The sequence below is a fragment of the Crocosphaera sp. XPORK-15E genome, assembly GCF_034931425.1.
Taxonomy (GTDB): Bacteria; Cyanobacteriota; Cyanobacteriia; order Cyanobacteriales; family Microcystaceae; genus UHCC-0190.
The window spans coordinates 1-57,671 of the sequence record NZ_JAYGHQ010000012.1 but is presented as its reverse complement, the minus strand read 5'-3'; the positions used below and the strand labels follow the sequence as shown (position 1 = coordinate 57,671).

At 38.4% G+C, this 57,671-nt stretch carries 58 protein-coding genes, 1 tRNA gene and 1 riboswitch (1 of these 60 running past the window's edge); of the genes, 34 read left to right on the top strand and 25 right to left on the bottom strand.

What is annotated here, in order from left to right; all coding sequences use genetic code 11:
• From VB691_RS14755 to VB691_RS14710, 10 genes are all read left to right on the top strand, one after another.
• Window positions 1-123, top strand: the 3' portion of a protein-coding gene (locus VB691_RS14755; RefSeq protein ID WP_323292269.1) for a type II toxin-antitoxin system Phd/YefM family antitoxin. 141 nt of this gene lie to the left of the window's left edge; only the last 123 of its 264 coding nucleotides appear in the window; the start codon falls outside the window, past its left edge; it ends in the stop codon at window positions 121-123.
• A complete protein-coding gene (locus tag VB691_RS14750; RefSeq protein ID WP_323292268.1) occupies window positions 116-397 on the top strand; it encodes a type II toxin-antitoxin system RelE/ParE family toxin in 282 nt (93 codons plus the stop codon). The genes VB691_RS14755 and VB691_RS14750 overlap by 8 nt, the downstream gene beginning before the upstream one ends.
• Before the next feature lie 11 nt (window positions 398-408).
• The gene (locus tag VB691_RS14745; protein WP_323292267.1) at window positions 409-1,830 is read left to right on the top strand and encodes a type I restriction-modification enzyme R subunit C-terminal domain-containing protein; all 1,422 of its coding nucleotides are present in this window, start codon (window positions 409-411) and stop codon (window positions 1,828-1,830) included.
• A gap of 186 nt (window positions 1,831-2,016) precedes the next feature.
• Window positions 2,017-4,101 (top strand): M3 family metallopeptidase, encoded by a 2,085-nt coding sequence (locus tag VB691_RS14740; protein ID WP_323292266.1) that lies wholly within the window; start codon window positions 2,017-2,019, stop codon window positions 4,099-4,101.
• An 86-nt stretch (window positions 4,102-4,187) separates the two neighbouring features.
• A complete protein-coding gene (locus tag VB691_RS14735) occupies window positions 4,188-5,417 on the top strand; it encodes a hypothetical protein (RefSeq protein WP_323292265.1) in 1,230 nt (409 codons plus the stop codon).
• A 5-nt stretch (window positions 5,418-5,422) separates the two neighbouring features.
• Window positions 5,423-6,013 carry a hypothetical protein gene (locus VB691_RS14730; protein ID WP_323292264.1) on the top strand — a complete coding sequence of 197 codons (591 nt, stop codon included), beginning with the start codon at window positions 5,423-5,425 and terminating at the stop codon, window positions 6,011-6,013.
• The gene (locus VB691_RS14725) at window positions 6,003-6,578 is read left to right on the top strand and encodes a hypothetical protein (protein WP_323292263.1); all 576 of its coding nucleotides are present in this window, start codon (window positions 6,003-6,005) and stop codon (window positions 6,576-6,578) included. Before VB691_RS14730 ends, VB691_RS14725 begins: the two co-directional genes overlap by 11 nt.
• Window positions 6,579-6,691: 113 nt before the next feature.
• Window positions 6,692-7,375, top strand: coding sequence for a HEAT repeat domain-containing protein (locus VB691_RS14720; RefSeq protein WP_323292262.1), 684 nt, complete (start codon window positions 6,692-6,694; stop codon window positions 7,373-7,375).
• 71 nt (window positions 7,376-7,446) lie between these two features.
• Window positions 7,447-7,977 carry a phycobiliprotein lyase gene (locus VB691_RS14715; RefSeq protein WP_323292261.1) on the top strand — a complete coding sequence of 177 codons (531 nt, stop codon included), beginning with the start codon at window positions 7,447-7,449 and terminating at the stop codon, window positions 7,975-7,977.
• Between the two features lie 40 nt (window positions 7,978-8,017).
• Window positions 8,018-8,956, top strand: coding sequence for an NAD-dependent epimerase/dehydratase family protein (locus VB691_RS14710; protein WP_323292260.1), 939 nt, complete (start codon window positions 8,018-8,020; stop codon window positions 8,954-8,956).
• 37 nt (window positions 8,957-8,993) lie between these two features.
• On the opposite strand, the gene VB691_RS14705 is transcribed toward VB691_RS14710, so the two are convergent.
• Together VB691_RS14705 and map are read right to left on the bottom strand one after the other, a co-directional pair.
• Window positions 8,994-11,510, bottom strand: a complete 2,517-nt coding sequence (locus tag VB691_RS14705) for a DNA topoisomerase (ATP-hydrolyzing) (protein WP_323292259.1) — start codon at window positions 11,508-11,510, stop codon at window positions 8,994-8,996.
• Between the two features lie 229 nt (window positions 11,511-11,739).
• A complete protein-coding gene (map, locus tag VB691_RS14700) occupies window positions 11,740-12,603 on the bottom strand; it encodes a type I methionyl aminopeptidase (protein WP_323292258.1) in 864 nt (287 codons plus the stop codon).
• A gap of 124 nt (window positions 12,604-12,727) precedes the next feature.
• Here map and VB691_RS14695 point away from each other — a divergent pair, with 124 nt between their 5' ends.
• Window positions 12,728-13,357 carry a cupin gene (locus VB691_RS14695; protein ID WP_323292257.1) on the top strand — a complete coding sequence of 210 codons (630 nt, stop codon included), beginning with the start codon at window positions 12,728-12,730 and terminating at the stop codon, window positions 13,355-13,357.
• 53 nt (window positions 13,358-13,410) lie between these two features.
• Here the strand turns inward: VB691_RS14695 and VB691_RS14690 are convergent, their stop codons facing one another.
• The 3 genes from VB691_RS14690 to ribE all read right to left on the bottom strand — a co-directional run bounded on the left by VB691_RS14690 (window position 13,411) and on the right by ribE (window position 15,273).
• A complete protein-coding gene (locus VB691_RS14690) occupies window positions 13,411-13,635 on the bottom strand; it encodes a riboflavin synthase subunit alpha (protein WP_323292256.1) in 225 nt (74 codons plus the stop codon).
• Between the two features lie 34 nt (window positions 13,636-13,669).
• A riboswitch (Glutamine riboswitch) is annotated at window positions 13,670-13,751 on the bottom strand.
• A gap of 111 nt (window positions 13,752-13,862) precedes the next feature.
• Complete coding sequence (locus VB691_RS14685; protein WP_323292255.1) at window positions 13,863-14,264, bottom strand: hypothetical protein; 402 nt, start codon at window positions 14,262-14,264, stop codon at window positions 13,863-13,865.
• A 319-nt stretch (window positions 14,265-14,583) separates the two neighbouring features.
• The gene (ribE, locus tag VB691_RS14680) at window positions 14,584-15,273 is read right to left on the bottom strand and encodes a riboflavin synthase (RefSeq protein ID WP_323292254.1); all 690 of its coding nucleotides are present in this window, start codon (window positions 15,271-15,273) and stop codon (window positions 14,584-14,586) included.
• A 184-nt stretch (window positions 15,274-15,457) separates the two neighbouring features.
• Between ribE and VB691_RS14675 the strand changes: the two genes are divergently transcribed.
• The gene (locus tag VB691_RS14675; RefSeq protein ID WP_323292358.1) at window positions 15,458-15,964 is read left to right on the top strand and encodes a bifunctional nuclease family protein; all 507 of its coding nucleotides are present in this window, start codon (window positions 15,458-15,460) and stop codon (window positions 15,962-15,964) included.
• Between the two features lie 79 nt (window positions 15,965-16,043).
• The gene (locus VB691_RS14670) at window positions 16,044-17,174 is read left to right on the top strand and encodes an aldo/keto reductase (RefSeq protein WP_323292253.1); all 1,131 of its coding nucleotides are present in this window, start codon (window positions 16,044-16,046) and stop codon (window positions 17,172-17,174) included.
• Window positions 17,175-17,266: 92 nt separating this feature from the next.
• Here the strand turns inward: VB691_RS14670 and VB691_RS14665 are convergent, their stop codons facing one another.
• Window positions 17,267-17,539 carry a hypothetical protein gene (locus tag VB691_RS14665; protein ID WP_323292252.1) on the bottom strand — a complete coding sequence of 91 codons (273 nt, stop codon included), beginning with the start codon at window positions 17,537-17,539 and terminating at the stop codon, window positions 17,267-17,269.
• 528 nt (window positions 17,540-18,067) lie between these two features.
• Here VB691_RS14665 and VB691_RS14660 point away from each other — a divergent pair.
• Window positions 18,068-20,125, top strand: a complete 2,058-nt coding sequence (locus VB691_RS14660; RefSeq protein ID WP_323292251.1) for an NAD(P)H-quinone oxidoreductase subunit 5 — start codon at window positions 18,068-18,070, stop codon at window positions 20,123-20,125.
• A gap of 97 nt (window positions 20,126-20,222) precedes the next feature.
• On the opposite strand, the gene VB691_RS14655 is transcribed toward VB691_RS14660, so the two are convergent.
• From VB691_RS14655 to miaB, 5 genes are all read right to left on the bottom strand, one after another.
• Window positions 20,223-20,435, bottom strand: a complete 213-nt coding sequence (locus VB691_RS14655; protein WP_323292250.1) for a type II toxin-antitoxin system HicA family toxin — start codon at window positions 20,433-20,435, stop codon at window positions 20,223-20,225.
• Between the two features lie 14 nt (window positions 20,436-20,449).
• A complete protein-coding gene (locus VB691_RS14650; protein WP_323292249.1) occupies window positions 20,450-20,659 on the bottom strand; it encodes a type II toxin-antitoxin system HicB family antitoxin in 210 nt (69 codons plus the stop codon).
• Window positions 20,660-20,832: 173 nt separating this feature from the next.
• Window positions 20,833-24,042 carry a PAS domain S-box protein gene (locus VB691_RS14645; RefSeq protein ID WP_323292248.1) on the bottom strand — a complete coding sequence of 1,070 codons (3,210 nt, stop codon included), beginning with the start codon at window positions 24,040-24,042 and terminating at the stop codon, window positions 20,833-20,835.
• A 168-nt stretch (window positions 24,043-24,210) separates the two neighbouring features.
• On the bottom strand, window positions 24,211-25,146 hold the full coding sequence (locus tag VB691_RS14640) for a glycosyltransferase family 9 protein (RefSeq protein WP_323292247.1): 936 nt from the start codon (window positions 25,144-25,146) through the stop codon (window positions 24,211-24,213).
• A 599-nt stretch (window positions 25,147-25,745) separates the two neighbouring features.
• Complete coding sequence (gene miaB / locus VB691_RS14635) at window positions 25,746-27,089, bottom strand: tRNA (N6-isopentenyl adenosine(37)-C2)-methylthiotransferase MiaB (protein WP_323292246.1); 1,344 nt, start codon at window positions 27,087-27,089, stop codon at window positions 25,746-25,748.
• 177 nt (window positions 27,090-27,266) lie between these two features.
• Between miaB and VB691_RS14630 the strand changes: the two genes are divergently transcribed.
• The 5 genes from VB691_RS14630 (at window position 27,267) to VB691_RS14610 (ending at window position 31,690) form a co-directional block, all read left to right on the top strand.
• Complete coding sequence (locus VB691_RS14630; RefSeq protein ID WP_323292245.1) at window positions 27,267-27,935, top strand: hypothetical protein; 669 nt, start codon at window positions 27,267-27,269, stop codon at window positions 27,933-27,935.
• The gene (locus VB691_RS14625) at window positions 27,932-29,728 is read left to right on the top strand and encodes a vWA domain-containing protein (protein ID WP_323292244.1); all 1,797 of its coding nucleotides are present in this window, start codon (window positions 27,932-27,934) and stop codon (window positions 29,726-29,728) included. Before VB691_RS14630 ends, VB691_RS14625 begins: the two co-directional genes overlap by 4 nt.
• Before the next feature lie 5 nt (window positions 29,729-29,733).
• Window positions 29,734-30,105 (top strand): hypothetical protein, encoded by a 372-nt coding sequence (locus VB691_RS14620; RefSeq protein WP_323292243.1) that lies wholly within the window; start codon window positions 29,734-29,736, stop codon window positions 30,103-30,105.
• A gap of 29 nt (window positions 30,106-30,134) precedes the next feature.
• Window positions 30,135-30,725: a tetratricopeptide repeat protein gene (locus VB691_RS14615; RefSeq protein WP_323292242.1), complete on the top strand. Its 591-nt coding sequence runs from the start codon at window positions 30,135-30,137 to the stop codon at window positions 30,723-30,725.
• 95 nt (window positions 30,726-30,820) lie between these two features.
• A complete protein-coding gene (locus tag VB691_RS14610) occupies window positions 30,821-31,690 on the top strand; it encodes a 3'(2'),5'-bisphosphate nucleotidase CysQ family protein (RefSeq protein ID WP_416245158.1) in 870 nt (289 codons plus the stop codon).
• A 41-nt stretch (window positions 31,691-31,731) separates the two neighbouring features.
• Here the strand turns inward: VB691_RS14610 and VB691_RS14605 are convergent, their stop codons facing one another.
• Both VB691_RS14605 and VB691_RS14600 read right to left on the bottom strand, forming a co-directional pair.
• The gene (locus tag VB691_RS14605) at window positions 31,732-33,627 is read right to left on the bottom strand and encodes a DNA-directed RNA polymerase subunit gamma (protein WP_323292241.1); all 1,896 of its coding nucleotides are present in this window, start codon (window positions 33,625-33,627) and stop codon (window positions 31,732-31,734) included.
• A gap of 276 nt (window positions 33,628-33,903) precedes the next feature.
• A complete protein-coding gene (locus VB691_RS14600; protein WP_323292240.1) occupies window positions 33,904-34,164 on the bottom strand; it encodes a hypothetical protein in 261 nt (86 codons plus the stop codon).
• A 417-nt stretch (window positions 34,165-34,581) separates the two neighbouring features.
• On the opposite strand from VB691_RS14600, the gene VB691_RS14595 reads away from it, so the two are divergent.
• From VB691_RS14595 to VB691_RS14585, 3 genes are all read left to right on the top strand, one after another.
• Window positions 34,582-37,383 (top strand): cation-transporting P-type ATPase, encoded by a 2,802-nt coding sequence (locus VB691_RS14595; RefSeq protein ID WP_323292239.1) that lies wholly within the window; start codon window positions 34,582-34,584, stop codon window positions 37,381-37,383.
• A 511-nt stretch (window positions 37,384-37,894) separates the two neighbouring features.
• On the top strand, window positions 37,895-38,143 hold the full coding sequence (locus VB691_RS14590; protein WP_323292238.1) for a type II toxin-antitoxin system Phd/YefM family antitoxin: 249 nt from the start codon (window positions 37,895-37,897) through the stop codon (window positions 38,141-38,143).
• Window positions 38,144-38,146: 3 nt separating this feature from the next.
• Window positions 38,147-38,407, top strand: coding sequence for a Txe/YoeB family addiction module toxin (locus VB691_RS14585; RefSeq protein ID WP_323292237.1), 261 nt, complete (start codon window positions 38,147-38,149; stop codon window positions 38,405-38,407).
• Between the two features lie 157 nt (window positions 38,408-38,564).
• Here the strand turns inward: VB691_RS14585 and VB691_RS14580 are convergent, their stop codons facing one another.
• From VB691_RS14580 to VB691_RS14555, 6 genes are all read right to left on the bottom strand, one after another.
• Window positions 38,565-40,271, bottom strand: coding sequence for a potassium channel family protein (locus tag VB691_RS14580; protein WP_323292236.1), 1,707 nt, complete (start codon window positions 40,269-40,271; stop codon window positions 38,565-38,567).
• Window positions 40,272-40,406: 135 nt separating this feature from the next.
• Window positions 40,407-41,018, bottom strand: coding sequence for a hypothetical protein (locus tag VB691_RS14575; protein WP_323292235.1), 612 nt, complete (start codon window positions 41,016-41,018; stop codon window positions 40,407-40,409).
• Window positions 41,019-41,028: 10 nt separating this feature from the next.
• The gene (locus VB691_RS14570) at window positions 41,029-41,457 is read right to left on the bottom strand and encodes a universal stress protein (protein ID WP_323292234.1); all 429 of its coding nucleotides are present in this window, start codon (window positions 41,455-41,457) and stop codon (window positions 41,029-41,031) included.
• Window positions 41,458-41,491: 34 nt separating this feature from the next.
• A complete protein-coding gene (locus tag VB691_RS14565) occupies window positions 41,492-42,349 on the bottom strand; it encodes a sulfotransferase family protein (protein ID WP_323292233.1) in 858 nt (285 codons plus the stop codon).
• Between the two features lie 93 nt (window positions 42,350-42,442).
• A complete protein-coding gene (locus tag VB691_RS14560; RefSeq protein ID WP_323292232.1) occupies window positions 42,443-43,399 on the bottom strand; it encodes a PhoH family protein in 957 nt (318 codons plus the stop codon).
• Between the two features lie 70 nt (window positions 43,400-43,469).
• On the bottom strand, window positions 43,470-44,654 hold the full coding sequence (locus VB691_RS14555) for an NAD(P)H-quinone oxidoreductase subunit H (protein ID WP_323292231.1): 1,185 nt from the start codon (window positions 44,652-44,654) through the stop codon (window positions 43,470-43,472).
• 630 nt (window positions 44,655-45,284) lie between these two features.
• On the opposite strand from VB691_RS14555, the gene VB691_RS14550 reads away from it, so the two are divergent.
• The 10 genes from VB691_RS14550 to VB691_RS14505 all read left to right on the top strand — a co-directional run bounded on the left by VB691_RS14550 (window position 45,285) and on the right by VB691_RS14505 (window position 52,355).
• Window positions 45,285-45,515, top strand: coding sequence for a type II toxin-antitoxin system Phd/YefM family antitoxin (locus VB691_RS14550; protein WP_323292230.1), 231 nt, complete (start codon window positions 45,285-45,287; stop codon window positions 45,513-45,515).
• Window positions 45,512-45,904, top strand: coding sequence for a type II toxin-antitoxin system VapC family toxin (locus VB691_RS14545; protein WP_323292229.1), 393 nt, complete (start codon window positions 45,512-45,514; stop codon window positions 45,902-45,904). The genes VB691_RS14550 and VB691_RS14545 overlap by 4 nt, the downstream gene beginning before the upstream one ends.
• Before the next feature lie 66 nt (window positions 45,905-45,970).
• On the top strand, window positions 45,971-47,317 hold the full coding sequence (locus VB691_RS14540) for an adenylosuccinate synthase (protein WP_323292228.1): 1,347 nt from the start codon (window positions 45,971-45,973) through the stop codon (window positions 47,315-47,317).
• A gap of 30 nt (window positions 47,318-47,347) precedes the next feature.
• The gene (rplY, locus tag VB691_RS14535) at window positions 47,348-47,650 is read left to right on the top strand and encodes a 50S ribosomal protein L25 (protein ID WP_323292227.1); all 303 of its coding nucleotides are present in this window, start codon (window positions 47,348-47,350) and stop codon (window positions 47,648-47,650) included.
• Window positions 47,651-47,741: 91 nt separating this feature from the next.
• Window positions 47,742-48,101, top strand: coding sequence for a hypothetical protein (locus tag VB691_RS14530; protein ID WP_323292226.1), 360 nt, complete (start codon window positions 47,742-47,744; stop codon window positions 48,099-48,101).
• Between the two features lie 74 nt (window positions 48,102-48,175).
• Window positions 48,176-49,057 (top strand): dTDP-4-dehydrorhamnose reductase, encoded by an 882-nt coding sequence (gene rfbD, locus VB691_RS14525; RefSeq protein ID WP_323292225.1) that lies wholly within the window; start codon window positions 48,176-48,178, stop codon window positions 49,055-49,057.
• 2 nt (window positions 49,058-49,059) lie between these two features.
• The gene (locus tag VB691_RS14520) at window positions 49,060-50,133 is read left to right on the top strand and encodes a glucose-1-phosphate thymidylyltransferase (protein ID WP_323292224.1); all 1,074 of its coding nucleotides are present in this window, start codon (window positions 49,060-49,062) and stop codon (window positions 50,131-50,133) included.
• Between the two features lie 77 nt (window positions 50,134-50,210).
• Entirely contained in the window at window positions 50,211-50,813 is a 603-nt protein-coding gene (locus VB691_RS14515) for a Uma2 family endonuclease (RefSeq protein ID WP_323292223.1), read from the top strand.
• A 41-nt stretch (window positions 50,814-50,854) separates the two neighbouring features.
• Entirely contained in the window at window positions 50,855-51,931 is a 1,077-nt protein-coding gene (gene rfbB / locus VB691_RS14510) for a dTDP-glucose 4,6-dehydratase (protein ID WP_323292222.1), read from the top strand.
• Between the two features lie 16 nt (window positions 51,932-51,947).
• Window positions 51,948-52,355, top strand: coding sequence for a DUF29 domain-containing protein (locus VB691_RS14505; RefSeq protein WP_323292221.1), 408 nt, complete (start codon window positions 51,948-51,950; stop codon window positions 52,353-52,355).
• Window positions 52,356-52,501: 146 nt separating this feature from the next.
• On the opposite strand, the gene VB691_RS14500 is transcribed toward VB691_RS14505, so the two are convergent.
• From VB691_RS14500 to VB691_RS14490, 3 genes are all read right to left on the bottom strand, one after another.
• Window positions 52,502-53,056, bottom strand: a complete 555-nt coding sequence (locus VB691_RS14500; RefSeq protein ID WP_323292220.1) for a DUF2808 domain-containing protein — start codon at window positions 53,054-53,056, stop codon at window positions 52,502-52,504.
• A gap of 68 nt (window positions 53,057-53,124) precedes the next feature.
• Entirely contained in the window at window positions 53,125-54,228 is a 1,104-nt protein-coding gene (locus tag VB691_RS14495; protein ID WP_323292219.1) for an AI-2E family transporter, read from the bottom strand.
• A 46-nt stretch (window positions 54,229-54,274) separates the two neighbouring features.
• Window positions 54,275-54,469, bottom strand: a complete 195-nt coding sequence (locus tag VB691_RS14490; RefSeq protein WP_323292218.1) for a hypothetical protein — start codon at window positions 54,467-54,469, stop codon at window positions 54,275-54,277.
• Window positions 54,470-54,555: 86 nt separating this feature from the next.
• On the opposite strand from VB691_RS14490, the gene VB691_RS14485 reads away from it, so the two are divergent.
• Window positions 54,556-55,233 (top strand): uracil-DNA glycosylase family protein, encoded by a 678-nt coding sequence (locus tag VB691_RS14485; RefSeq protein WP_323292217.1) that lies wholly within the window; start codon window positions 54,556-54,558, stop codon window positions 55,231-55,233.
• Between the two features lie 39 nt (window positions 55,234-55,272).
• Window positions 55,273-55,345 (top strand) — tRNA-Arg (locus VB691_RS14480).
• A gap of 117 nt (window positions 55,346-55,462) precedes the next feature.
• Here VB691_RS14480 and rpmA read toward each other — a convergent pair.
• The 3 genes from rpmA to VB691_RS14465 all read right to left on the bottom strand — a co-directional run bounded on the left by rpmA (window position 55,463) and on the right by VB691_RS14465 (window position 57,389).
• Window positions 55,463-55,726, bottom strand: coding sequence for a 50S ribosomal protein L27 (gene rpmA, locus VB691_RS14475; protein WP_323292216.1), 264 nt, complete (start codon window positions 55,724-55,726; stop codon window positions 55,463-55,465).
• A gap of 44 nt (window positions 55,727-55,770) precedes the next feature.
• Window positions 55,771-56,163: a 50S ribosomal protein L21 gene (rplU, locus tag VB691_RS14470; RefSeq protein ID WP_323292215.1), complete on the bottom strand. Its 393-nt coding sequence runs from the start codon at window positions 56,161-56,163 to the stop codon at window positions 55,771-55,773.
• 167 nt (window positions 56,164-56,330) lie between these two features.
• Complete coding sequence (locus VB691_RS14465) at window positions 56,331-57,389, bottom strand: hypothetical protein (protein WP_323292214.1); 1,059 nt, start codon at window positions 57,387-57,389, stop codon at window positions 56,331-56,333.
• Between the last annotated feature and the right edge of the window lie 282 nt (window positions 57,390-57,671).

Below are 57,671 nucleotides of genomic sequence, written 5' to 3'. Positions count from 1 at the left end.
ACCCGACTCGAAGAATTAGAAGATTTAAACTTAGGGAAAGCAGCCGAAAATGCCATTAATAAATCAGTAATGGTAGGAACTGACGAATTTACAGCTACTTTAGAAAAACTAGCTAATGGCTAAACTGGATGGTTTACAGACAGTTTTAGACTTTTTACAGGGCTTACAACCGAAAATTGCTGCTCAAATCGCCAAAAAGACTTTATCGCTCAATATTGACCCATTGCCTAATGATAGTAAGAAATTAAAAGGCTATGCCAATTATTATCGCGTGGATAGTGGGGAATATCGTATTGTTTACAGTTACCAACCAGAAGATGATTTAGTGGAAATAATTCTGGTTGCCAAAAGGAATGATGATGAAGTCTATAAAAAGCTAGAACGCTTATCACAATAATAAGAATATTAATGAACGAAGCTGATACTAGAGCCGAATTAATAGATCCCGCCCTCCGTGCTGCTGGTTGGGGTATTATAGAAGAAAGTCGCATCCGTCGAGAAGTCATCGCCCCTGGCCGTCTCATTGGGGGAGGAAGACGCGCTAAGTCAAAATTTGCTGATTATGTCCTAATTTACCGTAACCAAAAATTAGGCATCATTGAAGCCAAAGCAGACACCGAACCCTACACCGAAGGAGTCCAACAGGCAAAAGATTACGGCGATCGCCTACAAGTTCGTTACACCTACGCCACCAACGGACGAAAAATCTATCAAATAGATATGCTCACAGGGAAAGAGCAGAATATTGAGCAATATCCCACCCCAGAAGAACTCTGGAACATGACCTACCCTTCGACAAGCTCCCTTCGGCTTGGCTCCCTTCGGCTTGGCTCAGGGCAAGCAGGGCAAGCAGGGAACACAAATGAATGGCGCGATCGCTTTTCGTCTATTCCCTTTGAAGACAAAAGCGGAACCTGGGAAGCTCGCTACTATCAACATAACGCTATTACCAAAGTATTAGAAGCGATCGCCAATAACCAAGATAGAATGTTGCTGACCCTAGCCACAGGAACCGGAAAAACCTGTATTGCTTTTCAAGGTAGGGGAACCCGTATTTTTGAAGGGAAAGACTACTTTACTATTTATGACTTCGTTCGGGCCCACGAAAAATTTAATGATCCCGAATGGGACGGCCCCCCTCAAGAACCGCCAACAGGCATTACCCCCCGATCTGGAGGACTGAGCGAAGTCGAAGTCCTCCAGTTACAGAGCGAAGTCGAAGGCCCTCAACGGCGTGAAAAAATCGTTATTGAACTCGCAGACGGCAAAAAACGCACCCTACAACATAGCGTCCAAACTACTTATTGGAGTCCAGACGGTAAACCTTTATCCGCCACAGCGTTTGTTAAACGTCTTTATGGCGAACTTCCCGCCCTTTTCCAAGATGAAATCGAATTACGTCGCTTGTGGAGTCGTCCCGATACCCGTCACACACTCTTAGAAGGTTTAGCAGAGAAAGGTTACGGAGAAGAACAAATGACCGCTATTCAGAAACTTGCTGATGCAGAGAATAGCGATGTATTTGATGTTCTGACCTTCATTGCCTATGCAAAACCCCCGTTAAGTCGTCGAGAGCGTGTCATTGCCCATAAAAGTCTAATTTTTTCACGCTATACAGGTAAACAACAGGAATTTTTAGATTTTGTCTTAGATCAATATATCCGTGAAGGTGTCAGGGAACTTGCTCAAGATAAATTACCCCAATTATTAGAGCTAAAATATCACAGCATTAATGATGCTATCTCTGAACTCGGAGACGTTGGGCAAATTAGAGAAGTCTTTGTTAATTTCCAAGCATGGCTATATTTAGATGAAAAGCAAGCCAGTTAAAATAATAGAATGATGAGTTATCGCTTCCCTCAACATTAATTATCAATTGTCAATTGTCAATTATCCATTATCAATTATCCATTGATAAAAAACTCTGTGGTACAAGCTTCTAGACTGTTAATCAAGATTAACGATACAATATTATAATTCCATCTTTTTTACTTTCTGATTAATTATCACTCACTTATGACCATCACAACCTCAACAAATAACCCCTTACTAATAGGAAAAGGACTCCCCCCCTTCGACCAAATTAAAGCAGAACAAGTCATTCCAGCAATGACAGAATTACTGCCAGAATTAGACAGTAAATTAACCGAGTTTGAAGCATCTGTTACCCCCAGTTGGGAAGGTTTAGTGGAACCCCTAACAGAAATCGAAGAAAAATTAACTTGGACTTGGGGAATTATCGGCCATTTAATGGGAGTTAAAAATAGTCCTGAATTACGGGAAGCTTACGAAAAAGTACAACCCCAAGTTGTCGAATTCATCAACAAACTAAGCCAAAGTAAACCCATTTATCAAGCTTTTAAAACTCTGAAAGAAAGTGAGGCATTTAATAGCTTAGAAAATGCTCAAAAACGCATTGTTGAAACAGCTATCAGAGAAGCGGAATTATCAGGAGTTGGGTTAACGGTCGAAAAGCGGAAAAAATTTAACCAAATTCAATTAGAAATGGCAGAAATTTCGACCAAATTTTCTAACCATGTTTTAGATGCAACTAAAGCCTTTAAACTAAAATTAACTACCGAAAAAGAAGTAGAAGGTTTGCCCGCAAGTTTACTCAGTTTAGCCGCACAAACTGCCCGCACAGAAGGAGAAGAAAACGCAACTCCTGAAGCTGGCCCTTGGGTAATAACCTTAGATTATCCTAGTTATATTCCCTTCATGAAATATAGCACCCAAAAGGACTTAAGGGAGAAGGTTTATAAAGCATCTATTTCCCGTGCATCTAGCGGAGAATTGGACAATAATCCCTTAATTGAGCGTATCTTAGAACTGCGGAAAGAACAATCACAATTATTAGGTTATGACACCTATGCCGAGGTTAGTTTAGCCCGTAAAATGGCCCCCAATGTAGAAGCAGTAGAAACTTTACTCGAAGAGTTAAGAAAAGTCAGTTATAATGCTGCGGTTAAAGACTTAGAAACCCTGAAAACCTTTGCAAAAAATGATGATTTACAACCTTGGGATGTAAGTTTTTGGGCAGAAAAACAACGGGAAATCTTGTTTAATTTTACTGCCGAAGAATTACGCCCTTATTTTCCTTTACCTCAAGTATTAGACGGGTTATTTACCTTAGCAAAACGTATCTTTGGGGTAACAATTATTGCAGCAGATGGAGAAGTCCCCGTTTGGCAAGAAGATATACGATATTTCCAGGTCAATAATGAAGCAGGAGAAGCGATCGCACACTTTTATTTAGACCCCTATAGTCGTCCCGCAGAAAAGCGCGGAGGGGCCTGGATGAATGATTGTATTGGACGGGCAAAAATACGCCTAGAAGAACAATTTACGACCCGTTTACCCGTTGCTTATTTAATTTGTAATCAAACCCCTCCTGTTGATGGTAAACCCAGTTTAATGACCTTTGAAGAAGTAACAACCTTATTTCATGAATTCGGTCATGGGTTACAACATATGTTGACAAAAGTTGACTATCCTGGAGCAGCAGGAATTAATAATGTAGAATGGGATGCTGTAGAATTACCCAGTCAATTTATGGAGAATTGGTGTTACGATAAAGCGACTTTGTTTAACATGGCCAAGCATTATGAGACGGGAGAAACCCTACCCGAACATTACTATAATAAGTTAATTGCTGCTCGGAATTATATGAGTGGTTCAGCCATGTTACGGCAACTACATTTTAGTTTCTTGGACTTAGAATTACACCATCGTTATCAACCCAATGGAAACGAAACACCGGCCCAAGTTCGGGAACGCATTGCTGAGAAAACAACCGTCATGAAACCGTTACCTGAAGACGCATTTTTATGTTCTTTTGGTCATATTTTTGCGGGAGGTTATGCAGCAGGTTATTATAGTTATAAGTGGGCAGAAGTTTTAAGTGCGGATGCGTTTTCGGCCTTTGAAGAAGCAGGTTTAGAAGATGAAAAAGCGGTTTCAGAAACAGGTAAACGCTTCCGAGATACCGTGTTAGCATTAGGGGGAAGTTTACACCCGATGGAAGTGTTTAAAGCTTTCCGAGGAAGGGAACCTAAAACTGAACCATTGTTAAAACATAGTGGTTTATTGAACGCTGTTTAATTTTTAGTTTGAGTGCGTTATCATTAGGTAACGCACTAAGGTTAATCTATCGGTAAGCTAAAGAATGACAACATAGGGTTAATATTATGACTAACCGACTTGAATTTTTTCGCCAGCAAATGGCTTCATTTGAAGGGACTTCTGACCCACAAAAAGCCATAGAAAAGGGTTATTATATTGAGCAACCTAGGAATTCTTTAGCAAATACTATTGCTGCTAAAATAGCATTGCGTCCTACTTCTCGTCATTTATTAATAGGTGGTATTGGTTCAGGGAAAACAACACAATTATTAATGACTTGCGATCGCCTTAATGAAATTGAAGATATTTCTGCTCATTATGTTGATGTTAGTTTATATACAGATATCTCGGAAATTAAACCAGGTTCTTTACTTGCTATTACGGGTTTAGTATTATCTAAATTAAGAGATGATTGGGAAGAAATAGGGTTAAAAGATGACATAAATTATATTGACAAATATGCTTACGGTTCCTTGGAATCAATCTCTCTAGAAACAATCAATAATACACAAAAACAAATGGAAAAAATATCAGATAAATTCGGTTTGAAAAATAAGCATTTTTTGCAAACCGAAGGATTGCTTAACTTAAATAAAGAATCGAAAAAAAAATATAAAAATATTCATCAGAAAATTCAATTAATTAAGTCGAATTTATCAAAACATAAGTTTATTGTTCTATTATTTGATGGTTTAGATAGATTTAATGATAACGAATCTATGTTAAAGCTTATTCAAGCAGATATTGAATTGATATCACAATTAAACCTGGGAATTATATTAGTTAGTCCAATATCTTTGAATTATGATAATTATCAAGAAGCACTTAAGCAAGAGTTTAATAATAATGTTCATTATCAGCCTTATTTTGACATAGAAAATGATGAAAATGCCCATGATTTTTTTGACAATATCCTCAAACTTCGCTCATCTGAAAACTTTATTCAGAAATCTGCTAGAGAACTATTAATTGCTTATTCAGGAGGAATTTTAAGAGACTTGATAAATCTAACACAAAATTCGATTGAAGAAGCTTATTTTTCTGATAGCGATATACTTGAAGAAAGTCATGTAAATTCAGCAATAAATTCCTTTAGTCAAACGAAGATTTTTGGAATTTCAAACCCAGAATTAGAAATATTAGAAAAAGTTGCTAGAGGAGAAACGTTTTTGCCAAGAAGTGATGAACATATTCATCTTTTAATTACTCAAGCTATCCTTGAATATCACTATCCTAAAAAACGCTATGCAGTCCATCCTGCATTATTACCTTTAATTCAGAAAACCCTAGCTTAAATCAAATGTTGACCATAAATTCAACGGATAAATTATTACAAAGAATAGGGACACAACCAAATGGTAATGTTTGGTCAGTTATTGTTGTTCCTCTCTCAGAAGTTGAAACAGTAGCAGAAGAATTACAAGATTTGATCGGAATTTTTGCTGAATGTGAGATAGAATTAATCTCAGCAAAACAAAGTCATCAGAAAATGTTAGAAACAATAATAAATACATCAGCAGAATATATAATATTGTTTGAGTTTGAAAATTGGCATCAAGAAAATTGGCGCAAATTAGATGTATTTAGAAGTCATCTAGATCAAAAGAAAAAGGGAGGCATTCTTATTTTAACGATAAATTCCGTGAAACAATTATTATCTTATTCCCCTAATTTTGCCAGTTGGTTAGGGGGGAGAGTTTATCGATTAAATATAGGAGAAGAATTTTTAAATAACGAACAAATAGAAAAAAGATTAAAAGCATTACAAATATGGTCAGGTTTATCTGATAATGAAGTTATAGAAATTGCTAAAAATAATCAATTACCTTCTGATCCAGAATATGCAGAATGGTTAGTTTTGTTAGATCGGGAGGATCTCATTGAAAGATAAACTAACTTGGGAACAGATCGCTGAAACTATACAGGAAAGAACCCTAAAAACAACTAATTTAAACGTCAAAAATACTAAAGTATTACGCGCAGAAATATTAAAATGTTTAACCCAAGCACATGATGAAGGAATTTTAGTAACAAAACTGCATGAAATTCATCCATTATTGAAACTAAAAAAATCTGAAAACAAGGGTCAAGTCTGGGAAATCTTAGGAGGAGATAAAAATTTTAAACGGATTAAAGATCAAGAAAAATTTGGGTATTTTGAACGCAATGATCAAGCTTGGTTTGATTTTGCTATTACCATTTATCAAAAATCAAAAGATTTAGCTGAGATTATTGGATTTGATTTTGAGATTCGTTTTCCTAATGATCATTCCCCTAAATTTATTCGTTTTGATCTTAATTTACCGAGTCATAATAATGAAATAAAAGGCTTGAGGTTTCATCTTCATCCAGGCAATGATGATATTATGCTTCATAGTCCTCCCATGTCACCCCTAGAAATATTACATTTATTTTTATATGGTTTCAAAACGTCGAGAAAACCCCGTTCTTCTTGATTTTTGATAAAACTTTGTTGTAGGGGTCAAGGGCCATTGAATTCCCACACCATGATCTTTTTGCGAGAAATCATTACAATGAAAATAGTCAATTGTTAAAAAATGTTACAAAAATGAGTAAGCTCAGTTTAGACCAAATTTCCGTACAACTCGAAAGCGAAAATTCCCGCGATCGCCTATTGGCCCTTGCTTACTTACGAGAAGTATCCGCAGAAGATGCTGTCCCCCTGATCAAAAAAGTCTTAGACGATGAAATGCTACAAGTGCGATCAATGGCGGTTTTCGCCTTGGGAGTCAAACAAACAAACGAATGTTTCCCCATTCTTGTTAAACTCCTAGAGAATGACCCCGACTATGGCATTCGCGCTGATGCCGCAGGTGCGTTAGGATATTTAAGGGATCAACGGGCCTTTGAACCCCTGTCAAGAGCATTTTATGAAGATACTCAATGGTTAGTGCGCTTCAGTGCTGCCGTCTCTTTGGGTAACTTAGGGGATATCCGCGCCCAAGAGTTATTATTGCAGGCCCTTGACAGCGAGGAAACCGTCGTTAAACAAGCCGCGATCGCAGCCTTAGGGGAAATTAAAGCGATCGATGCGGTGGATGATATTTTACGCTTTGCAGACTCAGAAGACTGGTTAATTCGTCAACGGTTGGCCCAAGCGTTAGGAAATTTAGACACAGAAAAAAGCAAGTCCGCGCTAAAATTCTTGGCTAAAGACGAACATCCTCAAGTGCGTGAAGCCGCTCTATTTTCGTTACAATCCTTAGAACAGGAGACAGAGAAGTTAGTGTAATTCTCATGGTACAATTGGGTTTGTCTGTTCGCCACTTTATTAATTGAACCGAGAACAAAAACCAAGTATTCATGGACATACAAACGTTTTTAGAATTATGTGTAGGACAATGGTTTTCTCAGCGGAGTAGCTATCATTTTGAAGCGCAAAAAGCTGAGAGCCATAAATCAGAATTAACCGTAGAATGGCTCGATGCTGATCATACAGAAGTCATTGCCATTTGTCAACAGTATGGACTGAAACCAAACGAGTCTATGATCGGGCAAAAAATTAGTTGGGATAACGCCGTTGACTTGGGAAAAGCCAAACAAGGCGGCACCACAACTATTATCATAGTTCCTGATGAAAATAACCCCCAAATAGGACGAATTTTGCGCGGTGCAAATGCTCAACTTTCTTCATCAACAGGAAACTATAGTTTAGGAAAAGATGAAGCCCTGACCTTGACTTTAGAAGGTGATAATATTCACATTGAAGAACGGTTATGGTTTGCCAGTCCTAATTTAAGACTACGCTCCAGTTTAATTAAAGGAGCAAATGGCTACAGTCGCACGGCGTTTTATTCAGAAATTCGGAAATTACCCCCGAAAGATGCGGCCTAATTTTTAGGCAATAAATAACAATAGGAGAGCTTAAGAAGTCATGCGTATTCTAATTATGGGGGGAACCCGTTTTATTGGTGTTTATTTGACCAAAGAATTAGTTAAACAAGGTCATGAGGTCGTCTTATTTAACCGAGGAAATAAACCCGCACCCGTCCCAGGTATTCAACAAATTAAAGGCGATCGCACTGATCAAACTCAATTAAAAGAAAAGTTAGGAACAGAAAAATTTGATGCTGTTTTTGATAACAATGGCCGGGAATTAAGTGATACTCAACCTTTAGTTGAAATCTTCAAAGATAAGATTAAACACTTTGTTTATGTTAGCTCAGCAGGGGTTTATTTAAAATCCGATCAAATGCCCCATATTGAAGGGGATGAAGTTGATCCAAACAGTCGTCATAAAGGGAAATTTGAGACAGAAACTTACTTAGAAAAAGCAGGAATTCCTTGGACATCCATTCGTCCTACTTATATTTATGGCCCCCAAAATTATAATGATTTAGAGGCTTGGTTTTTTGATAGAATTGTCAGAAATCGCCCCATTCCTATTCCTGGTAACGGCTTACATTTTACTCAATTTGGCCATGTTCAAGACTTAGTAACATCTATGGCCTCTGTGTTAGGAAATCAACAAGCGATCGGGCAAATTTATAACATTTCAGGGCAACGTTATGTTACCTTTGATGGGTTGGCCCGTGCTTGTGCCTTTGCTGTGGGTAAATCCTCTGATGATGTAAAAATTATCCATTATGATCCTAAACAATTTGACTTTGGTAAAAAGAAAGCTTTTCCCTTAAGAATGCAGCACTTTTTTGCTGATATTAATAAAGCTGTAACTCAATTAAATTGGCAACCGAAATATGATTTAATTACAGGGTTAAAAGACTCCTTTGACAATGATTATTTAGCCTCAAATCGTCATAAAACTGACATAGATTTTTCCTTAGATGAGATCATTTTATCTGATCAAAAGTAAAAGCTGCTAAGGTGAGTATTGCCCACCCTATCGCTTACTAAATCACAGCATAAATGGTTTCTTTTTGCGGTAGCTTGTTTAAGCGATCGCCTGGCCCATCTTTGCCCCATAATGGTATAGAATCAAATGGAATTACTAAGGCTTGTTGATTTGTCGTAATTAGGGTAAATTCTTGGCCTTTTTTGGCTAAAATCATCCCCACTAAACTATCATTTTTCTGGGTAAATTGTAGAGCTTGAGTGCCAATATCTCCCAATTTAGTGATTCTTAAATCTGTTAGTTTTAACCGTTTGCTATAACCCAATTGAGAGACTAATAAAAGGGTTTGATTACTGTTTAGGGTGACACAGCTAACAATTGCCTCATTATAGCGTAATTTAAGAGCTTGATTTCCTTGGGCATTACGGCCCATAGTGGAAATTTGTTCATCAGTAATAGGAAAGCGTAAAACACGACCCCCAGAAGTGGCAATGGCGGTTTCTTGTCCTTCTGTTGTGGGACAAATATAATTGAGAAAATCCCCTTCTTTGAGTTTAATTAATACTAAACCTCGATTGGTTAACTCGGTTAATTCTGACTGTTTAATTCGTTTAATTTTGCCCTGTTGTGTCAGTAATAATAAGTCTTGATTTTCTGTGGTTTCTGGTAAGAAGAAAATAGACACAACTTTTTTCGCGTCTCGTTGTGCGCTATTCGGTAATAAACTCAGTAATGGCATGGGTTGAATGTCAATCGGCGGAACATCTTGAACCGCTACAGGGTAAGCTTTTCCTGTATCAGTTATTGCCACAAATTGTTCTCTCTCTTGAATGGTTTCACTATAAATTGGCCTATAGTTTTCAGCAACTTTACTATTAGGAGATCGCCAGGCAATTGTTCCCTGATCAGTCATTTCTAAAATGGCATCTTTAGGAGGAGTTTGGGGCGTAAATAGGGTTAAAGGTTGACTAACTTGGGGCTGAGATGTTTCAGGTTTTGGAGTAGATTTTTCGGCATTATCTATTGTCGTTTTTTCTGATTCTGGTTTGGAGGCTTTGCCTTTGGTGGGAGTAGGTTTAATAATACGGGTACGTCTTGCATCTCCGTATTTTCTTTTCAGCGATCGCAGTTCTTTTTTTAACCCTTTCAGTAATTCTTGACGATCATTTAATAGGTTTTCTAACTCATTAATTTTCCCTTGTAACTCCTCATATTCAGCTTGTAATTTTTGCCGTTCTAACCCCGTTAAACGACGCATGGGCATGGCTAAAATTCCGTTAGCTTGAGCATCACTAATATTTAATTCTGCTTGAAATCTCACCTTTGCCGTCGTCCCATCCGCCGCATTTCGTAAAATATCAATAACTGCATCTAAATTATTCAGAGAAATTAATAACCCCTCCAAAAGATGCAACCGATTTTGACATTCTTGTAATTCATGACGGTATTGACGGGTTAAGGTTTGTTCCCGAAACTTCAAAAATTCTTCTAATAATTGACGCAGGGATAATTGACGAGGTTGGTTATCAACTAAGGCCAATAAAATTGCCCCAAAATTACTTTGTAAAGCCGTTTGTTTATATAAAGCTTTTAAAACCCCTTTCGTGGTTGCATCCCGCTTTAATTCAATTACCACCCGCATTCCCGTGCGATCGCTTTCATCCCGAAGATCGGCAATACCCTCTAAGCGTCCCTGGTTAACCAAATCGGCAATTTTTTCAATCCAAGCCGACTTATTCACCTGAAATGGCAATTCTGTGACAATAATGGCCGTTCGTTCCTTGCGTCGTTGTCGTCCCACATTAAGGGTTTCAATGCGTGTTATCCCCCGAACAGGAATAATGCCTTTACCACTGCTATAGGCTTCTTTAATGCCCTCTGTCTCAATAATTTCCCCCCCTGTGGGAAAATCTGGCCCAGGAATAATCTTCCATAACTTCTCATCAGATAGATCAGGAGTATCAATCAAAGCAATTAACCCATCTACCACTTCCCCTAAATTATGGGGCGGAATATTGGTGGCCATTCCCACCGCAATACCAGTACAGCCATTGAGTAATAAAATGGGTAATTGAGCAGGGAGAACGACGGGTTCCTGTTGAGAATTATCAAAATTGCTACTAAAGTCAACAATAGCCTCGCTGATCTCACTCAACATTCCTTGATCAGCAATGGGAGAAAGTCTGGTTTCGGTATAACGCATGGCCGCCGGGGGATCATTATCCACCGACCCAAAATTCCCGTGACCCGCTAACAAGGGGTAACGACTTGAAAAGTCCTGTACCATGCGAACTAAGGCATCATACACCGATTGATCGCCGTGGGGATGGTATTTCCCTAAGACATCCCCCACCACACGGGCGCATTTACGAAAAGGGCGATCAGGCGTTAATCCTAATTCGTGCATGGCGTAGAGAATGCGACGGTGGACGGGTTTCAGTCCATCTCGCACATCTGGCAGGGCCCGCCCCACAATGACGCTCATGGCATACTCTAAATAGGAACGTTGCATCTCTGCGTGTAACGCGGTTGGAATAATTTCACCTGTTCCTAAGAGTGTTTGTTGTTTGGCCATGAGTCTTCCTTTCCTATTACATCAATCATGATCGGGATTTCTGTCCCGTTTCTCAATAAAAACAGGGACAGCACAATTCTATATGCCTAGATGTAGCACAGTTGAGACATTTTAGCAGCTACTTAGTTTTCTTACCATGCTATGAGGCAATCTAAAAAAATCAAGAATCGTCCGTTACAATCTTTGATTTAACGGCCGTTCGCCCCTACCTTGAATTTTTATCCTTACTTTAAATTCCGGTGCGATCAGTTAAAATTTCATAACCTGTTTCTGTCACTAATACGGTATGCTCAAACTGGGCTGATAGAGCATTATCAACTGTTACCACTGTCCAGCGATCGCGTAGGGTTCGGGTATATTTTGACCCTTGATTAACAATCGGTTCAATGGCTAAAGTCATCCCTGCTTTTAATTTTATATTGGGTAATTCTCTGGTGCGATAATTAAAGACACAAGGCTCTTCATGAAGGTTTTGCCCCACGCCATGACCTGTATAATCTTCTACTACACTATAACCATATTTTCTGACCAAATCTTCGATCGCACCTGCAATATCTAATAAATAATTACCTGCTTTTACCTGTTCGATACCTGCATATAAGGCTTCTTCTGCTGCTTTAATTAAACGATTTGTTTTTGGCAAAACTTTTCCTACAGCAATAGTAAGACAAGAATCCCCATGATAACCTTTATAATAGGCTCCTGTATCGACTTTTAACACATCTCCACGACGAATCATTCGCTTAACATTGGGGATGCCATGAACTACTTCTTGATTGATACTGGCACAAATTGAACCCTTAAAGCCATAATATCCCTTAAAACTAGGGGTTGCTCCCATTTCTCTGATTCTTTGTTCTGCATAAGCATCTAGATCTCCCGTCGTCATCCCTGGTTTAACTATAGCCTCAATTTCTTTGAGAACTGTTGCTACAATGCGGGCAGATTGACGCATGATAGCAATTTCTTCCGCAGATTTGATGGGTATACCGCGACGACTCTTTTTAGGGCGAGGTAGTCCGGTTTGTTGCTGTTTGTTGGGTTTATTCTGGGTTTTGCTTGACGAGGAGAAGAAGTTAGTCAGGATGTTCATGAGTTGATTTAATTGCCGTTTCCTGATTTTATCCTATTTTAGATTTGATAATCTTCTCCCATCCTTGAATATAATTAAATACTAGGTTCGTAATTTGGCCCTCAGTCAAATTTAAGGAGATTTTATGCAGCAACAAGATTGGTTAGTTAAAGAAGATGGTGAATGTTTATCTTTTCCTTCCCCTAGACAATGGGACTTGTTAACCCAAACTACCCAATATCGACTACATCGGTTTTTAACAGAATTAGATGATATTCTCAACCAAGCTGAGATAACCGGAGAAACAGAAGCAGACTATCTGCCTAGTTTACGTCGCTTGGTACGAAAGTTGTTGCTTAATGTCTACTGGGTAAGCAACCAAATTCCTGCCCCTTCTGAAAAGACAGGAACCGAGGTATGCTTACTCTATGATGAACCTGGTTATCCCCTAACTCTACAAACCGAGATTATGTTACCAGGTACTACCACCACAATTCATAATCATGGTACTTGGGGAGTCATTGCTACCTTACAAGGACAACAAAAAAATGTCTTTTGGCAACGCTCTCCTACCTCAGAACATCCCCAAAATATTGAAAAGGTTGGAGAGAAAATTCTTCAACCAGGAGATATTATCAGTTTTACCACAGAAGCGATTCACTCTGTCGAAGCCGTAGGAGATGAACCTTCTGTTACATTGAATCTTTATGGCCATACCCACGCCGCTAAGCGGTTTAAGTTTGATCCTGTTAACCACAAAGCCCATCATTTTTAGAGGGTTTTGGGGTTTCTTCGGAAAAAAATTGGGTATTTTACTGAACTTATCCGTTAATTAATGGACTTGCCCGTCGTTCTGCTATTCAGTCTATCAATAATCAAAGGAATCGCCACTATGCTTAACTTCAGCGGCCAAGGGGCAAACAGGAGAGTTAAAAGAAAACAAAGCAGGGCGACACATCCCATCGCTACTTTTGCCACATCTTCTGTGATGTTCATGCTTAGAAAAGCAGACAGCGATGCAATGGCTAGTGTAATTAAGGAAATTGTTAGCATCTTTTTGTTGCTACCTCATTATTCTCTATAGTTTGGGGCGTTCCTTCGGTCATAGAGCTTTAACCTACTTCCGTCTCCTTACAGTATTCCCCTAAAACTGCCTAGAGATGAACGATGAAGTTATGGACATTTCCACATCTTACACAATTTTTAACATAGGTGTCAACCCCTAGTTAAGATTTGTTAAATATTCTATCATTTCCGTGATAGTTCCCTTGACCAAACCCCTAAAAGCGATTTGGTGAGTCGTTCATCTCAAACCACTCTATAGACTGATGGTTCATGGTTTCAGGCAATTGACGATTGGGTAGGGTTTGCATCCACAATACCATTACTAACAACCCAACGGTGATTAAGGTTTCCCAAAAAAGTAATTGACGAGATCCCTGTTCTATTTGTTTCGTGGTGGGATGCTTGATAGTTTTCCAACTCAGTTGCTTAAGACTCTCTCCTTGACGGTTAGAAAGCCAGAAACTCAGGGGTGTTAAGGATGTTTTTGGTAAATTGATCTGGTTAGTGGTTATTTCAGTTTTTTCTACGTTACTATATTCAGTGAAATTTATCCGATCTTGAGATTTAGGATCAGGCGATCGCCTTAAAGATGAATGATTTAATTTGTTATTAGTCACTGGTGTGTTCTCCTCTGAAGTGCTGTCTTAAAAGCACAATAAATATCCCTGCACGACAGACAAAAGTCAGTCGCGTGGTTATTGCGTCAGCTATCTCTTTCAAACAGAGACAATTTATTCCATCTCCTCACACCAATAGGAGATTGTCTCTAAAGTCTGTTAATTAAAATGAAGCCGTGCAAGATCTACTATACCCAGTATGGGCCCTTATCTCAAAATCCGCCATCAAAGTTTAGGATTTTATGTAAAATTTACAGGGATCTCTCCAGAAATACATAATAATAATGGTTTCGATGTCCGCAAGAGCAGTAATAAAAGTTTACAAATAACCATTTTCTGTTAAGAAAGTTAAGCTAATCTCGGATGTTTCCTGTTGTGGTTGTAAAGGTTGTCCTAATAACTTAGCCACATATTTTCCTAAGATATCCCCTTCAATATTGACCCAATCTCCGATTTTAAGGTGACAAAGATTGGTTTGATGATAGGTATGGGGAATGACTGCTGCTCTAAACCAAGTTCCCTGGCGATCGCAGTCAGCTACGGTTAAACTAATGCCATTTACCGCCACACTGCCTTTAGGAATAAGATAACGTCCAATATAATCTTGCCACTGTTCTAAGCGAGAAGATGGGGCAGCAAAGGTCATTTCCCAAGCTTTATCTGTCGAGATAGACTCCTGTAAACAACCGATCCCATCAACATGGCCCGTGACAAAATGCCCGCCCAATTTACTGCCAACCCGCAAAGAAGGTTCCACATTTACATAAGTCGCGGTTTGAATTTTTTGGCTCAATGTGCTGCGTTGTAGAGTTTCTGGGGAAGCAGTGGCCACAAAACCATCATTGACAATTTCCTCCACCGTGAGACAAACTCCATCCACGGCCACACTATCCCCCAAGGCTAAATCTGATAAAATAGAACTGGTAGAAGCATCAGATATGGAAAGGGTAAAGCGATCAGATTCAACAGGGCGTAAAGTGCCAAGGCCTTGAATTAAACCAGTAAACATCGTTTTAGCTTCAGAAAAAAATGTCTCTCTCGACATTTGGTGAGAGAATCTTAGGGAGATTTTGGGGCATACTGTGAGTATACCTCAAGGCTTGACTCCCCAGATAAGCGGGGCTAAGATGACTGAGGCGGTACAGATTGATCTGTTTCTACTATGGGAACAATCTCTTTTCGAGGATAGGCAGATGATTGAAATGAAAGTTGCGGGAATTGCTTTAGATGCTGTAACACGGAGTCCCATCGTTTTACTTAAAGATGGCTCTGATCGTCGCGCTCTTCCGATTTATATTGGACAAGACCAAGCTAAAGCGATTATTGGGGCCTTAGAAAATCAGAAACCTCCCCGGCCCCTGACTCATGATTTAATTACGAATTTGTTTGAGGCGTGGGGTTTGTCTTTAGATAGAATTATCATTCATTCCCTTCAAGATAATACTTTTTATGCGGTTCTTTCTATGCGTCAAGGGGAAATTAAAAAAGAGATTGACTGTCGTCCTAGTGATGCCATTTCTATTGCTTTACGAACGAATAGTCCTATTTGGGTAATGGAAGAAGTGATCGCTGATGCTTCAATTCCGGTTGATCGAAATGCGGATGAAGAGGAGCGTCAAGCGTTTCGGGATTTTGTGGCGAATTTGCGTCCTGAAGATTTAATTCAACGTCGCGGTTTAGAACAAAATGAGGAACAATGAATAATTAATAATGAATAATTAACAATTATTTATTGGTAAAAAGTAATAAGGATGATTAGCTTTTTTGAGATCCTAACTAATGCGTTATCGACGGTTTGGCAAAACAAATTTAAACCTTTCAACGTTTTCTTTAGGGGCGATGCACTGTTTATCTTCTGAGGAGGTTTTTCAGAAAACTTTACAAACTGCAATTTCTCTGGGAATTAATCATCTAGAAACTGCTAGAGGTTATGGCAATAGTGAACGGTTTTTAGGGAGATTTTTAAACCAAGATTTATCGTTTCCGAGAGAACAACTTTACATTACTACTAAGTTAACGCCGACTCCTGATGCTGAGACAATGAGTCGGTGTCTTGATGAGTCTTTGGAACGGTTACAATTAGATTATATTGATTGTGTGGCTATTCATGGGATTAATACTTGGGAACATCTTAACTGGGTGACGCAACCTAATGGCTGTTTTTTGGCTCTAGAAAGGGCGTTAGATGAGGGTAAGATAAATCATATCGGATTTTCGACTCATGGCAGCTTAGATTTGATTTTAGCAGCAATTAAGACGGATTTATTTGAGTTTGTTAACCTACATTATTATTACTTTTTTCAACGTCATGGCCCGGCCATTGAGTTAGCATCGCAAAAAGATCTAGGGATTTTTATTATTTCTCCTGGGGATAAAGGGGGTTTACTTTATACTCCGTCATCGTTGCTTAAAGAGTTATGTAAGCCCTTTTCTCCCTTGGAATTAACTTATCGGTTTTTGTTAAGCGATCGCCGCGTTACTACCTTAAGTATGGGGCCAGCAAATCCCACAGAATTTGCTCCTATTATACCATTATTTGAGCAAGATGATGAGTTAACTGAGGTAGAGATAAGCAAATTGAATGAGTTAGAAAAACATTTAGAAACTGTCTTAAATACTGATCACTGTCGTCAATGTTATCAATGTTTACCTTGTCCTGAAAATATTAATATTCCTGATATTTTACGGTTAAGAAATTTGGCGGTTGCTTATGATATGAAGAATTATGGTGAATATCGTTATAGAATGTTAGAAAATGCGGGTCATTGGGTTCCTGGAAATAAGGGAAATCGTTGTACAGAATGCGGTGATTGTTTGCCTCGTTGTCCTGAAAATTTAAAGATTCCGACGTTATTAAAAGATGCTCATCAACGCTTAAATGGTGCTTCTCGTCGGCGTTTATGGGAATAATTTTTATGAATTAGGATATCGATTAGCAATTATTAAAATTTCTCTTTCTAAAAGACGATATTCTACAGTAATATAAGTTCGAGACATTTTAATTATTTAGAGTGATGAGATTCTGATTGAAGAATAAGATGAGCTTTGCCTTTAGCTATTGTGATAATATGTTCAATAACTAATACTTTATCTAATTCCGCTTTTTCTTCTAGGCTTAATTCTCCCATTTTAGCACGATAACTTAAATTTTCTAGGCGTTCCTTTGCTGTGTCAGAGTATTGAAAGTTGATTAAAGTTTCTGGGGTTACTCCTGTTGAGAGAAAATCAATAAATTCGTCATAAATTTTAGCTTTATTTTGAATATTGGTTGTCATAATATTTCCTGTTTTTTCGGGTTTTTAATCTTATCATAATACATAATTTGGGAATTGGGTTAAACAGATTAATAATGATTTTACCCTAACATTTATGATCTAAATACTTTTTCATTCATCACAGTTGTAGCAGCATTAGTAAAAATAAAGCCCACAATTGAACCAGCGATCGCAGTCAAAGTAATAGGTTCCATACTTACTCTCCTTGAATTTTTCTTAAAATAATTTGCATCAACAATAATTGTAGTCAGTAGGGTGAGATCTTGCACCTAGCTGGAAAACCCCGATTTTTTACAAAATAGTAAGGAAGTCATGCTTGGTTTGCTGTCTTGAAAAATCGGGGTTTTGTGATTTTTAAATCATGGTGCAAAATAACTTCTAAAAATCTTAATCTTTTCCCCTATGCCAATGCCATAGGTAGATTTTCCTTAAAGCCGTCACCATAAACACTTTCTTAAGGAATCACCTGTGTAACAATAGTTAGCGGTATCAACAAAGTAGTGAACAAAATAACTTAGGCATTACGGTATGGAATCGCTTTATCAATACGCCTGGCTAATACCTGTTTTCCCCCTCGTTGGGGCGATGATAGTTGGCCTGGGTTTAATCTCATTTAACGAAGCCACAAACCGCCTGAGACAAGTAAATGCTGTATTTATCATTTCCTTGTTGGGCGCGTCTATGGTGATGTCTTTTGCCCTGCTGTGGAGTCAAATTAATGGTCATGGTGAATATACCAAAATGATCGAATGGGCAGCAGCCGGCAATTTTCACCTAGAAATGGGCTACACTCTCGATCACCTCAGTGCCTTGATGTGTGTCATTGTCACCACCGTTGCTTTATTGGTAATGGTGTATACCGATGGCTATATGGCCCATGATGCAGGATATGTGCGATTTTATGCGTATTTGAGCATATTTAGTTCCTCAATGTTAGGCTTAGTCATTAGCCCTAACCTGGTACAAGTATATATTTTCTGGGAACTGGTAGGAATGTGTTCCTATCTCCTGATCGGGTTTTGGTTCGATCGCAAGGCAGCCGCAGATGCTTGTCAAAAAGCCTTTGTAACCAACCGCGTCGGGGACTTTGGCTTACTTTTAGGGATGTTAGGGCTATATTGGGCCACCAATAGCTTTGAATTTGATGTCATGGGGGAACGGTTACAAGAGTTAGTTTCCTCCGGTACTATTGCCCCCGCTTTAGCAGCCTTATTTGCTGTCTTGGTATTTTTAGGCCCTGTAGCAAAATCTGCCCAATTTCCCCTTCATGTGTGGTTACCAGACGCAATGGAAGGCCCTACCCCCATTTCTGCCCTCATTCATGCGGCAACTATGGTTGCGGCGGGGGTTTTCTTGGTGGCGAGAATGTATCCTGTCTTTGAGCATATTCCTGTTGTCATGACAACTATTGCTTGGACGGGAGCTTTAACCTCATTTTTAGGGGCAACTATTGCTTTAACCCAAAATGATATTAAGAAGGGCTTAGCTTACTCTACTATCTCCCAATTAGGTTACATGGTCATGGCCATGGGTATCGGTGCTTATACAGCAGGCCTGTTTCACCTGATGACCCATGCTTATTTTAAAGCGATGTTGTTCCTTTGCTCTGGTTCTGTCATTCATGGCATGGAAGGAGTCGTCGGCCATGATCCCGTATTGGCCCAGGATATGCGCTTAATGGGGGGTTTACGGAAATATATGCCCCTGACTTCCTTGGCCTTTTTCATCGGAACTTTGGCTATTTGTGGTATTCCTCCTTTTGCTGGTTTTTGGTCAAAGGATGAAATTTTAGGCCTCGCATTCCAAGCAAACCCCGCTTTATGGGTTGTAGGTTGGTTTACTGCTGGTTTAACGGCATTTTATATGTTTCGGATGTATTTCATGACCTTTGAAGGAGACTTTAGAGGTAATGATTTGGGTATTCGGGCAAAACTGACGGCTGCTGCTGCCCCTGTGTTTGGCCCTGGGGCGATGGATGTGAAAGAATTGGATCATGATACCCATGAGGAAGCAGATGATCACGGCCATGATCATGGTCATAGTGACTCCCCCCATGAGTCTCCCTTAACCATGACTTTACCCTTGCTTATTCTAGCCATTCCTTCGACAGTAATTGGCCTCTTGGGTAGACCTTGGAATAATACTTTTGAAGGGTTTATTTCTGCCCCAGGAGAAGTCATTGAAGAAGCTGCTCACTTCGATTGGACGGAATTTGCTATCATGGCGGGTAATTCGGTAGGAATTGCTTTAATTGGTATTACTGTGGCATCTTTGATGTATCTACGACACAAAATTGATCCTGCTGCGATCGCCGAAAAATTCCCGGCCTTATATCAATTTTCCCTCAATAAATGGTATTTCGATGACATCTATGATCGGGTGTTTGTCACGGGATGTCGTCGTTTAGCCCGCCAAATTATGGAAGTTGATTATCGTGTCATTGATGGTGCGGTTAATTTAACGGGTTTAGCAACTTTGGTGAGTGGCGAAGGCTTAAAATACTTAGAAAATGGTCGCGCCCAATTCTATGCCTTAATTGTATTTGGGGCTGTATTAGGGTTTGTTATTGTGTTTAGTGTGGTCTAAAACAACCTTATCCTAAATTTTTCTAAAGGGTGCGTTACACTCCGTTAACGCACCCTAATTTATTATATTTTGGACTGAAAGTATTTATATATCATTATTATTGAAAAGTAATTCCCGATTGCTTTTCAATTGATTTTAAAGTACCTATTGGAATGATTTTACCTTGATGTATAGGAACAATTGCTGTCCGTTGAGTTTCAGGGTTAAATAACTTTAAATGAGAACCTGTTTGTGAAACCTCAATAAAACCATATTGTTTGAGTTGTTTAATAACTTCCCTAGCTGTTAAACGGGGTGTTTTAGGTGACATGATTAAAAGCTATTTTAAATCACAACTTCAATGGTATTAACAATCTGTTGAGAATTCAAAAAATGATCGGGCATAGGTTCTAAAAGGAGTTGAATGGCCTCCTTAAGATTAGCCACTGCTTCTTCTGTTGTATCTCCACAAGAAGATATATAATTTAATTCTGGACAAGTGGCAGAAAAAGCTTTTACTTCTTCATCCCACTCTAATATTACTCTAATATTCATGGGTACTTTTTGGTTTAACTTATCATCAACATATAGTATCCTATCACATTTTATAGGGATTTTATTCGGTTTTTTCAAGGGACTACTGCTCTTGTCGGGTGCATTCGACTTTAATTATTTTTACTCAAAATTTATTTCATTTTTTTCATAACTTTAATCTCCTTGCCACCAGATCAACTCCAAACACGAGGCGATCTTAATAACGCTTCAACTTGGTCTTTTGATAAAGGTTTCGCAAAGAAATAACCTTGACCTTGTTCACACCCCAACCATCTTAATTGGGCTAATTGTAACTCTGTTTCTACCCCTTCCGCAATAATATCCATGCCCAAAATATGCGCTAAACTAACAATGGCCCTGACAATTTCTGCGTTATCATTATTTGGTTCCATTCGCATCACAAAAGAGCGATCAATTTTTAAGGTATTAACTGGAAATCGATGTAAATAACTTAAGGAAGAATAACCTGTTCCAAAATCATCTAAACAAATTTCAATGTTTCTTTGTTTGATTTTTAATAAAATTTCCGTCGCTGCTTGGACATTTTCCATTAACAAGCTTTCTGTAATTTCGACTTTTAAAAAGTGATTTTCTAATTGGGTTTTTTCTAAAATTTTATCTAAAGTATCAATTAAATTCGCATATTTTAATTGTTTACTCGATAAATTAACACTAACTTTCAAATCAGCAAACTCAGGAAATTGGGTTTGCCAGGTTTTTAATTGTTGACAAGCTTCTTCTAAAATCCACTCTCCCATGGGAATAATTAATCCGGTTTCCTCTGCAATAGGAATAAAATGACCAGGAGAGACTAAATTCCGTTGAGGATGTTGCCAACGAATTAACGCTTCAAACCCCGTTAATTTACCCGTTGCTAAGGCAATTATCGGTTGATAATATAATTCAAATTCTTTCCGTTCAATGGCCCTTCTTAAATCAGTTTCTAACTGTAAACGAGTCACAGCGCGATCGTGCATTTTTTGATCAAAAATTGCATAACAAGCTTTACCATCAGCTTTGGCCCGATACATCGCTGTATCAGCATCCCTTAAAATCTCTGCTGCTACTTTATATTCAGGAATACTTAAAGCAATACCAATACTGGTATTAATAAAGACATCTTGAGCATCTAAATTAAAGGGTTGGGTTAAATCTTGATGAATTCTCTCAGCAATTTTAATGGCATCTTTTAGATTCCCAATATCTTCTAAAAGAATGGCAAATTCATCTCCTCCTAATCTTGCTAAGGTATCATCAGATCGTAAACATTGATGTAAACGACGGGCAATTTCTTGTAATAATTGATCTCCAATAGAATGACCTAAACTATCATTAACAACCTTAAATTCATCGAGATCTAAAAACAAAACAGCAAAGCTAAAATCAGGACGACGCTTTTGTCTTTCTAAAGCGTGTTCGAGACGATCCATGAATAAAATTCGGTTAGGTAAATGAGTTAAGGGATCATGAGTTGCGTTATATTGTAATTGTTCTTCAGCCAGTTTTCGCTCTGTAATATCTGTATCTAACCCATCAATTCTTATAATCTTTCCGTCTCGATCATACACCACTCGACTCCGACTATAAAGCCAGCGAATTTGTCCATCAGGCCGTACAATACGATATTGAAATTCTGTGTGGCCGATTTCTAATAAAACTTGGCGATGATATTTAATTAATTCTCGATCTTCTTCATGAACTAATTCACCCCAAAGCTCAATATTTTCAGAAAAATCTTCTAAGGGATGTCCAAAAATTAGTTGGGCCGCAGGATTAATATAAATGATCTCAGAAAATGTCGAATTCATTGACCAAACTACATCTTGAATTGAGGTTAAAATTCCCTCTAAACGTTGCTCACTTTCTGATAAAGCTTGCTCTATTCTTTTCCTTTCTGTAATATCAGTAATCATGCTCAACGCTCCCACATAATTACCTTTAGCATCAAATAAAGGATTAGTAGAAATACTTGCCCAAATTTCCTGACCATCTTGACGACGGAATTTAAAATCATGGGTTTCTGCAACCCCTAGACGACTCTTTTTAAGATTAGTTTGAGCGATGGAATATTCTGACTCATTCATAAAGTAAAATAAGCTTTTACCCATCATTTCTTCAACCTTATAGCCTAACATTTGCGCCATTTGTTCATTGACAAAGGTAGTCTTATTTTGCTCATCAATAATCCAAATTCCTTCCGTTGCTGTTTCAACAATTTGACGATATTTTTCTTCACTTTGGGACAAAGCTTGTTGCGCTTGACAATTTTCTGTAATGTTTCTAAAAGACACTAAATAAGCTTTTTTCCCTTGCCAATTAATATCAGCTACTCGCATCTCTGCAATGATTAATTCCTGTTGAGGATGTCTAATAAAAATTTCTGTGGGTTGCTCATCTCCTAATGGTAAACCCAAAGGATGATTGATTAATTGTTCTTGGGAACGGCCAAAAATATTTTCCGCAGCAGGATTAATAAAACAGATATTTCCTTGAGCATTTACCACTAATAAGCCATCGGAAATTGTGGTAATAATGCGGCTTAGTCTTTCTTCGCTTTCTTTTAGGGCTATTTCTGTTTGTTTCCGTTGAGTGATATCAACCGCTTGGCCAAACAAATATAATGGCTTTTCTTGAAGATCTCGAATTAAGGTCATTTGCAAAATGATATTAATTTTTTGACCCTGTTTCGATCTCAAACATTTTTCAGTCAGAAAGCTGGGAATTTCTCCTGATAATAATTGTTCTTTTAAAGGAAGCTCTTTATCGTCATCATCTGGGTGAGTAGTATCAGCACAATTAAACTCTAATAATTCTTCGCAAGAATAACCAACCAAATCACAGAAGGCTTGATTTACCCTGAGAAAATTCCCTTCAAGACTACTTAAACCCATGGCTGAAGGAGCTTGTTCAAAAAGGATACGAAACTTTTCTTCACTTTCTTTTAGGGCCGCTTCTATTTGTTTCCGTTCGGTAACATCACGAGCAATTGCATAGATTGCTTTTTCTTGGACGTAGGCCACAGATGTCCAAGCTAACCAACGATAGGAATCATCCCGACAGCGATAACGATTTTCAAAATAATGGGTCTTTTTTCCTTTGCTCAGGTTTGCAACTTCTGCTAAGGTGGCCTGTCGATCATCAGGATGGACAAATTCGATGAAGGGTTGGGCTAATAATTCTGCTTCTGAATAACCCAAAATTTGTTTAAAGGCGGGATTAATTCTTTTAAAATAACCGTCAAAATCCGCCACACAGAGTAATTCTAAGGAGAGAGAGAAAAAGCGATCGCCTTCAGTTTCCATTAGTTGATGCTCATCAGTTTTGTCTTGACGAGTGGAGTCACAATGCTCATTTTCAATCACGTTACCATTTTTTGGTGGCATTTCCATCCTATCCAGGAAGGATATTCACTTCTTAATTGAGTGACATATTTATTCATTTTAGCGATTAAAATCAGTAACTTTAGAAAAAAGATTAAGTAGAAATTTGGGAACAGTATACAGCCCCTCAAACTCGCTTTGGGGCAATTTATGAATTGCCCCGACTGGAAATCAACTACGCCAAATTTTTTCAAGCACTGTAGTGGCTTGAATATCCCCTAGATTATAGGTAGCAGATTGAATCCCAATATATTTATCTTGACTGGGAGGTAATCGTTTTGTTGCCTTAGTTTGGCCAAATAAAGCAACGGTATAGGTACCAACAGCCACCGCTAATTGTAAGGGGGTGCTATCGGTACACACCATCAAATTAGCCCCAGCGATCATGGCAGCTAAGCGACCTACACCACTCGGTTTGATCACCTTCAGGTTAGGACAACTTTCTTGAACCATCTTCACCCATGCTTCATTACCTGCCCATTGTAGGAGAACAATGGGGATTGAAGGCTGTTTTTGTTGCATATTATTAATAATATTGCTCCACTGCGGCACGGGATAGGATTCACCAAACCCACCATACAAAAGAATATAGCCGCTTTCTTGGAGTAACAGGCGTTTTTGCTCCCCTTCAGCCCAACTAATATCATCTTTAGGGACGGCAATTTTCAGGGGAGGACAGGGGGTTTGTATTCCTAGTCCTTGTATCAGATCATGATACATATAGGCGGTATATTGTTCGGTTTTTTGGGGGACGGGGTTCGATAAAAACCAAGCTGTTGAGGTTTGATAACCGATAGATAAGGGGATGCCATTTAACCAAAACAGCAGTCCCAATGTCCAGCGTTTATCTAGGGTGAAAGCCACATCATACTCGCGATCGCGGATCATCCCTAATAAGTTTAAATAATCGGCTAATCCATTGCGATCTTGGTAGTCAAACATCAGGACTTCGTGAACGTGAGGACAGACCCGATAAGCTATTTTGGCACGGGGTTCTACGATCACATCGATCAGGGCGTTGGGATATTGAGTTTTGAGGTCTTCCAGGGTTGGAAAAAATAAAATTTGTTCGCCAATTCCCCCAGGAACTAGGGCTAGTATTCGCATAAAACTCTGATGTTTGTTAGTGAGCTATCTATAAGGGGTTTTAAATTTGAAGGGACACACAGTAAGTGAATTACTTCCGTCTCGCTTCAATTAAGCCAGTTAAACCCTCAGAACATATTATCTTAACCCTGTCAACATCTTGCTAATACTTCATTAACACTTCATCTTTGTTTATCTTGATTCTACTGAGTTGACAGCCGAAGGATTACTGAATTTATCTGATTGATAATATAAATTAATCAATAAATCGTCTTGATTTTAAAATAACAATCAATCAATTCTTCCTGCTCTTGACAAGTAATGATAATTTTTTTCAATTGGCAACGAGGTTACGCCTTTGTGGTATACTTCAATTAAGTTAAACATCTACAGCCAGTGTGTCTTGCCCTAAAATAGTCCCTACAAGTCCCATTATCTCGTTGTCTTCATCTAATCTCTATTGAATTTCTCCTGATCTTAGTGTTTTTTGGTTCTTTATTTTGAGCATTTGTACTATTTTGATCTGAGTATAATTGCTTATGGCTTGACAAAATAGATAAATTGTGCATTAGAGAAAATTAAGAATTTAAACAATAAAAGAAGAATCATCTTCACAGTAGTTAAAAAATCGGTTCTCCTGTTAAACTAAAGGCGCGAACTTCAGTAATTTTCACCTTAACTAATTGCCCTTTTAACTCATCAATATTCCCCTTAAAAAAGGTCAAACGATTTCCCGCAGTTCTTCCCATCACTTGGGTTATATCTTTATGGTTTCCATCTTCTACTAATACAGTTTCAATGCGTCCTAAATATCTTTGAGAACGTTCGGCAGCTTTTTGGGACACTAAATGATTTAACCGTTGTAAGCGATCGCTTTTCACTTCTTCACTTAATTGATTATCCCACAAAGCGGCAGGAGTACCAGGACGAGGGGAATAAGCAGCAGTATTAAGTAGATCAAAGCCAATATCATCTACTAATTGTAAAGTCTTCTCAAACTGTTCTTCCGTTTCTCCAGGAAACCCAACAATAGCATCTGCACTGATAGAAGCATCAGGCATATATGACCGAATTTTATCAATAATTTGTCGGTATTTCTCATGAGTATAGCCCCGTTTCATAGCTTTTAATATCTCATTATCTCCAGACTGGAAAGGAATATGAAAATGCTCACAAACTTTTGGCAATTCATGACAAGCACGAATTAATCTTTCGGTAAAATAACGGGGATGACTGGTAGCAAATCTTAGTCTTTCAATGCCCGGAATTTCATGTACTTGATATAATAAATCTGTCAAAGTATGTTGATGTCTTCCCGTTTCCGTTACCCCTGGTAAATCTCTACCATAAGCATCAATATTTTGCCCTAACAAAGTAATTTCTTTATAACCTTGTTTTCCCAATAATTCCATTTCAGCATAAATCGCCTCTGGTGTGCGTGATTGTTCAACCCCTCTAACATTGGGAACAACACAATAACTACACCGTTCATTACAGCCATAAATAATATTAACCCAAGCGGTAACGCTACTATCTCGACGGGGTTTAGTGATATCTTCAACAATATGAATTGCTTCAGTGGCAACGACTTGATTTCCGTCAAAAACTTGCTCTAATAAATCTTCCAAACGGTTAGCGTGTTGGGGCCCCATAACTAAATCTAATTCTGGGATTCTTCTTAAGATTTTTTCCCCTTCTTGTTGGGCCACACAACCGGCCACAATTAGAGTTAAATTAGGATTTTCATGTTTCCTTTTAGCTTGTCTTCCTAAATAGGAATAAACCTTTTGTTCCGCATTATCCCGAATGGTGCAAGTATTATATAGAATTAAATCAGCCCCATTGGGATCTTCTGACCATAAAAACCCCATATCTTCTAAAATACCCGCCATGCGTTCCGAGTCAGCTTTATTCATCTGACAGCCAAAAGTAGTTATATGGTAATGGCGTTGAGAGGTGGTCATGGTTTAAGGTAAGGTGTGTAATTCTTTATAGATCCCTATTATAGATTCTTTGGCTGACAATTGACAGAAAATTAAATCGACATTAAGAATATGAAGTCTAAAAAATGAATAATATGAATTGATTTCTTGAGATTTACTTGTTATAACAAGACAAGGACAAAACGACAATCTAAACCCATGATTCTATTCTGGCGTAGGGCTTTCCGTTTGCCCCAAACCTATTTGTTGATTATTGGGGCTATCTTAGGATACATCAACTTTATTATTGTTTTAGGGATTCGTCCCATTCCTATCATTGTCGGTGGACTTATTGCTTTAGGAATGATAGGCATTTGGTTTCAACAATTATGGCAGTTTCAAAGTCCTATTATGGCTGATTTACTTGAAACTGATATTTTTCTGAATGAACTGCAAAAAATCGAGCAAAATTTAGGCAGTAAATCATCTTTGACTGAATGGCAAAACTCACTAAAATGGGCTAAAGAAAGTCAATTTTTTGCCCATCGTATAGCTACTAAAGAAAGTCCTTTAACACCAGATTTACTGGAAACGTTATACAGTATCTTGGGCTTATCAAATCAGGTTGCTCAAGCCATTTTAGCCCTAGAACAAGTCAAAACCGAAACCTATCAAACTCTAACCCAAAAGCATCTACAAACCAGTTATGATAGACTCCAAGAAACTCATCATCAATTACAGAATTTACATGATCAAGTTGTTGTATCTTCCTTAGATACCTCTACAATTAAAGCAGGTTTGCCCTATCATCTACGGGGAATTATTGCTGATAATCAAACCGTCATTAAAACCATTATTCAAGATGCAGCAAATGGAGAATCATTATGAAAAGTAAGAATCAGTTATTTGAGAGATCTAATTTACTGTATAAAAAGATTACAAATAGCTTTCGACAATCATTTAGGGCTTGGTTTTTAGTAGGAATCTGTTTAACTTTATTATGGGGATGTTTAGCAGGAGTTCCCAAAGCAGACTCTTTTGATAGTGCTTATGAAAGCTTACAAAATAAGGTAATTCCTAAAATTTCTACCCAAAATAATATTGTTCCTGATGAACTAGCTTTACGTTATGCTATTGATAATACTACTGAGCCTTTACCTCCTATTGATAAATATCCAATTTATGGGGCCCAACCTACTCAAGATCCAAATATTATCTATCTAGAAATTTTCGGTTCTCCTGAAAAAGCCAACGCACAAAAAGAAGATGAACGATGGTTTGTTGATGTCATAGAAAAGTTTAATCAACAAAAGAATAAAACAAGTTCAGGCAAAATAATTCAAGTTGGGGTGCGAAATATTCCCTCTGGAATTGGTCAACAAATGATCGCAGCTAAAGTAGTTAAACCTGCTGGTTATACTCCTTCTCATGATCTGTGGATACAGATGTTAAAAGGTCAAGGAATTCAGCCAGTTTATATTAATAAAGCTTTACTACCTAGTAATCCGGGAATTGTATTAAATGATCAAGTTAAACAAGAACTTTTTGGCAATAAGGAAGTTACATTTGATGATATTCTAGATGCAATTTTAGCCGAAAAAATTACCATTGGTTATACAAATCCTTATGCGAGTTCTACCGGACTTAATTTACTTTATACCATCTTTTGGCGAGCAGCAGGTCACGATAAAGATGGGAAACCATTAACCATTGCTGACTTACAATCATCTCAAGTTAATTCTATTTTTACAGGGTTTCAAAAGCAAGTATTACTAACTGCATTAACTACAATAGATTTAAAAGAAATATTTCTTAGAGATCCTAAAAAATTACCTGCTTTTGCCATTGATGATCTCAGTTATCACACTTTAAAACAATTACCAGAATTTGCTAAAACCAGTTATATTCCCTTTGGTGTTCCTCATAATAGTCCTTTAGTTGGTTTCTCCTGGAATACCCCTGAGCAAGAAGAAGGATTAAAAAAATTAGCTCAATTTGCAACTTCTGAAACGATGCAAAAATTAGCTCCACCACAAAGTAAAGAAGTAACAGAATATTTACAAAAAAATAAGTTTCCTCCTCTACCAAGTGGTGAGGTTTTAACCAGGGGCCAAGCATTTTGGAAACAACAAAAAGATGCAGGTAAAACTGTTTATTTGATGGCAGTTATTGATACCAGTGGATCTATGGAAGGGGAACCCTTAAACGCTGTTAAAGAAGGCTTAAAAATTGCCAGTAAAGAGATAAATGCGGGTAATTATATTGGGTTAGTAACCTATGGAGATACTCCTAATGAATTAGTTCCTTTGGCACCTTTTGATGAACTCCAACATAAACGGTTTCTGGCCGCAATTGATAATTTACGGGCTGATGGTGCAACCGCAATGTATGATGGTGTTATGGTAGCTTTATCTAAGCTAATGGAACAAAAAAAAGCAAATCCTGATGGACGATTTTATTTGTTATTATTAACAGATGGAGCCGTTAATACAGGCTTTAATTTTAATGATATTAGTTCTATCATAGAATATAGTGGTGTACGAGTTTATCCTATTGCTTATGGAGAAGTTAATGAACAAGAATTACAATCAATTGCTGCCTTAAGAGAGTCTACTGTTAAAAAAGGAAACCCCGAAAATGTCAAAGACTTACTCAAAGAATTATTCCAAACAAATCTGTAAAAAAAATGAATAAACTCAATCGTAAATTATTAACAATTATTGGCTCTGGATGGCTGTGTTTTATTATCACAGGAATCCTCATTAGTCAAGTGTTTGCCTCCCCTCATTATGTCTTATTAATTGATCGTAGTTATTGTCCTCCCCAACAATGGAAAACCTTGGTACAAACTTATACAGATTTGTATGATAAACATCAACAAAAGCAAGTCAAAATTGAAAAAGTAATTTTATTTAGTGACTTAGGAGAAGACACCTTACAAACTTTACCTACTCCCAAAGAATTCAGCGAAATTTCTACCTATGGACGTTTTAATTCTACCCGTAAAACTGAGTTAACTAAAGCCTATCGTAATGGGAAATTTTTAACTTGCCAATAACTCATAATCTAAAAATGAAGGTATAAGAGGTGTACTTAAAAACCACTCAAGACTTGACAAGAAACCCTAAATATAGAGGCTTAATATTATTAAGCTCTCATCGTTTTTGTCCCCTCACTTATCTCTTATACTTAAAAATATTGCTCTTAACCACTATTTGTCTAGAGAGTCCCCTATTAAGTCAACCCGTCAATCATGTATCTTTAGAGATTAAATCAAACTTTATTGCTCAAAATTATATTTCAGATCCGAACTTAAATGACTTATTAATTCAAGGAATGGAAAAAGGAATTCAAGGAGACTATGAAGGGGCGATCGCAGATTTTACCGCCGTTCTTCAAATTAATCCCCATGAAGTAGAAGCCTATTATAATCGGGGAATTGCCTATGGTAGAATCAATAATGATCAAGCAGCGATCGCGGATTTTAATCGTGCCTTAAGTTTAGATAATGAAGCTGCCGATATCTATGTAGAAAGGGCAAAAATTCGCCAAAAACTCGGCGATCATCAGGGAGCAATAACCGACTTAAAAACTGCTATAGAGTTGTTTAATAAACAGGGAAATACTTATGGATATCAAGAAGCACAAAAAATGCTCAAACAATTGCAGTCGTCTTGAATATGTTCAATTAAAAAATTTTTGACATCTAGAAGGTTCCCTTTTACTTTAAAATTAATAGATAGCAATCATTGAGGCCGAGGAACATTTTGGAAATTACACAGACAAAAAAATTAGAAGAAATTGAAGTGATCGCCCGTTCCGTCGGTTGGGGAGCCTCTAAAATTCTACGTTCCTACTATCGAGGAGAAGCAAATCAAGGTGATTTAGAGATTAATGAAAATAAAAAAGATGGCCCCGTAACTGCGGCTGACTTAGCCGCAAATTATTATATTTTAGAGAAATTACAAGCTGTTTTTCCTGAAGACACCTTTGGTTATCTTAGTGAAGAAACCCATAAAGGAACTGACCCCATTCCTCAAGATTGGGTGTGGATTATTGATCCCCTAGATGGGACTAGGGATTTTATCGATAAAACCGGAGAATATGCCTTACATATTGCTTTAGCTTATCAAGGTCGTCCTGTCGTGGCAGTTGTGGCTATTCCTGAAGCAGAAAAAGTCTATTTTGCCAGTAAAAATCACGGAACTTTTGTAGAAAATGCCGATGGACAAATTACTCCTATTAAAGTGTCAAAACGTGATCATATAGGAGACTTATTTTTAGTAGTAAGTCGCACTCATCGTGATGCTCGTTTTCAAGCCTTAATTGATGCCCTTCCCTTAAAAGATCGGAATTATATGGGCAGTGTTGGTGGTAAAATTTCCACAATTCTCGAACAAAAATCAGATGTTTATATCTCTTTATCCGGCAAATCTGCGGCCAAAGATTGGGATTTTGCTGCTCCTGAATTAATCTTAACAGAAGCTGGAGGAAAATTTACCCATTTTAACGGCGACCCCTTAATTTATAATCGGGGAGATGTGCGTCAATGGGGCGGTTTAATGGCAAGTAATGGTCATTGTCATGAAGCATTATGTCAACAAGCGACGGAAATTTTAGCCAAAATTGATGCTAATAATTAAATACATAATGAATGGGTGGGCAATGCCCACCCTACTCCATTTTAAAGGAAAACTAAGGCTTCCTGAATGGTCTTGTTGTAGATAATTCGTCCTGGAGTGGTACGAACAAATAGAGAAATCGCCTCTCCATTTAGTTCTCTGACTCTGCGTTCTCGATAATGTTTAACCACAATAACATTATCACCATCTTCAAAGGTTTCCGTTTTCAAGACTTCCTTATCTGGTTTGTCCGTAACAATTTCCTCATTGGGATTGTCACAACGCAACCAAACAAATGCGTGTAAATCCACATTACCCTGCTCATAAGCCCTGATCGCATCATCAATATTACTAAAATAGCGACCACTGCCTTTTTGGGCCTTGGGATTTTCTGCAGTTAGGTAATAACAGCCTAATACCATATCCTGAGATGGGGCCACAATGGGTTTACCCGTCGCTGGAGACAAGATATTATGACAAGCTAACATTAATAGTCTGGCCTCAGCTTGGGACTCTAAGGACAAAGGAACGTGAACCGCCATTTGATCTCCGTCAAAGTCAGCGTTAAACGCAGGACAGACTAAAGGATGTAGCTGAATGGCACGACCTTCGACTAAAATGGGTTCAAAGGCTTGAATCCCTAAACGGTGTAAAGTGGGGGCGCGGTTTAGCATTACAGGGTGTCCTGTAATTACTTCTTCTAGCACATTCCAAACACTAGGATCACCTTTGACAATCAATTTTTTGGCCGCTTTAATATTATTCACTAACCCCAAGCGAATTAAACGGTGAATCACAAAAGGTTGGAATAATTCGATCGCCATTTCACGGGGTAAACCGCATTGATAAATCTTCAGTTTTGGCCCGACAACAATAACAGAACGACCGGAATAGTCTACCCGTTTTCCTAAAAGGTTTTGACGGAAACGCCCTTGTTTTCCTTCAATAATATCCGAGAGGGATTTTAACGGACGATTATTAGCCCCAACTACAGTCCGTCCCCGTCGTCCATTATCAATTAAAGCATCAACCGCTTCTTGTAACATCCGTTTTTCGTTACGGACAATGATTTCTGGGGCGAGAATTTCTTGTAAGCGGGCCAAACGGTTATTCCGGTTAATGACCCGTCTATATAAGTCATTGAGGTCAGAAGTAGCAAAGCGACCCCCATCTAACTGTACCATAGGGCGTAAATCTGGCGGAATTACAGGAATTACCTCTAACACCATCCATTCTGATTTGGAACCCGTGGCAATAAAGTTATCAATTACCCGTAGGCGTTTAATTAGTTTGGCCCGCTTTTGTCCCTTACTTTCGTTAATTTCTTCTCGCAATTTTTCGGCTACTTCTTCCAGGGGAATTTCTTGCAGTAACCTTTGAATTGCTTCTGCCCCAATTCCCACTTCTATGCCGTATAATTCTGAATCTTCGGCATAGATTTGATCTTCAATTTCAATCCACTGATCTTCAGTTAAGAGTTGCTTATATTGTAAGTTACTAGCATTTCCTGGATCTAGTACCACATAGGCATTAAAATAGACGATTTGTTCTACATCTCTTAAGGCCATATCCAGTAAAATACTCATGTAACTGGGAATTCCTTTCAGATACCAAACATGAGTAACAGGGGCCGCTAATTTAATAAAGCCCATGCGATGACGACGCACCCTAGATTCTGTGACTTCTACGCCACAACGTTCACAAACAATGCCCCGATGACGTACTCGTTTGTATTTTCCACACCAACATTCCCAGTCTTTAGAAGGGCCAAAGATGCGTTCACAGAACAATCCGTCCATCTCTGGTTTGAGGGTTCGGTAGTTGATGGTTTCGGGTTTGGTGACTTCTCCCACCACAACCCCATTGGGAAGACTTCTTTCTCCCCATTGACGAATCCTTTCTGGGGAGGCTAACCCAATTTTAACATAGTCAAATCTTGTATCTGCTGCTGGTTTCATGTTTGATTGTTCTAAAAAAGTGGAAGACTGTTGGGATAGGATAGAATAGTTAGTATGGGTAACAATTCTTTCAATGGGTAAAGGGTTGAGGAATTGACCTCAAGACAGACTAATCAATAATCTTTGTCTTAAAGATGTCTTTGGGGTGGCTCATTTTCCAGGTTCGTCACTGAAAGCTAATTATAGGTCAAATTTTAATTATAGCAGTTCTCATACTTGTGAGGTGCAGAGTTTTATGGTTTTAGGGAACAGGGAATAAGCAATGCTGATTATGAGTCAAGCATTAGGATAAAACCCTTCTTGACTCATAATAATCCTGTTAGTCGATTCTAGTTCTTTCCAGAGGCACTCAATGCGGGTATAGGCTTCTTCAGACGAAAGCTTACCTCCTGTATGAAGACTGGAAATGAAACCGACTTTTTGCGAAAATTCCTGTAAATTGGCATTAAACAGCAAGGTTTTATCGTTTAAGACTCCATGATAGGGATAGAGAGGGTAAAGAAAATTTTGCTCGCTGACTCGTTGTTTATCTTCCATTCTACTGTTGCCCTTCAAGTACATTTCTATTTCTATTATAGTTTACCTAGCTTTAACCTAAAGTTAACCATAAATTAATCTAAAAATAACTTAAACTTTTTTAAAGTGTTAATAATATTGATTTACTGACGGCTAATCTTATCAAAAATCAGGGAAAGTTTACATCGATCAACCTATTTTAATAGAATCAAGAAAATTCTTTGCTTATAATTATAAAACACTTTAAGAATGAGCTTATTTAACTGTCAAGTAAACGAAGCTAATTAGTTGGACATAAATAGACAATGCTCTGTTAATAAATATTAATGAGACTTAAAGCCTTTTCTGTTGCCTAACCTCACAGTTAACTTTAATTTTGTCCGACTACTTAGTTATCTGTCGACCTAAAATTAAGTAACCGCCAAAACTAATTTAGCCATGACCATCATCCATCGTCCCATCTGGTCATTGACTCCTCAAGAAGTTTACACCAGCCTCAAAACTTCTGCCCAAGGACTCTCAGAAATAGAAGCTGTAACTCGATTAAAAGAGCAAGGCTTTAATGAACTGCCTGAACCTCCTCACCGTTCCCTCTTATTACGTTTTATTGACCAATTAATCCATTTTATGGCCCTGTTGCTTTGGGTAGCGGGTATTTTAGCCTTTATTTCCCAGACTCCCCAATTAGGTTGGGCTATTTGGGCCGTTATTTGGATCAATGCTATCTTTAGTTTTGTACAAGAATATCAAGCAGAACGGGCTTTAACCGCCTTAAAAAAGGTCTTACCCTCCCAAGTCAAAGTTTACCGAGACGAAACCCTACAAGTCATCAATGCCAGGGAATTAGTTGCAGGGGACGTAATACAACTCGAAGAAGGCGATCGCATTTCTGCTGATGCTCGTTTAGTCTCTGCTCAAAGCCTCTATCTTGATGTTTCCATCTTAACCGGAGAATCTCTACCCATTGCCAGACATACCGAGCCAATCTTAACAGAAAACCTCCGGCCGGTAGATGTTCCCAACTTAGTCTTAACAGGTTCTACCGTAGCTGCTGGCCGAGGTATGGCCGTTGTTTATGCCACTGCCTCTCGCACAGAATTTGGTCATGTGGCCCACCTCACCACCCAGGTAAAACGAGAAACAAGCACCCTAGAAGTTCAAATTACCCGCATTGTTAGGCTGATCACCGCCTTAGCCCTCACCATGGGAACTCTGGTTTTCTTGCTAACTCATTGGTTAGTGGGCATGGAAACCAAAGAAAGCTTTATTTTTGCCATTGGTATTATCGTCGCCTTTGTCCCGGAAGGACTTTTACCCACTGTCACCCTGGCCCTGGCTATTGGGGTAAAACGCATGGCTAAAGCTAATGCCCTGGTGCGTCGTCTCTCTGCTGTTGAGACTTTAAGTGCGACAACCGTTATTTGTACCGATAAAACCGGAACCCTGACTAAAAATGAAATGACTGTCCGTGCTTTATGGACTTCGGGACAAGAACTAGAAGTCACAGGGGTAGGCTATGACCCCACAGGAGAGGTTAAAATACCGCCCCATTTAACCGCTAATTGGCAGGTTAACCTATTATTGGCCGGTGCGGCTTTATGTTCCAATGCTAGATTAATTCATCCGGCCGGGCCTAGTTATTGGCAAGAAATTGGTGATCCGACAGAGGCCGCCTTATTAGTAGTGGCACTGAAAGGTGGCTTAAATTTAGAGGAATTACACCAACAGGCCCCCCGACAGCGAGAAATTCCCTTTGACTCCCGACGACGCTTGATGACAGTTGTCTTAGACTGGCAGTTAGTCCAAATTTGGCCCAATGAGTTTCCTTATTTAAGCTTTACCAAAGGTTCGCCCCTGGAAGTAATTGGGCGTTGTCCTCAGATCTTAAAAGATGGTCAGTTATTGCCCATGAATGAGACGGAAAAAGCGGAAATTCGCACAGCTAACGATCATTTAGCTAGTCAAGGTTATCGGGTGTTAGGAGTCGCTACCCGTAAGGGAGGAGAAGAACTATTAACGGAAGATGCTCAGGAATTAGAGCAAAATCTCATCTTTTTGGGCTTAGTGGCCATGTTTGACCCCCCGCGTCCCGAAGTAACAGAAGCACTGACCCGTTGTCATCAGGCGGGCATTAAGGTGACAATGGTAACAGGAGATTATGGGGTCACAGCAGAAGCGATCGCTCATCGCATTGGGCTAATTACAGGTAAAGCAAGAATTGTCACAGGAGAAGGGTTAGGACACCTCTCTGATGCCCAGTTACGTCAAATTTTACACCTGAGAAACGGACTGCTGTTTGCTCGCATGATGCCTGAGCAAAAATTACGCATTGTTCAAGCTTATAAAGATTTGGGTCATGTGGTTGCAGTGACGGGAGATGGGGTGAATGATTCGCCAGCTTTACGAGCAGCTAATATTGGTATTGCGATGGGTTTAAGTGGCACTGATGTGGCCCGAGAAGCGGCTGATATTGTGTTATTAGATGACAATTTTGCCACAATAGTTAGTGCAGTAGAACAAGGACGGGCCGTTTATCAAAATATTCGCAAGTTTATGACCTATATACTGTCATCTAATATGGCGGAAATTGTGCCATTTTTTGCGATGGTTGCCTTCAAAATTCCCCCGGCTTTGGTAATTTTACAAATTTTAGCCATTGATTTAGGAACAGACATGATTCCTGCCTTAGCTTTAGGGGCAGAACTGCCAGAAGCAGGTACAATGGATCAACCTCCTCGTTCTCCTCAAAAGTCTTTGTTAGATGGGGCTTTATTGGCTCGCGCTTACGGCTTTTTGGGTGTAATTGAGGCAATAATTGGAATGACAGCCTTTTTTGTGGTTTGGTGGAGTCATGGTTATGGTTTCAGGGAATTACAAGCCCTCAGCCCCGCTATTTTATCCCATTCGGCCGATGCTGCAACTATGGCTCTTTATGCTCAAGCGACAACGGCAACATTGGCTGCTATCGTTGCCTGTCAAGATGGTAATGTTTTTGCCTGTCGTTCGGAACGGGTATCTATTTTTAGATTGGGGTTTTTTAGTAATCGTTTAATTTGGTTAGGCATTGCCATAGAATGGTTATTAATCCTTTCAATTATTTATATTACTCCCCTACAAAAGATTTTTAGCACTGCCCCTTTATTGCCTTGGCAATGGTTAATGTTGTTGACTTGTCCTTTATTGTTATTAGGGGCTGAAGAATTACGAAAAGTCTTTGTATATCGATTAAAACAGTCATGATTTGCTTGCCAATAAATTGAATTTCTTGGGTAATTCACCAATTAATAATGAATAATTAATAATTAATAATTACCTCTCTCAAAACTTTTGCAATCAAACAGATGCACAATTCAGGTATTTTGTCAACCCATAAGCAATTATGCTTATGGCAAAAACAGTACAAATGCTCAAAATAAAGGGCAAAAAAACACTAAGATCAGGAGAAATCAAATAGAGATTAGATAAAGACAACGAAATAATGACACTTATAAGGACTATTTTAGGACAAGACACACTGGCTGTAGATTTTTAACTTGTGTGCATCATACCATAAAGGCGTAACCTTGTTGCTAATTAAAAATAATTATCATTAGTTGTCAAGAGCAATGATGGCTAATTGATTTGTCTTTTAAAACATAAATAGATTATTGATTATATAAGCTTATGTAAAAGGTAGGAACATAATATATTATGTCCCTGCGCTGTAGAATAGCATAGTCTATCTTATAAAGATTCCCAAAAAAGAATTAATATGGATTCTCTATCACTTCAAGAAGTCACTGAAAATCTTGATAATTTGATTAATCAAATAACAGAAAATCATCAACCCATTATCATCAAAGGGACGGAAAACGATGTCGTTATTGTTTCCAAAGAAGATTGGTCAGCAATTGAGGAAACAATTTATCTTAATTCAATACCTGGATATATTGACTCAATTAATCAGGTCATAGCGAGTCCTAGAGAAGAATGGGTTAAAGCAGAAGATTTGGGATTATAAAAAGTGTGGGAAATTATTCTCAGTAAAAAAGCTCAAGAAGATCTAGTAAAATTGAGAAATATCGGACTTTTTGATAAAGCTAAGGAAATGGTGGCTATTCTCAGAGAAAACCCATTTCTTAATCCTCCCCCCTACGAGAAACTTGTTGGAAATTTAAAAGGTTGTTATTCTCGTCGCCTTAATGTCAAACATCGATTAGTATATCGAGTGATTAAAGAAAATAACACTGTTGAAATCCTTAGAATGTGGTCGCATTATGGATAGAAAAACTCAAAAATATCTTTGAAGACAACAAAAAAGACATGAAAATTAACCTTAAAACTTTTGAGATCTAACAGATTCACAATTGGGGTTTTTAAGTTTCCCCTGGACTACTAAAGGTTATAATTTCAAATATGAAGCGTATGAGAGTTGATAATATTCAAATCATTGAAGTTTCATTAAATCTAAACTCCGAAGTAGGAACCCGCCATAATTGTTCTAACTCATTGGCCGGCATAGTTAAATATAAAACATCCCCAGGTTGTAAAGATGTTTCTAACAATTCCCAACTATGAATTGTGAAAGAAGTTCTTTCTAAATATAAAGGCACAAAATCTGCATTCATGGCTGCTTCTTTCACAGTTTTACCACAAAAAGAATGTTTCGGCGTGATTAATGTGGCTAAGGCAACCCATAATAAATCATCCGTCATACCATTGCCTAAAATTTTACCCCCTAAAGCCGCAGCCGCAAAAGAAGGAGTTGCCAACTCAGCCGGACATAAAACCGTCTCAAACTCAAACACTTCTTGCACAGACTGAGCAAATTGGGGATCTTGGGCCCGTAAAACAATCATAAGATCAGAGGCGATCGCTTTCGCTGTCAATCCTACCTCCACATTAATCATGTCATTGCTAGTAACAACCAAAACCGCCTCAGCTTTTTCAATATTGGCAGTAGTTAAGGTTTGAGCCACACGAGCATCTTCAACAATGACAGGAACCCCCAAAGACCGGGCCGTATGTAAAAATCGATTATTAGGGTCAGATTCAATGACAACTACCTCATAGCCTTGATTGTGAAGCAGCCGCACAATTTGAATACCAATACCCCCCAACCCACAGACAATATAATGGTGTCGGGTGGGAACTCTTGCTACATCCCAAAACTGTTTTAAACGACTCCCTAAAATAAAATCATTGAGCAAGGCATAACAAACCCCGATTACTCCAGCCCCCACAATCATCATAATAGCGGTAAAAATTTTAATACTGGCGGGGGCTTTTTCTGCTACTTGTTCCTGTCCTCCGGCCCCCGTAATCATGCCCACAGAAAAGTATAAAGCATCCACAACAGACGTATTATAATTAACTGCCACATAAGTTAAAGTTGCCGTAAAAATCATCATCAATAGGCAAAGAGTGACGAGAATAACTGGGGTAAGATAAGGACGATAACGACCTAAATTTGCGATCGCTTTGGAAATTTTTTGCCACCAAAAGCGACGTTTAGCCCGCATGGTGGGTTTAGTACCAATAATTAAATGATCCCCTAATTGTAGTGATTTTTGTTGTAATACGGCTGAGATTAAATCTAATTCTCCTTGGGCCGGCAAATAATAAATTAACATTCGATCAGAACTTTCCCATAGTTCTCCTAAATTTAACCCCAACCAAGGATGATTTTCATCGATAATTACTTCTTGAAGGGGCCAAGTTTGATTAAACAATTGTAATTGACCGATCGCCTTACTTCCTAATGCTGCAAAAGAAAAGATTGGGGCAGCTAAAGCGGCTACACTCATGGTAACGTGGTTAGGAAGGGTTTGATCTAATCGTTCCCCCAAAGTATGATTAAATAGACGATTAATGATGCGAATTTGGGGATTAATAATTCTGGCTTGGGTCAGGATAGCGAGGTTAACCGCATCATCATTACTTGTTAAAACCAGGGTTTGAGCGTGGTGAATACCAGCTTTAGCTAAGGTGGCCGGCGATCGCACATCTCCAATGATAATACTCTCAGAATGCTCTCCAGGAATCAAGCGATCGCTAATACCCACGACGGCGGCCCCTTGTCGTCTTAACAAGCGAAATATTTTATAGCCCGTTCGTCCTAGGCCACAGACAATAATTTTAGGTTTCATGTAAAAGTTACTTTAAAGTTAACCATTAAGTATCATCGATCACTTTCCCTAAAATCTGTAACCATTAACACTTTTAACTAATCTTTAGTATAACTTAAGGATCATCAAACAATAACTATGACCTGAATTATTAGATTAGAATTTAATTTGTAGTTCATTATTTTCCTCAATTTCTCTAGAACGCCGATTAATTCTCAATGAATCTTGTGGTTTATTTCGAGTTTCCATTGATAAAGGTATTAGAGTTTTAGATATGGGGTCAAAATCATATTTTAGTTGTTTTTTTTGACTTGGACAACATACAAGATCCCTCGGAGAATAAGCCAAAAAATTAATTGTTAACTGTTGAGCCTCAATATTAATCATCTCTAAGGTGATGTTATCTTGTAATTTCAAAGTATCTAAATTATTGAACTGTTTCTCTTGATTAGCGATAAAAACTGCCAAATAATTACCCACTTGAATTCCTTGTTGAAAGCTTGTTAAAACAACGATAGCATCTTGAATCGCATCACCATTTATATCTCCAATTGCCACCTTTTCTTGTAAGATAAAAGACAAATTATGATATTGAGATCGACCATCTAACAAAGCAATTTTCTGTCCATCAGGGAGAGAATACACAGCATTTTTGAGTTGTTGTAAAAGAGAGTCTCTGTTGTCTAGATTGACTTCTGTTGCTTGAATATCAAGCCAAGGAATCATAGAAAATAAGCTAATAATTAGAGCAAAAATATAGGTTTTCATTTTATAATTCTTATGGTCGCCAAACTAAAACTGGACATTCTGCAAAACGAACTACCCGTTCCGCGACCGAACCTAACAGAAAACGATGTAATCCAGTGCATCCATGGGAAGCAATGACGATTAAACCAATTTTATGTTGCTTAGCATAGTCTACAATTTCTGCACTCGGATCGCCAATTTTGACCTCAAATTTGGGATTTTCAATCAGAGACTTCGGATAGCGTTCATGGAAAGCATTTGTAACATTTTTTTTGCGAGTTTCATCGTCCAGGGTTTCCCAAATAACCGCAGGTTCAACCGCTAAGAGAGGAGATAAAACATTAATAACCGTGATTTTGTTGGGATCTTTAATAAAATTCAGGGTTTCATCCAGGGCTTGCCAGGAAACCTCGGAAAAATCAATCGGGACTAAGATGCGATCGCTACCAAATAAACTCATAACTAGATATAGTAGATTATGAAAAATCAATTATTTAGGAAACTTTTAACCAATGAGATAAATTAATATCCAAAAGTTCCTGAGTTTTTAAGATATCTTCACGATAAATATTAATTAAACTCTCTCTAAGATTATTGTCTAAGGATACCTTTTCGATGAAAAGATTATCAACTTTTTTATATAAATTGTATCTTTCTTCTGAATTGGTAACAGGTTTAATCATGATCGAAGCTGTCTTCTTAAAAATAGAATTTGATAAAATAAATTCTTTGATTCCTTGATGTTTAACTTTTCCCCCCTTACGCATAATCACTGAGGTATTGGGTAAAAACTGATCATCAACTTCAAGGAATCGAAAAACCTCCGCAAAAAACTGTTGTTTATTTTTGATCAAACTATCAAATAAAAATACTTTTAATGGATGTTTTCCAAAGGTATCTATGTATTGTTTTAAATTGTCATAATAAAATCCCAATTGGATGATACTGCCAAACTTTTCAGGATATTGATTAATTTCTGTGAACTTAAAATCAAATTTTTGCTCAGCAGCCATCATATTAAAATGGGAAAAAGCACGGTCTGCGGGATGGCGTAAAATCATTAAAAGTTTGGTATGAGGAAAATATTTTTTAATCTCTGAACAAGCTTTATCAGACTGAAAATAATTACTAGAAACTTCTCCAAATATCCTTTGGGTAGTTATTGGTTCATAGGATTTTTCATAATCTACTATATCTAAATTGAGTTTATTTAACAGATCCTGTCCTTTAATTTTAGGCATCAAAATATCGGGATGTTGTTGAAAATAGGTATGTAATGAACTCGTTCCACATTTGTGTCCTCCAATGACAATAAATCGCGGGGAACTAAGAAAATCACTTAACGAATTCATGGAAATTAATCCTTTCAAATAAACCCTAATACCCTACCATGCTTAACTCTCATTGTCAAGATAATAAGGCTCTAAGCTGGTAAGCATCTCAAGTTACTTCTCGAATTTCTCATAGGCTTCGACAATTCTTTGTACCAAAGGATGACGCACTACATCTGCTTGAGAAAATTGACAAAAAGCGATGCCTTCCACTGATTTTAGGATATTTCTCGCCACCACTAAACCTGAATCTTGATGACGGGGTAAATCAGTTTGTGTAATATCTCCTGTAACTACCATTTTTGACCCAAATCCTAACCGTGTCAAGACCATTTTTAACTGTGCAGGGGTGGTATTTTGTGCCTCATCTACAATGACAAACGCATTAGTTAAAGTTCTTCCCCGCATATAAGCTAAGGGGGCCACTTCTATTTTACCTCTTTCCATTAAATCCGGTATTTTTTGCGGATCAATAAACTCATATAACGCATCATATAAAGGCCGTAAAAAAGGATTAACTTTTTCTTGTAAATCTCCTGGTAAAAAGCCTAACTTTTCCCCTGCTTCAACTGCAGGACGAGTTAAAATAAGCCGTTCACATTCATCATTTAATAAGGCTTTTACGGCTAAAACAGCAGCTAAAAAGGTTTTTCCTGTTCCTGCTGGGCCAATACAAAATGTGACATCATGAGTTTCAATGGCCTTAATATATTGTTTTTGCCGAAAGGTTTTGGCCCGAATTAATTCACCGCGACGAGTCCGCGCTAAAGTTGAGTTTTGTAAGTCTTGATATTCTTCCATACGTCCCGTATCTAAAGCTTGAAAAGCCGTCATTAAATCAGGATGAGAAATGGATTTTGCATCTTGCCAATAAGGTTGCAGCGATCGCACAATTTTAACCGCCCGTTCGACCTGTTTTTCCTGGCCATAAATTCGTAATTCTTGACCCCGTAACACTAAATTGGCACCTGTATGACGGGAGAGAAATTTAAGATTTTCCTCGCCTTTTCCCGCTAAAGCGATCGCACTTTCATTACTCGGTAATTCAAGGGTTTGAGAGATTTCACTCATTCACAAGCAAACAATTATTTAAAAATATCCGTAGGAGCTTAACATTGTTAAGCCCCTACATCCTAACAAATTAACGATCTACTGACCCCATAATGACATCAATGCTGCCCAAAATTGCCATAATATCAGCAACTTTCATCCCTTTAAGCAGATGAGGCAGAATTTGTAAATTATTGAAGTCAGCAGCGCGAATTTTCCAACGCCAGGGGAAGACATCATCATTACCGACAATAAAGATCCCCATTTCACCTTTGCCACTTTCCAAGCGAACATAATGTTCACCCGCAGGAATTTTAAAGGTGGGGGCGACTTTTTTGGCAATGTATTGATACTCAAAATCATTCCATTGGGACTTTTTGCCTTCCATCATGCGTTTTGCTTCCAGGTTTTCATAGGGGCCCCCTGGAATACCTTTTAACGCTTGACGAAGAATTTTGACCGATTCGCGCATTTCCCGAATACGGACGATATAGCGGGCAAAACAGTCGCCAGCAGTTTCCCATTGAACGTCCCAGTCAAAATCATCATAACACTCATAATGATCGACCTTGCGTAAATCCCATTGCACCCCAGAACCCCGTAACATAGGGCCAGAGAGTCCCCAGTTAATCGCTTCTTCGCGGGTAATAGTTCCGATCCCTTCCACACGACGACGGAAGATAGGGTTATTGGTGATTAACTTCTCATATTCATCCACTTTCGGCAGAAAATGGTCACAGAAGTCCTCACATTTATCAATCCAACCGTAGGGTAAATCAACGGCCACCCCACCAATGCGGAAATAATTATTATTAATTAAACGCATTCCAGAGGCAGCTTCCCAGAGGTCGTAAATCATCTCCCGTTCGCGGAAAATGTAGAAAAAGGGAGTTTGTGCGCCCACATCTGCTAGAAAGGGCCCTAACCACAGTAAATGGTTAGCAATGCGGTTTAATTCCAACATAATGACCCGAATATATTGGGCCCGTTTAGGAACTTCAATATCCGCTAATTTTTCAGGGGCATTAACGGTGATCGCTTCATTAAACATTCCCGCCGCATAGTCCCAACGGCTAACATAGGGAACGTACATCACGTTAGTACGATTTTCGGCAATTTTCTCCATCCCCCGATGAAGATACCCAATAACGGGTTCACAGTCCACTACGTCTTCTCCGTCTAAGGTGACGATAAGACGCAATACACCGTGCATTGAGGGATGATGGGGCCCCATGTTGAGTACCATGGGTTCGGTTCTAGTTTCAATTTTTGACATAGGGTTGTCAGTTAACCGTCATCTTGATCTTAGGTTAGGAGGGCGATTCTCACAAAATTGGGCTGTTGAGAGTCGCTTCTATAGGTTAGCAAGGTCTTACACCGATGATGCCATTGCTGGTGAAAATATTAGGGTTTCCTTTTAATCATTATAAGTAGATTGACTCAAAGCAACAGATAACCTTGAAAAATATGATACCTTGTAAATATGCCTATGGTCATGACTAGAGACATTGTCAGGAACCTCAGCCCTAAAGGGGTGAGGCTTGAAAGAGAAATCTAACAAGCCATTCTGACCAGCCTAAGTCTTAACTGACTACGTTTTTTGAGTCACGACACCCCGGAATGCGAAGCTAGTTCCCTGCCCTGTCATTTGCAGTTAAACAGTTTTAAGGTCACTAAAACAGTGCTGCAAGTCGAAAAAGCTCTTAAAACTTTGGCGAAGCTAACTTAACCCCGCAAGGGAGGGATGCAAATCCAAACATTATGCGTACAGAGTTGTGAAATTTGAAATGGTAACTGTCCCGTTGAAAGTGCAATACAAAAGTACACCGAATCAAGCAACTCCAAGGCGGTAATGGTACAAATATAAAGCCGTCCTAAGGGGACGGGGTTTCTACCCAAATTTCCGATGAAAACAATTTCCAAAAGTAAACTTAAAAGTCAACTCCTGGAGTTCTTACGACTGGTTGAGTCAGAAGGAGAAGAAATAATAGTGACTGATCGGGGGAATCCTGTGGTGAAAATTTCTAAATATGCCAATTCACCGCCAACAGATGAGTTATTTGCTAAAATGCGCGGAAAAATTACTTATTTTGAAGATTTGACAACACCGATAACAGAGGAATGGGGAGAAACGTGAAGATTGTCCTCGACACTTGCGCCTTAATTTGGTGGAGTCTAGATCCAGAAAAACTGTCGGCAGCAGCGAAAGAGGGCTGCAACCTTATGGAAAAAGAGAAAAACGGACTTGTTCCGTCAATTGCTATCTGGGAAATTGCCATCAAAATCAAAAATAAGAAACTAGATTTAGGCGTTGATTTGAACGAATATGTCGCCTCTTTAAAAAAATCTACTGTTGTTCGTATCGTTCCCGTTGATGAAGATGTGTGGTTGGAAAGTGTCAAACTAGAATGGGAACATCGAGATCCCGTAGATCGAGTTATGGTCGCCCTAGCCAAGCTTCATCAAGCTTCGATCATAACGGCAGATAAAGAGATAAAAACGTTTTACTCAGAAATTATTTGGTAACTTGACAGAAAAGCTCTTAATTATCTAAGATGATAGATTGTGTGAACTCTAGCTATTTATAAACTCTTGGCTAACGTAATTGTCATCGGCGCACAGTGGGGCGACGAAGGAAAAGGAAAAATCACCGATTTATTGAGCCGTTCAGCGGATGTGGTAGTGCGACCCCAAGGAGGGGTAAATGCAGGCCATACAATCGTTGTACAGGGACAAACCTTTAAATTGCACCTCATTCCATCAGGTATTTTGTATCCTGACACAGAGTGTATTATTGGTTCAGGGACAGTAATTGATCCCAAAGTCTTACTCGAAGAATTGGCCCAACTCCACGCCCTCAAAGTTTCTACCCAGAATCTATTTATTTCTCAGACCGCCCATGTTACCATGCCTTATCATCGTCTATTAGATAAGGCATCCGAAGAAAGACGGGGTAAACAGAAAATTGGCACAACCGGACGGGGAATTGGCCCAACTTATGCCGATAAATCAGAACGGACGGGCATTCGGATCGTCGATTTAATGAACCCTGATGAACTCAAAGAAAAACTAGAATGGACAATCAAGTATAAAAACGTTATTTTAGAAAAGCTTTATAACCTGGCTCCCCTTGACCCCCAAAGCGTTATTGACGAATATCTAGATTATGCAGAACAATTACGCCCTTATGTGGTGGATAGTTCTCTGAAAATCTACGAAGCCATTATAGAGCGCAAAAATATCCTGTTTGAAGGGGCCCAAGGAACTCTATTAGACCTCGATCACGGAACCTACCCCTATGTTACCTCCTCGAATCCCATTGCGGGTGGGGCTTGCGTGGGGGCAGGTGTCGGCCCAACGGTCATTGATCGCGTGATTGGGGTGGCTAAGGCTTATACAACCCGTGTAGGTGAAGGGCCCTTTCCGACGGAATTACATGGGGAAATCGGCGCATTATTAGGCTCGCGCGGGGCTGAATTTGGCACTACCACCGGCCGTCCACGGCGTTGTGGGTGGTTTGATGGAGTAATTGGTCGCTATGCGGTACGGATCAATGGATTAGACTGTTTAGCTATTACCAAACTTGATGTCCTGGATGAGTTAGCAGAAATCAAAGTCTGTGTCGCTTATGAACTTGATGGCCAAATCTGTAATCATTTTCCTAGTAATGCCAGTCAATTTGCCCGTTGTAACCCCATTTACGAAACTTTACCAGGATGGCAACAATCAACAGAAAATTGCCGAACCTTAGAAGACTTACCCAAGGAAGCATTGAACTATCTTAAGTTTTTGGCTGAACTGATGGCAGTTTCCATTGCCATTGTTTCTTTGGGGGCCAGTCGTGATCAGACGATTATCGTTGAAGATCCGATTCATGGGCCTAAACGGGCCCTGCTTGATGTAAATGGTGATCCCCTTAGCGTCACCACTGATGAATAAACTTTATTAACCTTTTAGTGAGTAAATCCTATGTCTTTAACCATTGAATGTCAAAAAAGACCCGAAGGCAGCAAACCTAACGCCTTACGTCGTGAGGGCTTAATCCCTGCCACCTTATATGGCCATGATGGCACAGAATCAATGCAGTTAATGGTCAATCAAAAAGAAGCGGCCCTGATGTTGAGGGGTGTGAAAGTGGATGAAACAGTGATTGAGGTGACAATTCCCGATCTTTCTTGGAATGGTAATGCTGTCATCAAAGAAATTCAAGCTCATCCCTGGAAACGCAATCTTTTACATCTGAGTTTCTGTTATGTTGCTGCTGATGCTTAGGGATTAGAATCAAATAGACAAAAATTGGTAGGGGTATAATATATTATGCCCCTACGCCGTCCCGTGTTGACATCTAATAGGAGTTTAACCGATGTCAGATGAAGATTTAAAAAAGCTGATTGAGTCTAACGCACGAGCGATTGAAGCTTTAACTAACAACATTTCCGAATTACAGAAAATCCAAGTTAGAGACAACAATCAAATAATGCTGATCGCTAGGGAACTACAAGAAAGACAGATTCAGTTTCAAGATGCACAAGAACGGGAAAGGGAAACCCTTGAGATCATGGTAGAGGAAATGACTCGATTTATAGAAAGATCTAACCGCAACGAAAGACGGATAGAACAACTTATCGGGTACAGCATCACGAACGAATCAGAACATCTAGATATTGAACAAAGATTCAGAAATCTAGAATCAAGATTGAGTGAACTAGAAAATCAAAATTAGTCGGACGTGAATTTAGCTGTCCAGTTGTCCCCAAATCTTGTAGACTTGTGGTTAACTTCTTGCCTTAATAATCAATGAAAACAATTTTGCTGATAGGTAGTGATGGACAAGTAGGCCGGGAGTTACAAGACACACTTACTGCTCTAGGAAGGGTGATCAGTGTCAACCGTCAAACCATGAACCTAATTGATCCCAATCAGATCCGTCAAGTTATTATAGAAGCCAAACCCGATATTATTATTAATGCAGCAGCTTACACAGCCGTTGATCGTGCTGAAAGTGAATCTGATTTGGCTTTAGCTATTAATGGTATTGCTCCAACCATTATGGCAGAAGAATCACAAAAAATTGGTGCATTTCTTCTGCATATTTCTACAGATTACGTCTTTGATGGGACAAAAAATACTCCCTATCTAGAAGATGATTTGACTCATCCTTTAAGTGTTTATGGCCAGACAAAACTTATCGGAGAAACGGGAATACAAAAGGCGAGCGATCGCTATATAATTTTGAGAACGGCTTGGGTTTATGGAACCTATGGTAAGGGGAATTTTGTTAAAACCATGTTAAGGTTAGGGCAAGAAAAAGAGCAATTAAGAATCGTGGCTGATCAAGTAGGTAGTCCGACTTGGGCCAGAGATATTGCTGAGGCGATCGCTCAATTATTGTTAACCGTTAACTTAATAGAAACATCAGAAATTTATCACTTTACAAATAGTGGGGTCACTAGCTGGTATGATTTTGCTGTAGCCATTTTTGAGGAGGCTGAAAACCTGGGTTTTCCCATTCAGGTTAAGCAAGTAATTCCGATTACAACGGCTGATTATCCCACCCCTGCTAAACGCCCTGCTTATTCAGTTTTATCAGGGCAAAAAATTACCTCTATCTTAGGGAATTATCCCCCTTATTGGCGTAATTCTCTCAAACAAATGCTCAAACAACTTTGTAATAATTAATTATGAAAGCATTAATTCTTTCCGGTGGCAAAGGAACGAGACTACGGCCCCTAACTTATACGGGAGCAAAACAATTAGTTCCTGTTGCTAATAAACCCATTTTATGGTATGGAATTGAATCAATTGTTGCCGCAGGAATTACCGATATTGGTATTATTATTAGTCCCGAAACTGGCGAAGAAATTGAAGTTCAAACGGGCAATGGCCAGCTATTTGGGGCTAAGATTACTTATATCGTTCAAGATCATCCTTTGGGGTTAGCTCATGCTGTTAAAGTGGCTCAACCATTTTTAGGTGATTCTCCCTTTATTATGTATTTGGGAGATAACTTAATTCAAGACAGTTTAAATAGCTTTTTAGAGGAGTTTAAAAGTAAACAGCTTGATAGTTTAATTTTACTCCGTTCTGTCTCTAATCCTACGGCATTTGGTGTGGCGAAAGTCGATGAAAAAGGGCGAGTTTTAGAGTTAGTTGAAAAGCCCAAAGTTCCCCCCTCAAATTTAGCATTAGTAGGGGTTTATTTTTTCTCTCCTACCATTCATAAAGCCATTGCCTCAATTCAACCTTCAGCGCGGGGAGAATTAGAGATTACTGATGCCATTCAGGAATTAATTGATACTCAAAAAACTGTAGAAGCATTAAAATTAGAGGGATGGTGGTTAGATACAGGGAAAAAGGATGATTTATTAGAAGCAAATCGCATTATTTTAGATACAAATCTAAAAATTTCTAAAGGGGGAGACATTGATGATAAAAGTCAAATAAGTGGACGGGTACATATTGAAAAAAGTTCTAAAATTATTAATAGTACCATCCGTGGCCCTGTCATTATTGGTCAGAATTGTCACATCGAAAACTGTTTTATTGGCCCCTATACCAGTATTGGTGATAACGGGACTTTAATTGATGCTGATATTGAACACAGTGTTATTTTAGAAGGAGCAAAAATCTTGCAAATTCATCAGCGAATTGTTGATAGTTTAATTGGACGACGTGCTAAACTAGAAATGGCTCCTCAAAGACCTAAAGCCTTAAGGTTTATGGTGGGTGATGATTCTCATATTGAGTTGGTTTAGTATACTTTAAAATTTTCAATCATGTTATCGTTATAAAAATTGAATTAGTTTGACCAATATTAGAGGAAAATTGAAAGATGATTCCTACTACTTTATCAACTGAGAATACACCTTTGGTTTTACAAATATCGCCCGCGCTCGAAATGACAGACGAACAATTCTTCGCTTTATGTCAATTAAACCGAGATTATCGCATTGAGCGCAACGCCAAAGGAGAATTAATAATTATTCCCCCAACAGGATCTGAAACTGGAAATCGTAACTTTAAACTGAGTCAACAACTTGCTAATTGGACAGACGAAGATGGTTCAGGAATTGGGTTTGATTCCTCTACCGGGTTTAAACTACCAAACGGAGCGGATCGTTCTCCTGATGCAGCTTGGATGACTTTAGAAACATGGAATTCTATTCCTCAAGAACAGAGAATTAGATTTGCTCCTGTTTGTCCTGATTTTGTGGTTGAAATCCGCTCTCCTAGTGATCAACTTCAATCACTTCAGGATAAACTTCAAGAATATATCGATAACGGAGCAAAATTAGGTTGGTTAATTGATCGTAAAAATCGCCGAGTCTATATTTATCGTCCTCAAATAGAAGTAGAATCTTTAGAGAATCCAACGACTGTGATTGGCGATCCAATTTTGCCAGGTTTCATCTTACAAATGAATACTATTTGGTAACTAAATTAGTTAATAAAACTCCAGAATATTTGAGTTAGCTTATGTTATTATCTGAAGAAAAAAAAAGTATCCTAATCACTGGCGGCGCAGGCTTTATCGGTTCTAACTTTGTTCATCATTTCTGTCACAAATATCCTGATGCTCATGTTATCGTTTTAGATGCCCTAACTTATGCGGGAAACCGTCAGAATATAGCCAGTTTAGAAGACAGAGAAAACTTTAAATTTGTTAAGGGAGATATCTGCGATCGCTCTTTAATTGATAATCTTTTAAAAGAAGAAAATATCAAAATTGTGGCTCATTTTGCTGCGGAATCTCATGTTGATCGTTCTATTCTTGGCCCTGATGCTTTTATTCAAACCAATATCATTGGAACTTTTACCTTATTAGAGAGTTTTCGTCATTATTGGAATGCACAAGGTAAACCAGAAGATTACCGTTTTCTTCATGTATCTACTGATGAAGTTTATGGTAGTTTAGAAGCAAATGATCCAGCTTTTACAGAAACTACGCCTTATGCTCCTAATAGTCCCTATTCTGCCTCAAAAGCAGGGAGTGATCACCTAGCAAGAGCTTATTATCATACCTATAATGTGCCGACAATTATTACTAATTGTTCTAATAATTATGGCCCCTATCACTTCCCTGAAAAATTAATTCCTTTGATGTGTATTAATATCTTATTAGGTAAGCCTTTACCTGTTTATGGAGACGGGCAAAATATTCGAGACTGGTTATATGTGGGTGATCATTGTTCAGCTTTAGAGACAGTAATTAATCAGGGAAAACCTGGGGAAACTTATAATATTGGGGGCAATAATGAGGTTAAAAATATCGATTTAGTAACCATGTTATGTGACTTAATGGATGAATTAGCCCCTAATTTACCTGTTAAACCTGCTCAACAATTAATTACCTTTGTTAAGGATAGACCTGGCCATGATCGACGTTATGCTATTGATGCTACTAAAATTAAAACAGAATTAGGTTGGACACCTCAAGAAACCGTAGAAGGAGGGTTAAGAAAAACCATTCAATGGTATTTAGATAATCAAATTTGGTGGCAACCTTTATTATCCCAAGAATATCAAGACTATTATCAAAAAGTCTATGGATAAATTAGGAGACAAAATAATGACTAGCACTTATGAAAAAGACTTTGTTCAATGGTTGGATGAACAAGCAAGCTTTCTCCTACAAGGAAAGTATGAACAACTTGATGTTACTAATTTAGTAGAGGAAATAGAAGCTTTGGGGAGAAGTGAAGTTAGGGCAGCTTTTAATCTTTTAAAACAAATAATTGCTCATAAATTAAAGCTTGAATATTCTGAACTTATTGACCCCAGAAAACACTGGCAAGATGAAATTGATGAATTCTATGAGCAGTTAGGATTTGTTCTCACTAAAACCGTTAGGAATAAGTTAGACTTAGAAAAAATATACCAAGCTGCAAAGAAAAAAGTTTTGAAAAACTATGACTTTGATTTACCGGATAAATGTCCTTATTCTTGGGAGAAATTGTTAGCTGAATTAACCAATTAAACAATCTCTTTATCTCCTTTAACTGAGATCTTTCAACTAGCTTGAAAACCCTTATTTTTCAGAAAATAGTAAGGAAGTCATGCTTGGTTTTCTGTCTTCAAAAATCGGGGTTTTATGATTTTTTAATCATGGTGCAAGATCTCAGTTTAAGGAAAGCGATCGCTATGGGGGTAAAATCTTAATCTTCCGGGCCCAAGATACAAGCCTTGGGCTTTTTTCCCCACCGGATAAGCAGTAATACCAAATTGATAATTGCCACTAATTTCAGGATTTTTTTGCGGTTTCAGTGCAATGGTAAAAGTTGTTCCTGGTGGGATAGGTGGCTCAAAATTAATCGTAATTTTATTATTATCAAGATTGCGTTTTACTTCAGCAACAGTTAAAGCATTACCTCGATTAATGGGTTTACCTTCAAAGGCAAAAGTTTCCTCCAAATAAAAATATATCGTATCTGGGCCCTGACTTTGTTGAATCGTCAATTTTTGTAAGGGTTCATCTACATTTTCGGGCAATTCTAGGGTGAAATAATAATTAGCACCTCTAACTCTAATACTGCTTAAGGTTGTAGACACATCAACAAGACGAGGAGATTTATTAAATAAAGTAACACCATTGCCCATTTCTAGGGCCAAGAGAGGAGAAACACTCAAAACCGAACTACTGACAATTCCTAACACATATTTTAAGACAATAGAACCCATTTTTTGTATTATCTAGGAGTAATTTAATCATCATTGATTTACTTTATAGTATATCGAGAAAAACCAATTTATTCAAGCTCTTTTGTCTCTGTTTCATCTTCTATTGAATTCAGGGGCAAATATTCAGTTTCATTGTTTAATATTTTTGGCTCGGTTTCCCATTGATCTAAAATATCTTTAATTAACACTTCCTTTAACCAAACTTGACTAACAACGGCTAAGGGTAGGGCTAAAAATAATCCTAAAAATCCAAAGATTGTCGCAAAAAATACCTGAGATAGTAAGGTCATGGCAGGGAGTAGAGATACTCGATGAGCCATCACTAAAGGGGTTAAAATATTACCTTCAATCTGCTGAATACCAATATAAAGAATCAGTACGGCTAAGGATTTCCAAGGGGCTTCTAATAAAGCGATCGCCATCGGAGGAATAACACTTAAAGCTGGCCCAATATTAGGAATAAAAGTCAAAAGACCAGCTAACATTGCTTGAGCTAAACTGAGGCGAATTCCAAAAATTGACAAGCCAATAAAACTCAAAATAGCAATAATTGTCATATTAAATAAAATCCCTAATAGCCATCCTTGTAATGCCTCATCACATTCTGTCAAAACTAGATCAATTTTATTGCGATAAAATGAGGGAAATAAACGCATAAATCCTTGACGATAGGCTTGAGGATTTGCTAACAACATTAAACTGAGAGCTAATAACAATAAGATAGTTAAAGGAATCCCTAATGTCATATAAAAAACATTTAAACCTTGACCCGCAATTTGCTGTACTAATGGTTGTAATTGTTGGAGGAATTGGTCGGTAGTTGGTAAGGATTGAATTAATTCAGGGTCGAGGCGAGAAATAAATTCTTTTAGGGTAATAATTAATTGATCAATCCCTTGAGGAACTAATTTTAATAACTCAGGTAATTGTTCAGCAAAAGGCGGAATAATAATCCAGATAAATGCCGTTAAAGTAGCAATTAAAAGGCTCATAGCTAAGAGAACAGCATAACTGCGACTTATGCCCCATTTTTGGAACCGTTGCACAGCATGATTGAGGGAATTAGCAATAATAACTGCCGTAAATAATAACAGTAATAATTGACGAATTTGCCAAAGGATATAGAGAGAAATTACCAGGACTATAAAGCCAAGCCATTGAGAGAACTTCATAAGCAATTTAGAGATTAAGTAATTAAGTGTTGGTTTAAGAAGGAATTTATAAATTAGAAGATTTTTTCTGGGTTCGCCACACCAATAATAAAGTCATGATTAGAGGAAGAACCATAACAAAAATGGTAGCATTAAGATCATTAGGAACTACTGGAATGAAAGGAGCAAGATATTTAATAATTAGAGAAAATACCAAAGAGATACTAAAAATCTTGAGAATAAAACCCAGAATATTGTTCATATTTCCCGATCAATAAAATTTATAATAATCAGTGTAACCCAACATGGTATGGTACTGATTGCTGTCATCCTAGACTTAATAAATTAATGTCCGAGATTGAAACCCTGTTAGTGCAAATTCGTCAAGAAGCAGAACGAAAACCCTTTCCCGTTGATCTTCCTATCTATCAGGCGGCAGGGAAAAACCCGGCTGATGCTATATTATATGCAGGGAATCTTAAGAGTCAGATTTGCTTTTTTGGCCGAGATTTGGGACGGGATGAAGTTCACGCGGGACAACCTCTCATTGGGGCCGCAGGAACCCTTGTACGCAAGGGCTTTTATTTGGCCATGAATAAACAAGCAGCCACCAGTCCATCTGATTTACAAACGGTTTGCGATCGCGTTTTATTGACCAACACAGTTCCCTACAAACCCCCTGGTAATAAAGCCTATTCTACTGAAGTTAAAGCAAGATTTCGCCCCTTTGTGGCCCAACTATTGGTCATGTATTGGCAAGGCACTCAAATTATTACCCTGGGGACAGAAGCCTTTAAATGGTTTACTCCTTACACCACCAAAGCAGAGATGGATAACTTTTGGCAACGCAGCGATCGCTATGAAGCTAAACTCCCTGTTACCCTACAATGGACTGATGAGCAAGCAAAGCAGTATCAGCGTCAAGTAGAACTACTTCCTTTACCTCACCCTTCACCCCTCAATCAACGCTATTATAGTAAGTTCCCACAAATGCTACAACAACGGTTAAATGAATTTGAGTTTTAGCTCTGATTACGCTAAAAAACAGGTTACAATGGGAAACATGGGTGTGTAGCTCAAAGGATAGAGCAACGACCTTCTAAGTCGTCGGTTACAGGTTCGAGTCCTGTCACACCCGTTAATAACGAAGTCATTCTTGTAACTGGGATTTACGCCCCGTTACCGCCAAAAAAAACAGTAGGGACAATTCATGAATTGTCCCTACATCAATGACTTACTCTAAACTGCTGTAAGGTTACTCAGCGGCCACAGGATAAATGCTGACTTGTTTGCGACTTCTGGTTTTATGTTCAAAGGTGACGATACCATCGATCAAAGCAAACAGAGTATCATCATTACCTCGTCCCACATTATTGCCAGGATGAACTTTGGTTCCCCGTTGACGAACTAGAATATTTCCAGCTTTAACGACTTGGCCACCATAGCGTTTAACCCCTAGTCTTTGAGCTCTAGAGTCACGCCCGTTTCTTGTACTACCCGTTCCTTTCTTATGAGCCATAATTCCTTCTTATCTATTTCCTGTTGATTGTTCCCATTGTAGATTTATTCTTCCTCATCGGTTACAGTTGTCGCTAAGACTGGTTCTAATTGATCTACAGAACTTTCTGCAATGACGGAACCGTTAAGGGTGATGGAAGTAATCATCAGACGGGTTAATTCCTGACGATGTCCCCGTTTTTTGCGGGTTTTCTTCTTAGGCTGCATTTTATAGACGATCACTTTACGTCCCCGTCGATGTCTTAAAATGGTTCCTTCAACCGTTGCTCCTTCAATAAAAGGCTGTCCAATGGTGATTTCATCATCATTGTTAATCAACAGCACTTTATCAATGGTATAAGAATCGCCCTCATCAGAGAAAAGACGATTAAGGTCATAAAAACGACCTGGCTCAACCCGGAGTTGTGTTCCACTCGCTTCAATAATTGCGTAACTCATAAATTTATCCTTGGTCAGTTGCCGTACAGGTAGCAGGAAGGGACAGAATTAACCATCGCACACTGCTTTTATCGATGCCATACCTGATCCGAGCAGGAATTAGACAGACAATTCCTTATTATCTTAGATTATTTTGATAGATGTCAAGTCAAAATAATTATTATTTTTTAATTGTCGTCACCAAAATCAATATAAGACATTCCTGTTTTCTTGTCTGTGAGCCATTTTTGATACTTTTCATAAATTTCAATCCCTGGAATGGGTGCCTGAAATTCTTTCGGTTGTTTATATTCTGTAGGAGGATGTTCTTGACGAATACTGATGATGGCATGATAAGGCTTAAACCATTTCCGCATCACCTTGATCAAGTCGTCAAACTTGAGATAAGAAATAGCGTGTCTGTTAGAAAGGGCAATAAATTGAATCATCAAAGTATAAGTTTCTGGGGTATTTTGTCGCTCTGACAACCCAATAATTTGTTTTAATTTTTCAAATACACTATAGTTAACCACCACCAAAGCCATTAAACTCTTAAAATCCTGTAAATCACTTTTGCCCAAACTTTGAATCATTTCTGAGATGATCCGCAAAATGGAATAATCAGCTAGTTGATAGGTTTTGAACAGAGAAAGCAATTGTAATCCAAGTTCACTTTCTGATAATTTATCAAGGTGTTTTGCGTAAGATTGTAAAGCAGTTTTTCCTTCTTCTGTTTTAATTTGAGGGAGAAGATCCGCCAGATTTTCTTGTAATTTTTGACGAAACATTTCCTTATTATCGTGATCTTTTAATAAGCTCTCAACTAATTGATAAAATTCTTGTTGTTTAGTACCACGATAACGTAATTCAGTTTGGTCAATAGAAATGAAACTATCTTTGGCTTCAATAGCCACTTTAAGCAGTTGTAAACTATGATAAAGTCCCGCATAATCATCAAGATCTCGTCCGAGCAAATACTTCATTTTGACAAAGATCAGAAATTCTTCTTTACCAAATTTCTCATTGTCGATCGCTTGGGCCGTTTTGGCAAAAACCAGCACATCCGTCATTTCCCGATTATGAAGAAACTTAGCACTCTCAGACACTTCAGGCTTACTAAATTTGCTAAATAGCGCATGAATAAGGCTATCTTCACCAATCACATTACGATTCCACCAAGGGACATCTTTAGTAGCATCATGGGGGGTTGGGGAAATCGATGTAGTAGTGTCAGGGGTATTATTCATGGGGTTTCTCCTCTAAGAGCGCAGACTTCATAGGGTTTAGGCGTTATTAACGTAGGCTCAAGATCATGATCCTGGCTCCTTGAGAACCAAGTTTTGTCTAACTGACCCAGTTAACCAAGATTTCGACTACAACTTTAGATTGCCCAAGAAGTCCCTAGATCTAACATGATTAAGCAAGATTAAAGTAATAATTGATGACAATGTTTGAGAAAGTTCGATGTAGACTGTTGACACTCCACTCCCTGAAGTGAGTGGATTCTTGCTTCGTAGATTCTTAACTAG

Coding starts and splice junctions, on each gene's coding strand:
- VB691_RS14605 (WP_323292241.1), bottom strand. CDS start 33,627: ATGAAACCAGCAGCAGATACAAGATTTGACTATGTTAAAATTGGGTTA.
- rfbD (WP_323292225.1), top strand. CDS start 48,176: ATGAAAACAATTTTGCTGATAGGTAGTGATGGACAAGTAGGCCGGGAG.
- rplU (WP_323292215.1), bottom strand. CDS start 56,163: ATGAGTTACGCAATTATTGAAGCGAGTGGAACACAACTCCGGGTTGAG.
- VB691_RS14690 (WP_323292256.1), bottom strand. CDS start 13,635: ATGCTAACAATTTCCTTAATTACACTAGCCATTGCATCGCTGTCTGCT.
- VB691_RS14655 (WP_323292250.1), bottom strand. CDS start 20,435: ATGTCACCTAAAACACCCCGTTTAACAGCTAGGGAAGTTATTAAACAA.
- VB691_RS14660 (WP_323292251.1), top strand. CDS start 18,068: ATGGAATCGCTTTATCAATACGCCTGGCTAATACCTGTTTTCCCCCTC.
- ribE (WP_323292254.1), bottom strand. CDS start 15,273: ATGTTTACTGGTTTAATTCAAGGCCTTGGCACTTTACGCCCTGTTGAA.
- VB691_RS14625 (WP_323292244.1), top strand. CDS start 27,932: ATGAAAAGTAAGAATCAGTTATTTGAGAGATCTAATTTACTGTATAAA.
- VB691_RS14530 (WP_323292226.1), top strand. CDS start 47,742: ATGTCAGATGAAGATTTAAAAAAGCTGATTGAGTCTAACGCACGAGCG.
- VB691_RS14580 (WP_323292236.1), bottom strand. CDS start 40,271: ATGAAACCTAAAATTATTGTCTGTGGCCTAGGACGAACGGGCTATAAA.
- VB691_RS14515 (WP_323292223.1), top strand. CDS start 50,211: ATGATTCCTACTACTTTATCAACTGAGAATACACCTTTGGTTTTACAA.
- VB691_RS14665 (WP_323292252.1), bottom strand. CDS start 17,539: ATGACAACCAATATTCAAAATAAAGCTAAAATTTATGACGAATTTATT.
- VB691_RS14520 (WP_323292224.1), top strand. CDS start 49,060: ATGAAAGCATTAATTCTTTCCGGTGGCAAAGGAACGAGACTACGGCCC.
- VB691_RS14645 (WP_323292248.1), bottom strand. CDS start 24,042: ATGCCACCAAAAAATGGTAACGTGATTGAAAATGAGCATTGTGACTCC.
- VB691_RS14505 (WP_323292221.1), top strand. CDS start 51,948: ATGACTAGCACTTATGAAAAAGACTTTGTTCAATGGTTGGATGAACAA.
- VB691_RS14620 (WP_323292243.1), top strand. CDS start 29,734: ATGAATAAACTCAATCGTAAATTATTAACAATTATTGGCTCTGGATGG.
- map (WP_323292258.1), bottom strand. CDS start 12,603: ATGAACATCCTGACTAACTTCTTCTCCTCGTCAAGCAAAACCCAGAAT.
- VB691_RS14745 (WP_323292267.1), top strand. CDS start 409: ATGAACGAAGCTGATACTAGAGCCGAATTAATAGATCCCGCCCTCCGT.
- VB691_RS14630 (WP_323292245.1), top strand. CDS start 27,267: ATGATTCTATTCTGGCGTAGGGCTTTCCGTTTGCCCCAAACCTATTTG.
- rplY (WP_323292227.1), top strand. CDS start 47,348: ATGTCTTTAACCATTGAATGTCAAAAAAGACCCGAAGGCAGCAAACCT.
- VB691_RS14750 (WP_323292268.1), top strand. CDS start 116: ATGGCTAAACTGGATGGTTTACAGACAGTTTTAGACTTTTTACAGGGC.
- VB691_RS14485 (WP_323292217.1), top strand. CDS start 54,556: ATGTCCGAGATTGAAACCCTGTTAGTGCAAATTCGTCAAGAAGCAGAA.
- miaB (WP_323292246.1), bottom strand. CDS start 27,089: ATGACCACCTCTCAACGCCATTACCATATAACTACTTTTGGCTGTCAG.
- VB691_RS14730 (WP_323292264.1), top strand. CDS start 5,423: ATGTTGACCATAAATTCAACGGATAAATTATTACAAAGAATAGGGACA.
- VB691_RS14710 (WP_323292260.1), top strand. CDS start 8,018: ATGCGTATTCTAATTATGGGGGGAACCCGTTTTATTGGTGTTTATTTG.
- VB691_RS14565 (WP_323292233.1), bottom strand. CDS start 42,349: ATGAATTCGTTAAGTGATTTTCTTAGTTCCCCGCGATTTATTGTCATT.
- VB691_RS14720 (WP_323292262.1), top strand. CDS start 6,692: ATGAGTAAGCTCAGTTTAGACCAAATTTCCGTACAACTCGAAAGCGAA.
- VB691_RS14600 (WP_323292240.1), bottom strand. CDS start 34,164: ATGGAAGATAAACAACGAGTCAGCGAGCAAAATTTTCTTTACCCTCTC.
- VB691_RS14675 (WP_323292358.1), top strand. CDS start 15,458: ATGATTGAAATGAAAGTTGCGGGAATTGCTTTAGATGCTGTAACACGG.
- VB691_RS14650 (WP_323292249.1), bottom strand. CDS start 20,659: ATGAATATTAGAGTAATATTAGAGTGGGATGAAGAAGTAAAAGCTTTT.
- VB691_RS14740 (WP_323292266.1), top strand. CDS start 2,017: ATGACCATCACAACCTCAACAAATAACCCCTTACTAATAGGAAAAGGA.
- VB691_RS14595 (WP_323292239.1), top strand. CDS start 34,582: ATGACCATCATCCATCGTCCCATCTGGTCATTGACTCCTCAAGAAGTT.
- VB691_RS14570 (WP_323292234.1), bottom strand. CDS start 41,457: ATGAGTTTATTTGGTAGCGATCGCATCTTAGTCCCGATTGATTTTTCC.
- VB691_RS14670 (WP_323292253.1), top strand. CDS start 16,044: ATGCGTTATCGACGGTTTGGCAAAACAAATTTAAACCTTTCAACGTTT.
- VB691_RS14550 (WP_323292230.1), top strand. CDS start 45,285: ATGAAAACAATTTCCAAAAGTAAACTTAAAAGTCAACTCCTGGAGTTC.
- VB691_RS14490 (WP_323292218.1), bottom strand. CDS start 54,469: ATGAACAATATTCTGGGTTTTATTCTCAAGATTTTTAGTATCTCTTTG.
- VB691_RS14495 (WP_323292219.1), bottom strand. CDS start 54,228: ATGAAGTTCTCTCAATGGCTTGGCTTTATAGTCCTGGTAATTTCTCTC.
- VB691_RS14465 (WP_323292214.1), bottom strand. CDS start 57,389: ATGAATAATACCCCTGACACTACTACATCGATTTCCCCAACCCCCCAT.
- VB691_RS14640 (WP_323292247.1), bottom strand. CDS start 25,146: ATGCGAATACTAGCCCTAGTTCCTGGGGGAATTGGCGAACAAATTTTA.
- VB691_RS14705 (WP_323292259.1), bottom strand. CDS start 11,510: ATGGCCAAACAACAAACACTCTTAGGAACAGGTGAAATTATTCCAACC.
- VB691_RS14695 (WP_323292257.1), top strand. CDS start 12,728: ATGCAGCAACAAGATTGGTTAGTTAAAGAAGATGGTGAATGTTTATCT.
- VB691_RS14555 (WP_323292231.1), bottom strand. CDS start 44,654: ATGTCAAAAATTGAAACTAGAACCGAACCCATGGTACTCAACATGGGG.
- VB691_RS14560 (WP_323292232.1), bottom strand. CDS start 43,399: ATGAGTGAAATCTCTCAAACCCTTGAATTACCGAGTAATGAAAGTGCG.
- VB691_RS14715 (WP_323292261.1), top strand. CDS start 7,447: ATGGACATACAAACGTTTTTAGAATTATGTGTAGGACAATGGTTTTCT.
- VB691_RS14500 (WP_323292220.1), bottom strand. CDS start 53,056: ATGGGTTCTATTGTCTTAAAATATGTGTTAGGAATTGTCAGTAGTTCG.
- VB691_RS14735 (WP_323292265.1), top strand. CDS start 4,188: ATGACTAACCGACTTGAATTTTTTCGCCAGCAAATGGCTTCATTTGAA.
- rpmA (WP_323292216.1), bottom strand. CDS start 55,726: ATGGCTCATAAGAAAGGAACGGGTAGTACAAGAAACGGGCGTGACTCT.
- rfbB (WP_323292222.1), top strand. CDS start 50,855: ATGTTATTATCTGAAGAAAAAAAAAGTATCCTAATCACTGGCGGCGCA.
- VB691_RS14590 (WP_323292238.1), top strand. CDS start 37,895: ATGGATTCTCTATCACTTCAAGAAGTCACTGAAAATCTTGATAATTTG.
- VB691_RS14575 (WP_323292235.1), bottom strand. CDS start 41,018: ATGAAAACCTATATTTTTGCTCTAATTATTAGCTTATTTTCTATGATT.